The organism is Paraburkholderia bannensis NBRC 103871 (assembly GCF_000685015.1).
GTDB lineage: Bacteria > Pseudomonadota > Gammaproteobacteria > Burkholderiales > Burkholderiaceae > Paraburkholderia > Paraburkholderia bannensis.
Genome location: NZ_BAYA01000026.1, coordinates 55,679 through 113,349, shown reverse-complemented (window position 1 = coordinate 113,349; position 57,671 = coordinate 55,679). Strand labels below are relative to the sequence as shown.

At 65.0% G+C, this 57,671-nt stretch carries 48 protein-coding genes (2 of these 48 running past the window's edge); 27 read left to right on the top strand and 21 right to left on the bottom strand.

The window, feature by feature from the left end:
- Window positions 1-2,594, bottom strand: partial view of a class I SAM-dependent methyltransferase gene (locus BBA01S_RS45320; protein WP_084162630.1) — the 5' portion only. It extends 1,267 nt beyond the left edge of the window; only the first 2,594 of its 3,861 coding nucleotides appear in the window; it begins with the start codon at window positions 2,592-2,594; its stop codon lies off the left edge, out of view.
- Window positions 2,595-2,679: 85 nt separating this feature from the next.
- Window positions 2,680-3,897 (bottom strand): hypothetical protein, encoded by a 1,218-nt coding sequence (locus tag BBA01S_RS29765; protein ID WP_042298105.1) that lies wholly within the window; start codon window positions 3,895-3,897, stop codon window positions 2,680-2,682.
- A 462-nt stretch (window positions 3,898-4,359) separates the two neighbouring features.
- On the opposite strand from BBA01S_RS29765, the gene BBA01S_RS29760 reads away from it, so the two are divergent.
- The gene (locus BBA01S_RS29760) at window positions 4,360-5,796 is read left to right on the top strand and encodes an aldehyde dehydrogenase family protein (RefSeq protein WP_027819645.1); all 1,437 of its coding nucleotides are present in this window, start codon (window positions 4,360-4,362) and stop codon (window positions 5,794-5,796) included.
- Between the two features lie 508 nt (window positions 5,797-6,304).
- Window positions 6,305-7,828 (top strand): DEAD/DEAH box helicase, encoded by a 1,524-nt coding sequence (locus tag BBA01S_RS29750; RefSeq protein ID WP_027819643.1) that lies wholly within the window; start codon window positions 6,305-6,307, stop codon window positions 7,826-7,828.
- 71 nt (window positions 7,829-7,899) lie between these two features.
- Here BBA01S_RS29750 and gluQRS read toward each other — a convergent pair whose 3' ends face one another.
- Together gluQRS and BBA01S_RS29740 are read right to left on the bottom strand one after the other, a co-directional pair.
- A complete protein-coding gene (gluQRS, locus tag BBA01S_RS29745; protein WP_027819642.1) occupies window positions 7,900-8,829 on the bottom strand; it encodes a tRNA glutamyl-Q(34) synthetase GluQRS in 930 nt (309 codons plus the stop codon).
- Window positions 8,830-8,836: 7 nt separating this feature from the next.
- On the bottom strand, window positions 8,837-9,721 hold the full coding sequence (locus tag BBA01S_RS29740; RefSeq protein ID WP_027819641.1) for a sulfurtransferase: 885 nt from the start codon (window positions 9,719-9,721) through the stop codon (window positions 8,837-8,839).
- 272 nt (window positions 9,722-9,993) lie between these two features.
- On the opposite strand from BBA01S_RS29740, the gene dnaE reads away from it, so the two are divergent.
- Window positions 9,994-13,572, top strand: coding sequence for a DNA polymerase III subunit alpha (dnaE, locus tag BBA01S_RS29735; RefSeq protein ID WP_027819640.1), 3,579 nt, complete (start codon window positions 9,994-9,996; stop codon window positions 13,570-13,572).
- Between the two features lie 85 nt (window positions 13,573-13,657).
- On the opposite strand, the gene BBA01S_RS29730 is transcribed toward dnaE, so the two are convergent.
- Window positions 13,658-14,482 carry a glycosyltransferase family 2 protein gene (locus tag BBA01S_RS29730; RefSeq protein WP_042298104.1) on the bottom strand — a complete coding sequence of 275 codons (825 nt, stop codon included), beginning with the start codon at window positions 14,480-14,482 and terminating at the stop codon, window positions 13,658-13,660.
- 416 nt (window positions 14,483-14,898) lie between these two features.
- Between BBA01S_RS29730 and msbA the strand changes: the two genes are divergently transcribed.
- Window positions 14,899-16,653 (top strand): lipid A export permease/ATP-binding protein MsbA, encoded by a 1,755-nt coding sequence (msbA, locus tag BBA01S_RS29725; RefSeq protein ID WP_407668346.1) that lies wholly within the window; start codon window positions 14,899-14,901, stop codon window positions 16,651-16,653.
- A 126-nt stretch (window positions 16,654-16,779) separates the two neighbouring features.
- On the opposite strand, the gene BBA01S_RS29720 is transcribed toward msbA, so the two are convergent.
- A complete protein-coding gene (locus BBA01S_RS29720; protein ID WP_042298103.1) occupies window positions 16,780-18,045 on the bottom strand; it encodes an O-antigen ligase family protein in 1,266 nt (421 codons plus the stop codon).
- Between the two features lie 267 nt (window positions 18,046-18,312).
- Here BBA01S_RS29720 and BBA01S_RS29715 point away from each other — a divergent pair, with 267 nt between their 5' ends.
- Entirely contained in the window at window positions 18,313-19,398 is a 1,086-nt protein-coding gene (locus tag BBA01S_RS29715) for a glycosyltransferase (protein ID WP_027819636.1), read from the top strand.
- A gap of 216 nt (window positions 19,399-19,614) precedes the next feature.
- A complete protein-coding gene (locus BBA01S_RS29710; RefSeq protein WP_027819635.1) occupies window positions 19,615-19,920 on the top strand; it encodes a DUF4148 domain-containing protein in 306 nt (101 codons plus the stop codon).
- Between the two features lie 268 nt (window positions 19,921-20,188).
- On the opposite strand, the gene mnmH is transcribed toward BBA01S_RS29710, so the two are convergent.
- The 10 genes from mnmH to upp form a co-directional block, all read right to left on the bottom strand.
- The gene (gene mnmH, locus BBA01S_RS29705) at window positions 20,189-21,265 is read right to left on the bottom strand and encodes a tRNA 2-selenouridine(34) synthase MnmH (protein ID WP_027819634.1); all 1,077 of its coding nucleotides are present in this window, start codon (window positions 21,263-21,265) and stop codon (window positions 20,189-20,191) included.
- 38 nt (window positions 21,266-21,303) lie between these two features.
- Window positions 21,304-22,773, bottom strand: a complete 1,470-nt coding sequence (rng, locus tag BBA01S_RS29700) for a ribonuclease G (RefSeq protein ID WP_027819633.1) — start codon at window positions 22,771-22,773, stop codon at window positions 21,304-21,306.
- Window positions 22,774-22,781: 8 nt separating this feature from the next.
- Window positions 22,782-23,405: a Maf family protein gene (locus BBA01S_RS29695; protein ID WP_027819632.1), complete on the bottom strand. Its 624-nt coding sequence runs from the start codon at window positions 23,403-23,405 to the stop codon at window positions 22,782-22,784.
- Window positions 23,406-23,582: 177 nt separating this feature from the next.
- Window positions 23,583-24,053 (bottom strand): 23S rRNA (pseudouridine(1915)-N(3))-methyltransferase RlmH, encoded by a 471-nt coding sequence (gene rlmH / locus BBA01S_RS29690; protein ID WP_027819631.1) that lies wholly within the window; start codon window positions 24,051-24,053, stop codon window positions 23,583-23,585.
- A 30-nt stretch (window positions 24,054-24,083) separates the two neighbouring features.
- Window positions 24,084-24,551, bottom strand: a complete 468-nt coding sequence (gene rsfS, locus BBA01S_RS29685) for a ribosome silencing factor (RefSeq protein WP_027819630.1) — start codon at window positions 24,549-24,551, stop codon at window positions 24,084-24,086.
- Between the two features lie 2 nt (window positions 24,552-24,553).
- On the bottom strand, window positions 24,554-25,357 hold the full coding sequence (locus BBA01S_RS29680) for a nicotinate-nucleotide adenylyltransferase (protein WP_084162627.1): 804 nt from the start codon (window positions 25,355-25,357) through the stop codon (window positions 24,554-24,556).
- Between the two features lie 4 nt (window positions 25,358-25,361).
- On the bottom strand, window positions 25,362-26,315 hold the full coding sequence (gene hemF / locus BBA01S_RS29675) for an oxygen-dependent coproporphyrinogen oxidase (RefSeq protein ID WP_042298102.1): 954 nt from the start codon (window positions 26,313-26,315) through the stop codon (window positions 25,362-25,364).
- 391 nt (window positions 26,316-26,706) lie between these two features.
- Complete coding sequence (gene purD / locus BBA01S_RS29670; protein WP_027819627.1) at window positions 26,707-27,981, bottom strand: phosphoribosylamine--glycine ligase; 1,275 nt, start codon at window positions 27,979-27,981, stop codon at window positions 26,707-26,709.
- 118 nt (window positions 27,982-28,099) lie between these two features.
- On the bottom strand, window positions 28,100-28,828 hold the full coding sequence (locus BBA01S_RS29665) for a YebC/PmpR family DNA-binding transcriptional regulator (protein WP_027819626.1): 729 nt from the start codon (window positions 28,826-28,828) through the stop codon (window positions 28,100-28,102).
- 443 nt (window positions 28,829-29,271) lie between these two features.
- Window positions 29,272-29,922 (bottom strand): uracil phosphoribosyltransferase, encoded by a 651-nt coding sequence (gene upp / locus BBA01S_RS29660; RefSeq protein WP_027819625.1) that lies wholly within the window; start codon window positions 29,920-29,922, stop codon window positions 29,272-29,274.
- 382 nt (window positions 29,923-30,304) lie between these two features.
- On the opposite strand from upp, the gene BBA01S_RS29655 reads away from it, so the two are divergent.
- The 21 genes from BBA01S_RS29655 (at window position 30,305) to BBA01S_RS29555 (ending at window position 54,378) form a co-directional block, all read left to right on the top strand.
- Entirely contained in the window at window positions 30,305-31,084 is a 780-nt protein-coding gene (locus tag BBA01S_RS29655) for an SDR family oxidoreductase (protein WP_027819624.1), read from the top strand.
- A 63-nt stretch (window positions 31,085-31,147) separates the two neighbouring features.
- Window positions 31,148-31,537, top strand: coding sequence for a methylglyoxal synthase (locus tag BBA01S_RS29650; RefSeq protein WP_027819623.1), 390 nt, complete (start codon window positions 31,148-31,150; stop codon window positions 31,535-31,537).
- Window positions 31,538-31,579: 42 nt separating this feature from the next.
- Window positions 31,580-32,554 carry a quinone oxidoreductase family protein gene (locus BBA01S_RS29645; protein ID WP_027819622.1) on the top strand — a complete coding sequence of 325 codons (975 nt, stop codon included), beginning with the start codon at window positions 31,580-31,582 and terminating at the stop codon, window positions 32,552-32,554.
- 476 nt (window positions 32,555-33,030) lie between these two features.
- Window positions 33,031-33,900, top strand: a complete 870-nt coding sequence (locus BBA01S_RS29640) for a phosphotransferase family protein (protein WP_027819621.1) — start codon at window positions 33,031-33,033, stop codon at window positions 33,898-33,900.
- Window positions 33,901-34,041: 141 nt separating this feature from the next.
- Window positions 34,042-34,167, top strand: a complete 126-nt coding sequence (locus BBA01S_RS48210) for a hypothetical protein (RefSeq protein WP_027819620.1) — start codon at window positions 34,042-34,044, stop codon at window positions 34,165-34,167.
- Window positions 34,164-34,256: a K(+)-transporting ATPase subunit F gene (gene kdpF / locus BBA01S_RS29630; protein WP_027819619.1), complete on the top strand. Its 93-nt coding sequence runs from the start codon at window positions 34,164-34,166 to the stop codon at window positions 34,254-34,256. The genes BBA01S_RS48210 and kdpF overlap by 4 nt, the downstream gene beginning before the upstream one ends.
- Window positions 34,253-36,058 carry a potassium-transporting ATPase subunit KdpA gene (gene kdpA, locus BBA01S_RS29625; RefSeq protein WP_027819618.1) on the top strand — a complete coding sequence of 602 codons (1,806 nt, stop codon included), beginning with the start codon at window positions 34,253-34,255 and terminating at the stop codon, window positions 36,056-36,058. The genes kdpF and kdpA overlap by 4 nt, the downstream gene beginning before the upstream one ends.
- 16 nt (window positions 36,059-36,074) lie before the next feature.
- Window positions 36,075-38,171, top strand: coding sequence for a potassium-transporting ATPase subunit KdpB (gene kdpB, locus BBA01S_RS29620; RefSeq protein WP_027819617.1), 2,097 nt, complete (start codon window positions 36,075-36,077; stop codon window positions 38,169-38,171).
- A gap of 36 nt (window positions 38,172-38,207) precedes the next feature.
- On the top strand, window positions 38,208-38,786 hold the full coding sequence (gene kdpC / locus BBA01S_RS29615) for a potassium-transporting ATPase subunit KdpC (RefSeq protein ID WP_027819616.1): 579 nt from the start codon (window positions 38,208-38,210) through the stop codon (window positions 38,784-38,786).
- 164 nt (window positions 38,787-38,950) lie between these two features.
- A complete protein-coding gene (locus tag BBA01S_RS29610; RefSeq protein WP_027819615.1) occupies window positions 38,951-41,881 on the top strand; it encodes a sensor histidine kinase in 2,931 nt (976 codons plus the stop codon).
- Entirely contained in the window at window positions 41,874-42,572 is a 699-nt protein-coding gene (kdpE, locus tag BBA01S_RS29605; protein ID WP_027819614.1) for a two-component system response regulator KdpE, read from the top strand. The genes BBA01S_RS29610 and kdpE overlap by 8 nt, the downstream gene beginning before the upstream one ends.
- A gap of 142 nt (window positions 42,573-42,714) precedes the next feature.
- Window positions 42,715-43,035, top strand: coding sequence for a quaternary ammonium compound efflux SMR transporter SugE (gene sugE / locus BBA01S_RS29600; protein WP_027819613.1), 321 nt, complete (start codon window positions 42,715-42,717; stop codon window positions 43,033-43,035).
- Window positions 43,036-43,367: 332 nt separating this feature from the next.
- Complete coding sequence (locus BBA01S_RS29595; protein ID WP_027819612.1) at window positions 43,368-43,982, top strand: DUF4126 domain-containing protein; 615 nt, start codon at window positions 43,368-43,370, stop codon at window positions 43,980-43,982.
- Between the two features lie 98 nt (window positions 43,983-44,080).
- Window positions 44,081-46,594, top strand: a complete 2,514-nt coding sequence (locus BBA01S_RS29590) for an ABC transporter permease (RefSeq protein ID WP_027819611.1) — start codon at window positions 44,081-44,083, stop codon at window positions 46,592-46,594.
- A 467-nt stretch (window positions 46,595-47,061) separates the two neighbouring features.
- The gene (locus BBA01S_RS29585) at window positions 47,062-48,363 is read left to right on the top strand and encodes a cytochrome c (RefSeq protein WP_052391939.1); all 1,302 of its coding nucleotides are present in this window, start codon (window positions 47,062-47,064) and stop codon (window positions 48,361-48,363) included.
- Between the two features lie 12 nt (window positions 48,364-48,375).
- On the top strand, window positions 48,376-48,828 hold the full coding sequence (locus BBA01S_RS29580) for a (2Fe-2S)-binding protein (protein WP_027819609.1): 453 nt from the start codon (window positions 48,376-48,378) through the stop codon (window positions 48,826-48,828).
- Window positions 48,759-51,080 carry a xanthine dehydrogenase family protein molybdopterin-binding subunit gene (locus BBA01S_RS29575; RefSeq protein WP_407668345.1) on the top strand — a complete coding sequence of 774 codons (2,322 nt, stop codon included), beginning with the start codon at window positions 48,759-48,761 and terminating at the stop codon, window positions 51,078-51,080. The genes BBA01S_RS29580 and BBA01S_RS29575 overlap by 70 nt, the downstream gene beginning before the upstream one ends.
- 138 nt (window positions 51,081-51,218) lie before the next feature.
- Window positions 51,219-52,292, top strand: a complete 1,074-nt coding sequence (locus BBA01S_RS29570) for a porin (RefSeq protein ID WP_156966124.1) — start codon at window positions 51,219-51,221, stop codon at window positions 52,290-52,292.
- 169 nt (window positions 52,293-52,461) lie between these two features.
- Entirely contained in the window at window positions 52,462-52,872 is a 411-nt protein-coding gene (locus BBA01S_RS29565) for a group II truncated hemoglobin (protein ID WP_027819606.1), read from the top strand.
- A 169-nt stretch (window positions 52,873-53,041) separates the two neighbouring features.
- Window positions 53,042-53,782 carry an alanyl-tRNA editing protein gene (locus BBA01S_RS29560; RefSeq protein WP_027819605.1) on the top strand — a complete coding sequence of 247 codons (741 nt, stop codon included), beginning with the start codon at window positions 53,042-53,044 and terminating at the stop codon, window positions 53,780-53,782.
- Window positions 53,779-54,378: a DUF924 family protein gene (locus BBA01S_RS29555; RefSeq protein WP_027819604.1), complete on the top strand. Its 600-nt coding sequence runs from the start codon at window positions 53,779-53,781 to the stop codon at window positions 54,376-54,378. The genes BBA01S_RS29560 and BBA01S_RS29555 overlap by 4 nt, the downstream gene beginning before the upstream one ends.
- A gap of 28 nt (window positions 54,379-54,406) precedes the next feature.
- Here the strand turns inward: BBA01S_RS29555 and BBA01S_RS29550 are convergent, their stop codons facing one another.
- The 5 genes from BBA01S_RS29550 to BBA01S_RS29530 form a co-directional block, all read right to left on the bottom strand.
- Complete coding sequence (locus tag BBA01S_RS29550; RefSeq protein WP_027819603.1) at window positions 54,407-55,153, bottom strand: SDR family oxidoreductase; 747 nt, start codon at window positions 55,151-55,153, stop codon at window positions 54,407-54,409.
- 74 nt (window positions 55,154-55,227) lie between these two features.
- Complete coding sequence (locus tag BBA01S_RS29545; RefSeq protein ID WP_027819602.1) at window positions 55,228-55,812, bottom strand: LOG family protein; 585 nt, start codon at window positions 55,810-55,812, stop codon at window positions 55,228-55,230.
- Window positions 55,809-56,543 carry a TetR/AcrR family transcriptional regulator gene (locus BBA01S_RS29540; RefSeq protein WP_027819601.1) on the bottom strand — a complete coding sequence of 245 codons (735 nt, stop codon included), beginning with the start codon at window positions 56,541-56,543 and terminating at the stop codon, window positions 55,809-55,811. Before BBA01S_RS29540 ends, BBA01S_RS29545 begins: the two co-directional genes overlap by 4 nt.
- Window positions 56,544-56,778: 235 nt before the next feature.
- The gene (locus BBA01S_RS48205; RefSeq protein WP_084162625.1) at window positions 56,779-57,417 is read right to left on the bottom strand and encodes a diacylglycerol kinase; all 639 of its coding nucleotides are present in this window, start codon (window positions 57,415-57,417) and stop codon (window positions 56,779-56,781) included.
- Between the two features lie 225 nt (window positions 57,418-57,642).
- A protein-coding gene (locus BBA01S_RS29530) for a glycosyltransferase family 4 protein (protein ID WP_027819600.1) crosses the window boundary here: on the bottom strand, window positions 57,643-57,671 show its final stretch. It continues 1,003 nt past the right edge of the window; the window shows 29 of its 1,032 coding nt (coding positions 1,004-1,032); its start codon lies off the right edge, out of view; it ends in the stop codon at window positions 57,643-57,645.

The window sequence follows — 57,671 nt, the reverse complement described above, 5'->3', positions numbered from 1 at the left end:
AGTCGGCTGCGAGAGTCGAGTTGTGACGCTTCGACGCGCGCGCGGTGCAGGTGTGCGAGCCCGACCGCGACGGACGTTGCGACGTTATCGATGTGCAGTTTCGACGTGTCGATAAGCTGCAACGCGTAGGGCAGTGCCGCGACTGGATCGCGATAGTGCATCGCGCGCCAGCCCGCGCGTTCGGCGTGAACCTTGTCCGAATTGAAGTTGTCGCCGATGTGCAGAATCTTGCTGCCGTCAACGCCACAGCGCGTTGCGACAATCTCGAAGAGCTTCTCTTCCCACTTACCGGCCGAATGCTCACAGGACACGAACACATCTGTATGAGGGAAGCCTTCGCGCACGAGAATCTCGCGCAGGAAGTCAGACGGCAAATACATATCGCTCACGAAGATTACGCGCTTGCCCTTTGCGAGAGCAGCGTTCGCCATTGCCAGGATCGTCGGATTGGCGGCCAGCGCTTTGCGTTCCTCATCCATTTCTGCAAGCATGAACGATTGCGCCTCATTCCTGCCCATCCCGAGGAACTCGACTACGACTTCATAGATCGCCTCAAGATCTATTTCCAGCGAGCCCTTTTGTGCAAGGCCGCGTTTTCGTGCCTCCCGCTCAGCCCAAAAGCGGATATCTGCGTACTGATATGGCAACTCCGCAAGCGTCTTGTCGAATCGCTCGCCGAGCAAATCGAAAATCGTGGTTGGATGCATCGTGCGCCGGTAGAGCGCAGTGTCGAAGATGTCAAAGGACACGATCTCGATGGTGTCAAGCTGCGCGTGGAATGGCTCGGCGCTGAACGTGTGATCCGGGGCACGAAGCGGTGGTACGTATGGGATCGGCAGGCTGGACGGCACGTCTCCGTAAGTCTGCTGGGATAGGCTCCAATTGCGCTTCGGCTGGCGAAGCTGGTGCGCTGGGCGTTCGTTGAGATTTTCGATGAAGTGGGTGAGCGGTGCCGTCTGTTGCTCTTCCAGCTCAGGGTGGTGCGACAGATACCAGCTCACATCGAAGAGCGGATGAGGATTACGGTGCTCACGCCAGCCGTGCTGCGTGAAGTGGGTGTACGGATCCATGCCGGCTGCGGCGACATCGGGATATTCCAGCTGATACCACTCAGGATCGAACCAGCGCATAAGCTCGACCGTCATCTCGTGGGTGGGATAGACCGGATTGGTCAATGGCGTAATGCTTGCGCTCGGGATTGTCGTCTGTACTGTGGCGTTTTTTCTACGCTGCTCAAGAAAGCGCAAACGTGCCGCCGTGCGATGCGGTGTCGCGAGCCAGAACACGCTTTTTGCGATGCGCCTGAGCATCAGCCGTCCGCCCGGCGAAAATCTGGCGAAAGCCTTGCGCAGCGGCCGGGTTGCTCGCCAGATGGTGCTCGATTCGTAGCTGGCGTTCCGGATTTCGAGGTTGGCACAGTGGACTTCCAGTCTTGTCGCGTGGTCTTGCGTGCTGACTTTCAGATTGTGCGCTTCGGCGAGTTGCTGGCGCGTGTGCGTCAGCTCTTCCCGAAGTCGCTCACGTTCTGTTTCGGATCTGACTGCGGTCGAATGCAGATGTTTTAGCTCTGCCTCGAACTCGGTCTCGGTTTTCTGGGACTCGTGAACTGCAGCGAGTTCATGCTCGAGCTGCGTGGCGCGAGCCACCTGTTCGGCGAGCGCCACATGTGTTTGCTGTGCCCGCTCGGTCGATCGAGCCAACTGCAATTCGAGATCGGCGGCTCTTTTCGATTGTGAGATGTTTTGCCGAGCCACATCGGTGGCCCGGGCATCCAGCATTTCCTGACGTTTTGCTGTTTCACGCGCCTGTGCCTCTAGCACCGAGACCTGGTTGCGCAATTGACTCGCATCGTTCGCGTTTATAACCATCTGCGCATACGTTTCCTTGAGAACCGCGCGCTGGGTCACATGCTGGCCGAGCTGTGAATAGGTGCGACGTACTTTGGACGCCGTGGTGCTGTCGCATGCAAGTAACGCCTTGATGTTAGGCGAGAGGTCTGTGCCGACCCCGAGCACGCCCAGTCCGTGGCCATGGAAAAATTCGAAGTTCGGAAACTTCGGAGTGAGTTCCTGCCAGAGTTTCCAGACGCCGAATTCGTGTTTGCGAACGTTGATGTCGTGAAGCAGTACGATTCCGCGATCAGACATTTTCGGTAGCCACGTCGAAAAATCTTCCAGTACATCTTCGTAGCCGTGACGGCCGTCAATGTGCAGCAGGTCGATTTCGCCGTCGGAAAAGCAGGGTAATGCCTCATCGAAGCGCATTCTCATCAAGCGCGAGAAACTCGAATACGATTTCTCGTTGTTTATGTTGAGTTGATCGAACACTTCGTTGCCATAGAACCCGGCATGATCGTCGCCGACCCACGTATCGACCGCGAAGCAGCGTGTGGGCAGATTCAACGCCAGCACGGCCTGGCAAAACGCAAGATACGAAAAGCCGAAGTGAGAACCAAGTTCGACAAATACGCGCGGTTTAACCGCCTGGGTAATCCAGAATGCAAAAGGGGCGTGTTCGAGCCACGCTGAACTGAATATTTGATCAGGAACCCATAGTGATTCGGGGGTGGTGAATTCGAGAGGGTGGTGATTCATTATCTTCTCTGGCTGCGCGCCGTTGGCGCGCGTTGTGCGGAGCCGTACATGCTCCGGTACCGGTGAATACTTGTCTGAGGTACGGTCAGATATATTCGATGTTGCGCGGCTTGCGAATTCCGCTAATCACGTTGCACATTTGATCGAGATTGTTGGCGGAGATAGGTTGAGTAAAGATTGATCTCTTGATAAACGGAAAATCGCTTTTATAGAGCACATCCCAAAGTTCGACAGTGGGATTTGTGATGCCGCGATTGCGCACGAGATCATTGCGCCATTCGGACGCGGAGTAGCAGTCCGCGGCTTGCAGGACTTCGGCATATCGCCATCCGGCAGCCATGGGTACGCCGTGGCGGCTCATCCATCGCGAAAAGCCCATCTCCTGGCTGTTTATGACACACCATTTGTCGTTGTGATGACGGTACGCGTCCCAGAATCCGGTCCAGGCATCGGTCTGAACGACCTGCGCGCCGCAATAAATGAAAAACGACTGAAGGTGCCAGTCATGCAGCAGACTGTCGATTGCGCCGGTAACGTGTGATGCGTCTGCTCGCGCGCGAGCGAGTAAGTCGTCGAGTCCGTGGCCGGTGTAAACGACGCTGTCGTTTGCCATGAGAATCGGGCTGTCGGGATACGCGTCCCTGATAGATTTCACGCCGATGAAATAGAGCCCCCAATCGTAGGCGCGATTGGTGGTGGTGACGACACGCCATACGCGCGAGTGCAGGGCTTGCATCGCGTGCGACTGCAGTCTTGCGCTGTTTGTGAGAAACACGATGCTAAAACCGCGTTTCTTCAGCGCGTCGAGATAGTCAAGTACGTAGGGCTGAACCTGGGCAGCTTTATCGAAGTGCACGAATAGACATATTTCCTGCCCGGCAGCAGGGGCGTTGCCAACGATCTCGTCTTGCACGACGATCTGACCTTCTTCATACCGACGGCGCTCTCGGCGCGAGAAACGCGCTTCCTGACCAAGCGTGCGAAAGAGTTCGGTGCGCCACGCATCGGGATTCGCAATACGCCAGCCGTGCGTCTCGTGCCACTGCTTCGTCGAAAAAAGCGGGTTGGGATCGCGTGGCGATTCCTTACGCTGCCTGCAGAAGTGTTCCAGGCAGGACATTCCCTCGGGAATCTCAGCTGCGTAACGGTTACGGTAGAAGGCCGTGTCGAACAGGATATTGGGTCCGACTTTTTCCTGGTGTTCAAGGCATTCGGCAACGGAAAGGGATGCGTCGCCGCAGGCTTGCCGAATCCACGAAAGATCCAGTAACGGGTGTGGGCTGTCGATATCAACGATCTGCATAGCTCTCAACCTGGTCGCGTCGTTAGCCGGCGTTCCAGTCGATAGGGGTGAATTTGAATTTCGCGCTGCGCTAGAAGGGCGAATCGACGCTACGTTATGCGAATTCGGCGGGTATTTTGGTCAAATGATGTCAATACTTTGGCTTTATTGACCGAAAGCGATGGAGTGCGAAGAAGGCCGGTGTCGCTGAAACTTTTCGGCCCGAATACAAACGGGTTGCTGTGTCGACACAGCTTTAGACGATTTCATGCGCGCGATGATTGAAAATAGGGCTGGATTATTGGGCGCGGCGCCATCGGAGTCTTGTCCGTGTGGTTGTGACAAACTAGCGCAATTGACGCGATAAGCAGGCACCCAACCTCGCGTACGGGCGCGCACCTTGCGCGTTCGTGCACTGCACGAATATCGGCGCGGCGTGACCGGTTCGGCATGGCGCGCCGCGTCTTTTGCGGAGAACGCGTCATGCTCAAACCGACTTATCCCTACTACCTGGCGAACGAAGCCGTCGCCGCCAACACCGATCTCGACGTCACCGACAAATACAGCGGCGAGGTCGCCACGCGCGTCGCGCTGGCCGACGCAAAGGCGATCGACAAAGCCATCGCCGCCGCCGAGGCCGCCATGCCCGCGCTGCGGGCGTTCCCGCCGTTCAAGCGCCAGGCCGTGATCGACCATTGCGTCGCGCGCTTTCGCGAGCGCTTCGACGAGCTGGCGATGGCGTTGTGCATCGAGGCCGGCAAGCCGATCAACGACGCGCGCGGCGAAGTCACGCGGCTGATCGACACCTTCCGCGTGGCTTCCGGGGAAAGCGTGCGCATCGATGGCGAGATCGTGAACCTGGAAATCTCGCCGCGCGCGAAGGGCTATCACGGTTACGTCAAACGCGTGCCGATCGGGCCGTGTTCGTTTATTTCGCCATTCAATTTCCCGCTGAACCTGGCCGCGCACAAGGTCGCGCCCGCGCTGGCCGCGGGCGTGCCTTTCGTGCTCAAGCCCGCGAGCCGCACGCCGGTCGGCGCGCTCATCATCGGCGAGATCCTCGCCGAAACCGACCTGCCGAAGGGCGCGTTCTCGATCCTGCCCGCGCACCGCGACGGCGCGGATCTTTTCACCACCGACGAGCGCTTCAAGCTGCTGTCGTTCACGGGTTCGCCAGCGGTCGGCTGGGATCTCAAGGCGAAGGCCGGCAAGAAGAAGGTCGTGCTGGAACTGGGCGGCAACGCGGCCGCCATCGTCGACGCCGATCAGGGCGCCAAGCTCGACTACGTGGTGGAGCGCCTCGCGTTCGGCGCGTATTACCAGTCGGGGCAGAGCTGCATCGGCGTGCAGCGCATTCTCGTGCACGCCTCGCTCTACGACGCGCTGCGCGACAAGCTGATTGCCAAGGTCAAGACGCTGAAAATGGGCGATCCGAAGGACGAGAAGACTTTCGTCGGGCCGATGATTTCCGGATCCGAATCGAAGCGCCTCGCGGGCTGGATGGAGAGCGCGGTGCTGGCGGGCGCGAAAATCATCGCGGGCGGCAAGGTCGACGGCGCGATGTTCGAGGCCACGCTGCTGGAGGACGTGGGGCGCGGCACCGATCTTTATCGGCGCGAGGCATTCGGGCCGGTGGCGATCCTGGAGCGTTTCGACGATTTCGGGCAGGCGCTGGATATCGTGAACAACAGCGACTTCGGCCTGCAGGCGGGCGTGTTCACCGATTCGCTCGCCAATGCGCATCGCGCGTGGGACGGGCTCGACGTGGGCGGCGTGGTCATCAACGATATTCCGTCATTTCGCGTCGATAACATGCCGTATGGCGGCGTGAAGGATTCGGGGCTGGGCCGCGAGGGCGTGCGCTACGCCATCGAGGACATGACCGAGCTGCGGCTCATGGTGATGCGCGAAACGTGGTGAATGCTGAACGCGGCGCTTCGAACCTCTACGCCCGAACAAGGCAAAGGGAGAAAGGGCCCGACCAGAAGCGCCGCGCCGTTGCAGAAGGCCGCCCTTGGGGCCATAGGGATTTATGCCGAGGTGCTACAATACCGGCCTTTCGCCGGATTGCGCCTGCGCAACGCCGGTGACACCGAAGCGGCCATGCAACAGGGTGCGAGCGCCTGTCCGGGCCCAAGCATCGGCGAGTAAATAAGGGAACGAGCCACGGTGAACCCACCGGGTGAGTCGAGCGAAGCGGGTCGAGCGCGGCAGCATGCCGGCGCACCCCGTGCCAGAGCGCTCCTGTCCGCGCAAGCGGCCCGTTCCACAAGCTGTCCGCCACGACCGGCGCTGCCGGTCGCCGTGGGCAATCCCGGCAGAACCAGGCTGCGCCATGCAGCGTCTGCCAGCACCACCGCAGTCCCGCAGTGATTATTTGAGGCGCATGGCGCCTCGTGCGCCTAGCGCCTTTATAGCGAAACCCACCATGTCCGACACCGACGTCAAGCCCAGCACTGCGACCTTCGATCAGTTCGGCCTCGCGCCCGACATCCTCAAGGCGATCCAGGAGCAGGGCTACACGACGCCCACGCCGATTCAGGCGCAGGCCATTCCCGTGGTCCTCACGGGCCGTGACGTGATGGGCGCCGCCCAGACCGGCACCGGCAAGACGGCGAGCTTCTCGCTGCCGATCCTGCAACGCCTGCTGCCGATGGCGAGCACGAGCGCATCGCCCGCCCGCCATCCGGTGCGCGCGCTGATCCTCACGCCTACGCGCGAACTCGCCGACCAGGTCGCCAACAACGTGCGCACCTACGCTCAGCACACGGCGCTGCGCAGCGCCGTGGTGTTCGGCGGCGTCGACATGAATCCGCAGTCGGAAGAGCTGCGCCGCGGCGTCGAAATCCTGATCGCGACGCCGGGCCGCCTGCTCGACCACGTCCAGCAGAAGACCACGAACCTCGGCCAGGTGCAGATGCTCGTGCTCGACGAAGCCGACCGCATGCTGGACATGGGCTTCCTGCCGGATCTCCAGCGCATCCTGAACCTGCTGCCGAAGGAGCGTCAGACGCTGCTGTTCTCGGCGACGTTCTCGGCGGAAATCAAGAAGCTGGCCGCCACGTACCTGCGCACGCCGCAGACCATCGAAGTCGCGCGCAGCAACTCGACGAACGCGAACGTCACGCAGATCGTTTATGAAGTCGCCGAAGGCGACAAGACCGGCGCGGTCGTGCAACTGATCCGTTCGCGCGGCCTGAAGCAGGTGATCGTGTTCTGCAACAGCAAGATCGGCGCAAGCCGTCTCGCGCGCCAGATCGAGAAGGCCGGCATCGTCGCCGCCGCGATTCACGGCGACCGTTCGCAGAACGAGCGTATGCAGGCGCTGGAAGCCTTCAAGCGCGGCGAGATCGAGGCGCTGGTCGCCACCGACGTCGCCGCGCGCGGTCTCGACATCGCCGAACTGCCGGCCGTCATCAACTTCGACCTGCCGTTCAACGCCGAAGACTACGTGCACCGCATCGGCCGTACGGGCCGCGCGGGCGCGACCGGTGACGCGCTGTCGCTGTGCAGCCCGAACGAGAAGAAGCAGCTGGCCGATATCGAGAAGCTCATCAAGCGTCCGCTGACGGTCGAGCATCTGGTCGTCGATGCGCCGGTGGCGCATCACGAAGGTGGCAGCCGCCGCCGCGAGCGCGATGGTCACGAGGGCCGTGAAAGCCGCGAAGCTCGGGGTGAACGCAGCGAGCGCGGTGAACGTGGTGAGCGTGCCGAGCGCGGCCATCGCCGCACGGGCAGCTTCGAGCGCCCGCACCACCATCGTTCGCAGCCGGTCGACGACTTCTTCCTGAAGCCGTACGAGCCGTCGGCGGCCGCGCGCAACAAGGCCGAAGACAACAAGCCCGAGCAGGCCGCCGCGCCGCAGAAGTCGTCGAAGCAGCCGCTGGCCGCGCTGCTCGGCGGTCTGGGTTCGTCGTGGCGTAACAAGCCGACTCCGTCTTCGTCGTCGTAATCAGACGGCCTGGATGTGAAAACGGCGTGCGGGTTTTAACCCGGCACGCCGTTTTTTTTCGTCTGCGTTTTTTATGCGGGCAGGTGCGTGAGACGCCGTTTCCAGGCTTCGATCGCATCGGCCTGAAACGCGACGAGCGAGGCGGGCGTGGGGTCGCGCAGATCGAGCCCCAGATGCTTCGCTGCGGCCAGCAGGGCGTCCAGCGGACGCGAGGCGTCGAGCGGCTGCGCGCCAGTCTGCTTCGAGAGCTTTTCACCCTCGGCGTTGGTGACGACCGGGACGTGCAGGTACGTCGGCGTCGGCACGTTCAGGCACTGTTGCAGCCAGATCTGCCGCGCCGTGGAATCGAGCAGGTCGGCGCCACGCACGATGTGGGTGATGTCTTGCGCGGCGTCGTCCACGACCACGGCCAGTTGATAGGCCCATTGGCCGTCGGCGCGCAGCAGCACGAAATCGCCGACCTCGTTGGCCAGATCCTGTTGCTGCGGGCCTTGCCAGCGATCGTCGAAGCGGATCAGCGCCGGGTTGTCCGCGCCCTGCGCCGCGTGCGCGAGATCGTCCGGCACGCGCAGCCGCCACGCGCGCGCGGTCTTGCCGTGCAGGCCGTCGCGGCAGGTGCCGGGATAGATCAGCGTGGTGTTGCGCCGGTGCGCGTGCAATTGCGAATCGGCGATTTCCTTGCGGGTGCAGCCGCACGGGTAGACGTGGCCTGATGCGATCAGCGCATCGAGCGCCTCGCGGTACAGGCCGATGCGCGCGCTTTGCCACACGGGCGGCTCGTCGGCGTGAAAGCCGAAGTGTTCGAGCGTCGCGAGGATGTCCTGGGCGGCGCCAGGCACGGTGCGTGGGCCGTCGATATCCTCGACGCGCACGAGCCACGCGCCGTCATGCGCGCGTGCATCGAGCCAGCTCGCGAGCGCCGAAACGAGCGAGCCGAAATGCAAAGGGCCGGTGGGCGAGGGCGCGAAGCGCCCGCGATAGCGGCTGGCGGGTGCGCTCACGCCGGAGTTACGCGGCGTGCGCTGCCGTCGTTGCGTCCGTGCCCTGCTCGCGCGCCGGGTGGCACGCCGGGCAGCTCTTGCCCACTTCATAGAGCGGCGATGCCTGCTCGGCGGCCGTCACGACGGCGCGGCACGCGAAGCACTGCACCGTGTCCGTCGGCTCCAGCTGCGGATTGAGCGCGGTGCGCTGGTCGAACACGAAACAGTCGCCGTTGTAATGCGCGCCGCCCACTTCCTCGAAATACTTCAGGATGCCGCCTTCGAGCTGGTAGACGTTTTCGATCCCCACTTCCTTCATGTGGATCGCGGCCTTTTCGCAGCGGATGCCGCCGGTGCAGAACGACACCACCGTCTTGCCTTCGAGATCGGCGCGGTTCGCCTCGATCACGCCGGGGAATTCGCTGAATTTGGTCAGGCGGTAGTCGAGCGCCTTGTCGAAGGTGCCGACATCGATTTCGAAGTCGTTGCGCGTGTCGAGCATCACGACCGGGCGGCCTGCGTCGTCGAAGCCGCGATCGAGCCATTCCTTGAGCACGACCGGCGCGACCGAGGGCGCGCGGCCTTCTTCGGGACGGATCGCGGGCTTCTTCATCGTGATGATTTCGCGCTTCAGGCGCACGAGCATGCGATTGAACGGGCGATCCTCGGAAAAGCTTTCCTTGAACTGAAGCGTGGCGAACTTGCCTTCGAAAAGCGGGTCGGTACGCACGAATTCCATGAAGGCGCGCACGTTCGGCTCGTCGCCGGCGACGAACAGGTTGATGCCTTCGGGCGCGAGCAGGATCGTGCCCCGCAAATCGAGTTCATTGCAGCGCGCGAGCACGAGCGGACGCCATTCGGCGGTCTTCTCAAGTGTCGCGAACTGGTAGGAGGAAAGGTTGAGGATACGCATGGCCAACAAACACTCAAAGCTGATTCGGACGGGCCCGCAGTCAGTGAGGCGGGCGCAATCCGCTATTATCCCTCAAGCGGGCGGCGAGTCGCCTGCAACGCGTTGACTCGCCTGCCGCAGTGTCGCGCGGCGCTGACGGCGCGCAAGCTTGCGCGCCGCTTCTGCTCGGGTTCTGCACCAGTTCTGCACCGATCGCGCGCACCCGTTTGCCCACGCCAAAACCGCCTTGCCCGCGCCGCCGGCGGCAAAATTCGCCGGGTCGTAGAGGTACAATGACGCCCATGTCAGATCCCCGCTTCGTCCATCTCCGCGTCCACTCCGAATTCTCGATTGCCGACGGCATCGTGCGCCTCGACGACCTCGTCAAGGCGGCGGCCAAAGACGGCCAGGGCGCGCTCGCGCTCACCGACCTCGGCAACGCATTCGGCCTCGTTCGTTTTTATTCGGAAGCCCGTGGCAAAGGGGTCAAACCCATTGCCGGCTGCGACGTCTGGATCATGAATCCGGACGACCGCGACAAACCTTCGCGCCTCCTGCTGCTCGTGAAGGACAAGGTCGGTTACCTGAATCTCTGCGAACTGCTGTCCAAAGCGTGGCTCACGAATCAATATCGTGGCCGTGCGGAAGTCGACGTCGCGTGGCTCGAAGCCGGTCTCGGCGAAGGGCTGCTGGCGATCTCGGGCGCGCAGCTGGGCGACGTGGGCCTCGCGCTCGCGGCGGGCAACGCCGAAAGCGCAAAGCGCCATGCGCAGCGCTGGGCCACGCTGTTCCCGAACGGTTACTACATCGAACTGCAACGCTGCGGCCAGCCCGGCAGCGAGCAATACATCGAGCAGGCTGTCGCGCTCGCGGCGGAACTGCAACTGCCGGTGGTCGCCACGCACCCGATGCAGTTCATGACGCACGAGGAATACACGGCGCACGAAGCGCGCGTGTGTATCTCGGAAGGCGACATCCTCGCGAATCCGCGCCGCCAGAAGCGCTTCACGACCGACCAGCGTTTTCGCACCCAGGACGAAATGGCCGCGCTGTTCGCGGACATTCCCTCGGCGCTTGCGAACACCATCGAAATCGCCCGGCGCTGCAACCTGACGCTCGAACTCGGCAAGCCCAAGCTGCCGCTGTTCCCGACGCCCGATGGCATGTCGCTCGACGACTACCTCGTGCAGCTGTCGAAGGAAGGGCTGGAAAGCCGCCTCGTTCAGCTCTATCCGAATGAAGCCGAGCGCGAGAACGAACGCGCGCGCTACAACGAGCGGCTGGAATTCGAGTGCGGAACCATCATCAAGATGGGCTTCCCGGGCTACTTCCTGATCGTTGCGGACTTCATTAACTGGGCCAAGAACAACGGCGTGCCGGTGGGCCCTGGCCGGGGTTCGGGCGCGGGCTCGCTGGTCGCGTACGCGCTCGGGATTACCGATCTCGACCCGCTGCGCTACAACCTGCTGTTCGAGCGTTTCCTGAATCCGGAACGCGTCTCGATGCCCGACTTCGACATCGACTTCTGCCAGCACGGGCGCGACCGCGTCATTCAGTACGTGAAGGACAAGTACGGCGCCGATGCGGTGTCGCAGATCGCCACCTTCGGCACGATGGCGGCGAAGGCGGCGGTGCGCGACATCGGCCGCGTGCTCGATCTCGGCTACAACTTCACGGACGGCGTGGCCAAGCTGATTCCGTTCAAGCCGGGCAAGCACGTCACCATCGCCGACGCGATGAAGGAAGAGCCGCTGCTGCAGGAGCGCTACGACAACGAAGACGAAGTGCACCAGCTGCTCGACCTCGCGCAGCTCGTGGAAGGTCTCACGCGTAACGTCGGCATGCACGCGGGCGGCGTGCTGATCGCGCCGGGCAAGCTCACGGACTTCTGCCCGCTCTACACCCAGGGCGACGAAAGCGGCGTCGTGAGCCAGTACGACAAGGACGACGTGGAAGCCGTCGGCCTCGTGAAGTTCGACTTTCTGGGTCTGACGACGCTGACGATTCTCGACTGGGCCGAGCGCTATATCCGCATGCTCGATCCGTCGAAGAAGGACTGGTCGCTCGCGCAGGTGCCGCTCGACGACGCGCCGTCGTTCCAGATTCTCAAGAAAGCGAATACGGTCGCCGTGTTCCAGCTGGAAAGCCGCGGCATGCAGGGCATGCTGAAGGACGCGCAGCCCGACCGCTTCGAAGACATCATCGCGCTGGTGGCGTTGTATCGTCCGGGCCCGATGGATCTGATCCCGAGCTTCTGCGCGCGTAAGCACGGCCGCGAAGTGGTGGAGTATCCCGATCCGCGCGTCGAACCTGTCCTGAAAGAGACCTACGGCATCATGGTCTACCAGGAGCAGGTGATGCAGATGGCGCAGATCATCGGCGGCTACTCGCTGGGCGGCGCCGACTTGCTGCGCCGCGCGATGGGCAAGAAAAAGCCCGAGGAAATGGCCAAGCACCGCGAGATCTTCGCGGAAGGCGCGGCGAAGAACGGCCTCACGCGCGAGAAAGCCGACGAAACCTTCGACTTGATGGAAAAGTTCGCGGGCTACGGCTTCAACAAGTCGCACGCGGCTGCGTACGCCTTGCTCGCGTATCACACGGCGTGGCTCAAGGCGCACCATCCGGCCGAATTCATGGCGGCGAATATGTCGCTCGCCATGGATGACACCGACAAGGTCAAGATCCTCTTTGAAGATTGCGCGACCAATAACCTCAAGGTGCTGCCGCCGGACGTCAACGCGTCGGCGTATCGCTTCGAGCCGGTCGCCGATCAACACGTCGCGGAAGGCAAGCGCTCGCGCACGATCCGCTACGGTCTGGGCGCGATCAAGGGCAGCGGCCAGAACGCCATCGAAGAAATCCTGCGCGCGCGCAAGGAAGGTGGCCTGTTCAAGGATCTGTTCGACTTCTGCGAGCGCATCGACCGTCGGATGGTGAACCGCCGCACGATCGAAGCGATGATCCGCGCGGGCGCGTTCGACACGATTCATGCGAATCGCGCGCAATTGATCGCGTCCGTGCCGATGGCGATGGAAGCTGCCGATCAAGCCAGCGCCAACGCGATGCAGGCTGGTCTGTTCGATATGGGCGATGCGCCGCTGGCCGCGCACGAACTCGTCGACGAACCGGCGTGGGAGGAAAAGCGCAAGCTCCAGGAAGAGAAGGGCGCGCTGGGCTTCTATCTGTCGGGGCACCTGTTCGATGCCTACAAGGACGAAGTGCGCCGCTTCGTGCGCCAGAAGATCGGCGAACTGAAGGAAGGCCGCGACAAGCTGGTGGCGGGCGTGATCGCTTCGCTGCGCACGCAGATGACCCAGCGCGGCAAGATGCTGATTGCGCTGCTCGACGACGGCACCGGCCAGTGCGAAGTGACGGTGTTCAACGAGCAGTACGAGGCGCACAAGGCGCTGTTCAAGGAAGACGAGCTGCTGGTCGTGCAGGGCGGCGCGCGCAACGACGCGTTCACGGGCGGCATCCGTTTTACCGTGGACACGGTGATGGATCTTGAGCGCGCGCGCAGCCGCTACGCGCAGGCCGTGAAGGTGCAGATGAACGGCAACGCCGACGCGGCGTCGCTGCGCTCGGTGCTCGAAGCGCATCGTGCGAAGCCCGATGATTCGCTGCCCGCGCCGGTGGTCGAGACGCGTGGGCGCGGCGGGCGCGATGGCGGTGGTGGCTTTGGCGGCGGTCGTGGCCGCGAGCGCGAGCAGGTCGTGATTCCGAACGGTCTCGCGGTGCAGATCGTGTATCGCAACGAACGCGCGCAAGGCGAAGTGCGTCTGGGCGACGCGTGGCGCGTGAAGCCCACCGACGATCTGCTGGCCGCGTTGCGCGGCGAGTTCGCGGGCAGTGCCATCGAGATCGTGTACTAAGCGATCTATTGCGAGCGACAAGGCAAAACGGGCGACCTCAGTGAGGTCGCCCGTTTTTCATTTGAAGCTAGCCCAGCGCAGCGGCTTAACGCTTCTTCGCCACCTTGCCGTCGCGCGTGAGCAGGGCGAGCTTGGCGTAGCGGTAGTACGTCGTTTCGGCGTTGTTGATCGCGAGCATCAGCCCTTCGGCGCCGTCGAGGAAACCCGCGCGTATCACCCAGGTGCGGAAAAACGCCCAGAAACCCTTGCCGAGCGCCTTGGCGAGCGACGAGCGCTTGCCCGCTTCGGCCATCGTCAGCGCGCCCGCGCTCGAATAGGCGTTGGTCTTCTCCAGCGCCTCGTGCAGGTCGGGCATCGAGATATGGATGATCGGGCCGTCGAGCTTGCCGATCGTGCCCTCGATTTCCAGGTGCGTGTGCGTGCGCACGTCGGTGAAGCGTGCGCTGCCGCGCCGGAACAGGCGCTCGATGCGGTCGGGCCACCAGCCCGAGTGGTTCATGAAGCGTCCGCAGAAACTGGAGCGGCGCGGCGTGCTGAAGGCGTTGTGCGGCGTGCCTTGCGCGAGGATCGCGGCGATTTCGGTGCGCAGTTCGGGGCTCAGGCGCTCGTCGGCGTCGAGGCAGATGACCCAGTCGCCGCGCGCCTCAACGAGTGCGCGGTTCTTTTGCGGGCCATCGCCCGGCCAGTCGGTTTCGAACACGCGTGCGCCGAGCTGGCGGCAGAGTTCGGGTGTGCCGTCGGTGCTGCCGGAATCGAACACGATGGTTTCCATCGCGAGCCCGCGCACCGATTCGAGACACTCGCCGATGTCGTGCGCCTCGTTCATCGCCACCACGATCACGGAAAGCGTGGCGGGCGGCGTGCCGCGGGCTGCGGAGCCTGGGCGTGTCGGGGAAAGTCCGTCGGACATGAGTGGACGCCTGTTCTGATTCTTGATGTGAACACGCAGGCGGCGAACCGGTGCGGTTGCGCGCGCATGGCGTGTCTGTCGAAGTGCGATTGAGCGCCTATCGATCGATTATGGACGGTGTATTGCTCAACCTGGCGGACCAGGCGCGCAGAGGTGCGTATTCTAGACCATGCGCATCAGGTAACCGACCGGAAGGCGCGGGAAGATGGCGGAAGAAGCGGGAAGGCCCCGCAAGCAGCAGAAAGCACACTGCCGGCAGCCCGTCTGACGGATCGAGTGGGCCGCCGCGCCGACCGTATACAATGCGTACCGCGCTGCCGCAGCGTCATCCCGACGCCGCCGCGCCCGTTTTCAGAACACGCTTTCCAGAGGATTCCTTGAGCGAGCAGCCCCGACAATCCACCCTCAGCAAGCCGATCGGCGCTGGCGAGGCCTCGAACCCCGGCTCGGTCGGCCGCAGGCTGTGGCCCTATCTCAAGCCGCTCATCTGGGTGGCGATCGGCGCGGTCGCCACGCTGGCGATCGTGGCCGCGACCGAGGCCGGCATTCCCGCGCTGCTCAAGCCGCTGCTCGACCACGGTTTCGGCACCAAGGGCAGCCCGAACGCCACGTGGATCGTGCCGGTTGCCGTGATCGGCCTGTCGCTCGTGCGCGGCCTCGCGCAGTACGCGTCCGGCTACCTGTTGCAGTACGTCTCGAACAAGATCCTGCTCGACCTGCGCCTGAAGATGTTCGAGCGCATGATCCACGCGAGCGTCGGCTTCTTCCAGCGCGAGACGGCCAGCACGGTCATCAACGCCATCGTGTTCGAGGTCAACCAGATCCTGAACGTGCTGATGTCGGTGCTGGTGACCGCCGTGCGCGACTCGCTCACGGTGGTCTTCCTGCTCGGCTACCTGTTCATCCTCAACTGGCGTCTCACGCTGATCGTGGCGGTGCTGCTGCCGGCGATCGGCTGGCTCGTCAGCAAGATCAACCGCCGCCTGCGCCGCCTGAACCGCGACTACCAGATGCTCACCAACGACCTGTCGTACATCGTCGAAGAGACGGTGGGCGGCTACAAGGTCGTCAAGGTGCACAACGGCGAGCAGTACGAAATCAACCGCTTCACCGAACTGAGCAAGCGCCTGCGCGGCTACCAGATGCGCATGACGGTTTCCGGCGGTCTTGCCCAGCCGATCACGCAGTTCCTCGCTTCGATCGCGCTCGCGGTCGTCGTGACGATTGCCGTGGTGCAGGCTTCGCACGACCAGACCACGGTGGGCGGCTTTGTCTCCTTCGTCACGGCGATGCTGCTCGTGATCTCGCCGCTCAAGCACCTGATCGACGTGAACCAGCCGCTGCAACGCGGCATGACGGCCGCCGAGCTGATCTTCGGCCTGATCGACGAGCCCGTCGAGCCGGCTGGCGGCGGCAAGCCGCTTGAGCGCGCACGGGGCGAAATCGAGTTCCGCAACGTCTCGTTCGCCTATGGGCCGGAAGGGCGTCCGATTCTCGAAAGCGTGCATTTCACGGCCGCACCGGGCGAGATGATCGCGCTGGCGGGCCCGTCGGGCAGCGGCAAGACCACGCTCGTGAACCTGCTGCCGCGCTTTTTCGATCCGAGCGGCGGCCAGATTCTCGTCGATGGCGTGCCGGTGTCCGAGTACGACATCCACGCGCTGCGCAGCCAGATCGCGCTGGTCAGCCAGGACGTGACGCTCTTCAACGACACGGTGGCGAACAATGTCGCCTACGGCGAGACCGCCGACCTCGAACGCGTCGAACGCGCGCTGCGCGCCGCCAATCTGTGGGACACCATCGCGGCGCTGCCCGAAGGCGTCAACACGCTGGTGGGCGACAACGGTATGAAACTGTCGGGCGGCCAGCGCCAGCGTCTGGCAATCGCGCGCGCGATCTACAAGGACGCGCCGATCCTGATTCTCGACGAAGCGACCTCGGCGCTGGATTCGGAGTCGGAGCGCCACGTGCAGGCGGCGCTGGAAACGCTGATGAAGGGCCGCACCACGCTCGTGATCGCGCACCGCCTGTCGACCATCGAGCGTGCCGACCGCATCCTCGTGATGGAAGCAGGGCGTATCGTCGAGCGCGGTTCGCACCAGCAACTGCTGGAGCAGCGCGGGCTGTACGCGCATCTGCATCAGATCCAGTTCCAGCAGAGCGCGGCTTAAGTTCCACTGCTGGCGGCCTTCAAGGCCGCTGCGCAAAGGTGCAAACAAAGACAAACGGCCCATCGCGCGAGACGCGATGGGCCGTTTTTTTATCGGTTACCGAAATAGCGGCAGATCGGCGATGGATCAGATTCCGCTGGCGATCTCGCGGCGGCGCGACACGATGGTCGCAAGGAACGTCGCCGTAAGCAGCGAGATCAGCACCATGACCTGGATCGGCACCAGCACGTCGATCGTGAGGCCGAACAGGATCGTGCTGAGCGACACGGCCAGCCCGCTGCACGCGGCCGTGCGGATCACCGAATCGGCGTCGCGGCGCGCGCGCCAGAAGTACACCGAAGTGCCGAAGTAGATCGTGAGCAGGCTCAGCGCGCCGATGGCGCCCATTTCGGCGATGGCCGAGAAGAAGTCGCTGTGCGCGCGTTCGTTGACGATGGCCTGGGCGGCTTCGCCATGCTGCGCGAGATCGCCCAGCGCGGCTTCCAGGCGGCCCTTGCCGACGCCGTAGACCGGATGGCGCTCGAACAGGCGAATCGATGCGCTCCAGAGTTGCAGGCGCAGGCCGGTCGAGGTGTCCTTGTCGCCGCGCTGCATGAGCGAGACGTCGGAGGTGGCGTCCGCGATACGGTGCTGGATGCGCTCGGTCGAGAGCAGCGCGCCGCCCGCCACCGCCACCAGCGCGATCGCCACGACCACGCGCTTCCAGTGCGTGAACCAGCCGTATTGGACGCCCAGCAGGAACATGAAGACGGGAATCGCGATCCAGCCGCCGCGCGTGCCCGAGAGATAGGAGACGAAGCCGCCCGCAAGCAGCGCCGCGAGCTTGACGACGAGCGCGAGCGGCCGCGCCTTGCGATCCCAGCCGAACGTGAAAACCGCGAGGAAGGCGAACAGCAGGGCGGTATCGCCGAACGGAATCGCGTTCGTGTAGTAGTTGTTCAGGCGCTCTGCGTCGCTCCAGCCGCCCACGGGGCGATCGACGAACACCCAGGCGCTGGCGGCGAGCGCACCAAGTGCACAGCCCCAGCCGACGGCGGTGAGATTGCGCGAGGGCACGCGGCTAAGCAGCAGGAAAACCGGCAGGGCGAGCGCGAAGCGCGAGAGCGCGTCGAACTGATGCGGCGCCCAATAGCCCATCAAGGCCTGCTGGCTCACGATCACGACGAGCGGCACGAGCATCGCCGCCGTGTACCAGCCGTATTCGCGCCACGGCGTGAAATAGCCAGGCAGGCGACGGTTGGCGTAAAGGCCCCAGAGGGCGAACGCCAGCAGCAGGAAAAAGCAGTAGCCCGTGCCGCCGCGCCAGACCAGGTTGGTCGCCGGGCCAAGCACCAGCAGCAGGGAGACGATTGGGGCCAGACGGCGAGGGAGGGTCGTTGTTTCGTGATTCATGTCGGCCGGCGCAAATCGGACGGGCAGTCAATTTGTTATGTCGATGTAGCCGGTGAGCGCGATATCGACGCTGCACGGCCAGGGATGGACGCTTTAATGCCCAAAGCTCGCCGATTATACCGGAGGCCCCTTGCCCCAAACGGGTTCGGCGGGGCTGCGCGCGGGCAGGGCTGTTACTGCGGCTTTCCTTCGGCGTCGTGCAGAAGTGGGGCTATATAATCGGCGCACGCAGCTTTCTGCACAGAAAATTTACAAGTCGGACAGGTCATGAAGGTTGGTATTTCCGCGAACGCGCTCAAGCACAGCGGCGGGCTGGAACGTTATGCGATGGATCTCGTCCAGGGGCTGGCTGCGCGTCGCCTGCGCCCGGCATTCTTCGCGCGCAAGTTCGACCCGTCGCTCGCCGAATACGCGCTCGTCGAGCCGCACCGCATCAACGTCTCGCTGTTGCCGGGCAAGCTGCGCGACAGCTGGTTCTCGTGGCGCCTGGCCGCGCTGCGCAGGCGCTCGGGCGTCGACGTGCTGATCGGCTGCAATCGGGTCGACTCGTCGGAAATCGCGATTTGCGGCGGCACCCACCGTGGCTTCCTGCGCGCGACGGGCCGCCCGACGCGCGGTTCCGACCGGCGCCAGATCGAGCTGGAAAGCCGTCAATATGCGCAATCGCGCGTGATCGTCGCGCATTCTGCACTCATGCGCGAGGAACTCCTCGAACTCTACGGCGTGGACGACGCGAAGATCCGCGTGCTGTGCCCGCCTGTCGACGGCGCGCGCTTTTCGCCCGTCGGGGACGCCGAGCGCGCGAAACTGCGCCAGCAATATGGCTTCGGCGAGCACGAAACGGTCTTGCTGTTTCCGTCGAGCAGCCACGAGCGCAAGGGCCTTCCGCTGATCCAGACCGTCGTAGAGGCATTCGACTTGCCGATCGTGGTGGCCGTGGCGGGGCGTCCGCCCGAGCGCGTGAGCGAGCGGGTGCGCTACATCGGTTACGTCAAGGATCTGGAGAACGCCTATCGCGCGGCGGACTACACGATCCTCGCGTCGAAGTACGAGCCGTTCGGCCTGGTCGGCATCGAATCGGTGATGTGCGGCACGCCGGTGATTTTCTCGTCGAATATCGGCTGCTGCGACGCCATCGCGGACGACGCTAAATACGTGTTCCGTCCCGATGACGCCGCCGATCTGCGCCGCACGCTCGAAGCGGCGCTCGCCGCGCGCGGCCGGCGCATTGTCGGCAATGCGGACGCTGGCCTGCATCCGGCGATCCGCTACGACGCCAGCGTGACGGCCCATGTCGACGCGCTGCTTGGCCTCGCGAGCGAGATCGTTGCGTCGCGCGCTGCTTCACTTTAATTCCCCGCCGCGCCCGCCCGCGCGCGGGCGCTGCTTCTTCCGACCCTCCGCAAACGCCCGTCCCACGGGGCTTCACGCGATCCTTCTGCGAGATGGAAAGGTCTTGTTTGAGTTTAGGGGTTAACCCTGAAACTCGATAAGCCTACGATGCGTACATCGGTCGCATGCACATACCGTCGCACGTCGACCGTCTAGTCCAAACTGGAGGTCGTTACCATGAAGTCCCTTATTCAAGCCGTTGCCGTTGCCGCTGCCCTTATCGTTCCGGTTGCTTCGTTCGCCCAGCAGGCGCCCGTGACCCGCGCCTCGGTGCGCGCCGAACTGGTTCAACTGCAGCAAGTCGGTTACCACGTTGGCGACGGCGACCAGGCGCATTACCCGGAAGCGATCCAGGCTGCCGAAGCCAAGGTCGCCGCGCAAAACGGCAATAGCGCCTACGGCGGTGTCGCGAATGCATCGCAATCGGGTGTGCGCGGCGCTACGGTGTCGCAGCAAGACTGGAACGCGATGTACACGCGCTAAGCGCAGCGCAGCAGGACAGCGCGTCGGATCGCGGAGGGCGGTGCGGCGCGAGTGGTAGAGCGGGTGGCTGCGCGGTGTGAAGACACTGGCTCAGCGCGCTGCCCGCATGGAAAAAGCGTCGAATCGATACCTCCACCATCGGCCATTCCGATGGTTTCGCCCGGACACGGAATGGGTGTCCGGGCGCTTTTTCCTGAAGGCCGCCATGCGTATTGCTGGCGGCCTTTGTGCATTTCTGCGGTGCTTTTGCGGCTTTCTTGCTGCGCTTTTATTGCGCGGCGGATTTGCTAGAAAGATCGACGTCTTCGAGCTGCGCGAGCAGCGAACGCGCTTCCTCGACGGCATCGGCCGACATCGGATGGAACGTGAAGTGCGGCGCGCGGGCCAGCGATTCGAAGTGCTTGCGCGTGCTGCGCGTGTAGGCCGGATCGTAGTGCTGCGTCACGAGGGCCTCGGACAGATCCGCGCGGCGATCCTCGTCGAGCAGCTGGCACCAGGACGCGATGCGCTCGCGACCATGCAGCGGCGTGAGCTTGAGCAACTGCTCGCGAAAGTAATCGCGCTCGGCGAGCAGGTGGCCGTATTCCTCCAGCAGCAGCGCGACGCGCTCTTCGCGCGCCACATCGACGACGACGCAGGGCGCGCCGTGCAGCCCTTCGACCAGCGCGACCGGCAACGTGATCGCGCCGATGCGCCGGCTCTCCGCCTCGACGAAGACCGGTCGCGCCCTATCGAAACCGCGCAGTGTCTGCACGAGCGACGTGTCGAACGCTTTTTGTGGCGGCTGCTGGCGCGCAGGCAACGCGCCCAGCAACGAGCCCCGATGCGCGGCGAGCGCTTCGAGATCGAGTATCTGCGCGCCCGCGCGACCTAGCGCATTGAGCAGACGCGTCTTGCCGCTGCCGGTAGGCCCGGTCAGGACAACGAAGCGGAATTGCTGCGGCAACGTGCCGAGCGCTTCCAGCACGCTATGGCGATACGCCTTGTAGCCGTCTTCAAGCTGCCGCGCGCGCCAGCCAATCATGTTGAACATCGCCGTCATCGAGCCCGAGCGCTTGCCGCCGCGCCAGCAGTAGATGAGCGGGCGCCAGTTGCGCGGCCGGTCGGCGAAGGTCGTATCGAGATGCATCGCGATATTGCGCGCGGCGAGGGCCGCGCCCACACGCGTCGCGTCGAACGGCGACTGCTTGTAAAGCGTGCCGACGATCACGCGCTCTTCGTTGCTGAGGACGGGGGCGTTGATCGCGCCGGGGAGGTGATCCTCGGCGTACTCGAGCGGCGTGCGCACGTCGACGACTTCGTCGAATTCGCCGAGTTGGGACAGGGTGACGCGCTGGTGATTCAACTGCGGTGCTCCGGTGAGGCAGGCGACGGTGGTGCGGGTTACATCAACACAATGTCATACTGCTCCTGGCTCAAATTCGACTCCACGCGCAGCGACACCGGCTTGCCGATGAAATCGATCAACATGGCCAGATGTTGCGATTCGTCTTCAAGAAACAGATCGATCACCTGCTGCGACGCCACCACGCGGAACTCGCGCGGATTGAACTGGCGCGACTCGCGCAGGATCTCGCGCAGCACGTCATAGCACACCGTACGCGCCGTCTTCACCTGCCCCTTGCCCAGACATGTCGGGCACGGTTCGCACAGCACATGCGCGAGCGATTCGCGCGTGCGCTTGCGCGTCATCTCCACGAGACCGAGCTGCGAGAAGCCATTCACCGTTACCCGCGTACGGTCGCGCGACAGCGCCTTCTTCAGCTCGCCGAGCACCTGGTCGCGATGCTCGACGTTCTCCATGTCGATGAAGTCGATGATGATCACGCCGCCCAGATTGCGCAGCCGCAACTGACGCGCGATCGTATGCGCCGCTTCAAGATTGGTCTTGAAGATCGTGTCGTCGAAGTTGCGCGCGCCCACGTAACCGCCCGTGTTCACGTCGATGGTCGTCATCGCCTCGGTCTGGTCGATGACCAGATAGCCGCCCGACTTCAGGTCTACGCGGCGCGACAGCGCACGCTGGATCTCGGCCTCGATGTTGTAGAGGTCGAACAGCGGACGCTCGCCAGTGTAGTGATGCAGCTTGGGCTGCACGGCGGGCGTGAATTCGGTGGCGAATTCGCTGAGCTTCTGGAAGGTCTCGCGCGAATCGACCTGGATGCGCGTGGTCTCGTCGTTGACGAAGTCGCGCAGCACGCGCTGGCCCAGGTTCAGGTCCTGGTAGAGCAGGCTGGTCGCGGGCAGGCGCTGCGCCTGCGAGAGGATCGTCGCCCACGTCTTGCGCAGATAGGCGACGTCGGCGGCGAGTTCTTCGCTTGTCGCGTCTTCGGCGATCGTGCGCACGATGTAGCCGCCTTTTTCATCGGCGGGCAGCACGGCGGTCAGGCGCGCGCGCACGGCTTCGCGCTCGGCCTCGCTCTCGATCTTTTGCGAGATGCCGATGTGCGGTTCCTGCGGCAGATACACGAGCGTGCGGCCCGCGATGCTCACCTGCGTCGACAGGCGCGCGCCCTTGGTGCCGATCGGGTCTTTCACGACCTGCACCATCAACGTCTGGCCTTCGAAAACGGTCTTTTCGATAGGCTGGTGATGAGCGTTCGTATGCGGCTCGCCCGCGAGACGCGGGTGCCAGATATCGGCGACGTGCAGGAAGGCGGCGCGCTCCAGGCCGATGTCGATGAAGGCGGACTGCATGCCCGGCAACACGCGCACGACCTTGCCGAGATAGACGTTGCCGACGCGCCCGCGCGAGAGCGTGCGCTCGACGTGAAGCTCCTGGACTGCGCCTTGCTGGACCAACGCAACACGCGTCTCCTGAGGCGTGACGTTGATCAGGATTTCTTCGTTCATGATTGGTTTTAGAAGTCGATGCCCGCGGCGCGCAGGAGGGCGGCTGTTTCGAAAAGCGGCAAACCCATGATACCCGAATAGGAACCGTCGATTCGCTCGATGAATTCGGCGGCGCGGCCCTGGATGCCATAGGCGCCGGCCTTGCCGAACGGCTCCTTGCTCGCCACGTAATGGGCGATGGCGGCGGGCAGCACGGCTGCAAAACGCACGTGCGAGCGCGATACGGCGACCGGCAGCACGACGCCTTCGGCGTTGACCACGGCCACGGCGGTGAGCACTTCATGCTCGCGGCCGGCGAGGCGTTCGAGCATCGCGTAGGCGTCGGCGGCATCGTGTGGCTTGCCGAGAATATGGCCGTCGATGCTCACCGTGGTGTCGGCGGTGAGGATCGGTGCGTGCGCGTGCGCGCCTGCCACCAGCCGTGCGCGCGCGGCGTCGGCCTTGGCGGCGCAGACGCGCTCGACATAGACGGCGGCGGTTTCGCCGGGCAGCACCGCTTCGAGCGCTTCGGCGTCTTCGTCGGGACGCGGCAGCAGCAGCTCGAAACGCACGCCGAGCTGCTGGAGCAGTTCCTGGCGGCGCGGGCTCTGCGAGGCCAGGTAGACGAACGGATAAGTCGCGGAGTGGGTCATCGGGCGTAGTTACGTCTTGAAGAGACGGAGTTCGGATGAGCGCCTGAGCGCGCGGGCGGGCGTCGTGCCAATCGCGCACGCACGCCCTGCACGCATGCCGGCACGCAGGGTCGTCATGCAGGCTCACACAGGCCGCTGATGCGGCTTGCATGGCCCGTTACGTGCTTTCAGGCGCGCTTAAACGCGATGATAGGGGTGATTCTGCGTGATGGTCCAGGCGCGGTAAAGCTGCTCGGCGAGCAGCACGCGCACCATCGCATGCGGCAGGGTGAGGGAGGACAGGCGCAGCAGTGTGTCGGCGCGCGCCTTGAGCTGCGGATCGAGCCCGTCCGCGCCGCCGATCAGGAACGCCACGTCGCGCCCGTCCTGCTGCCAGCCCGGCAGGGCCTGGGCGAGCTGCATCGTAGTCCAGTCGCGGCCACGCTCATCCAGCGCAACGATGCGCGCGTTCTTCGGCAAGGCGGCTTCGATGCGCGTGCGCTCGGCGGCCATCACGCTTTCGGCGGAACGGCCCGACGAGCGCTGCTCGGGCTTCACCTCGCGAAGCTCGATACGCAGCTCGGGCGGCATGCGCTTCGTGTACTCCTCGAAGCCTTCGGCGATCCAGTCCGGCATCTTGTGGCCGACGGCGACGATATGCAGTTTCATGTGCCAGGGAGTGCGAACGTGCGACCGGGCTTACTTCGCGGTCTTGCGCGCAGCCGTCTTGCGGGCGGGCTTCTTCGCCGCGACCGGCGCTTCTTCGCCTTCGTCTTCGTCGTCCATCGGCTCGCTCGGACGCGCGCCCACGAAACCCGTGTTGGCGGCCAGCTTCAGGCGCACCGGCTTGTCGCCCCAGATTTCTTCGAGGTTGTAGTACTGGCGCAGCGCCGGTTGCAGGATGTGGACGACCGCGTCGCCGCAATCCACCAGCACCCATTCGCCGATGTCTTCGCCTTCCGTGCTGACGATGTCGCCGCCGGCTTGCTTGACCGCCTCGCGCACGCTGTTGGCGAGCGCCTTGGTCTGGCGGTTCGAGGTGCCGCTCGCGACGACCACGCGGTCGAACAGCTCGGTCAGGTGGCTCGTGTTGAAGACACGGATGTCCTGTGCCTTGACGTCTTCGAGACCGTCGACGATAGCGCGTTGAAGTTTTCGGATGTCCATATTTACCCGTGGTGCCTGTACAGATGATGTTGATGAATATAGTCCCACACGGCTGCGGGGACTTTTCCGGCGGCCAGGCCGCCGGGTGTCGTTGTTTGCGCGCCGTTTTTATCGGACGTCGCGCTTGTCGTGCTTGTACCGCTTTGGCCGCTATTGCCGCTATTGCCGCTTTTGCCGCCTGTACCGATCGCCTGGCGGATCTGCGTCGCCGACACGTCGAGCGCAAGCGTGTCGTCGATCAGCAGATGACCGCAGCGCGTGGCCGCCAGCGTGGCGGCGTTGGCGCGGCGTGCGGCCACGGCGGCGCCCACTTCGCGCGGCAGCGTCGCGAAATCGAAGCCGGGGCGGCTCGCCACGCCCAGATGCGCGAGGCCGAACAGCTCGCGCCATTCGTGCCACGAATCCAGGTGCAGCAACTGATCCGCGCCCATCAGCAGCGTGAGCGCGGCGTTCGCGTTGCTCGTGCTCTTCGCGCGCCAGCGGCGCAGCGTGTCCACCGTATAGGTGGGGCCGTCGTGCTCGATCTCGTCGGCGTCGACCGTGACCGTCACGTCCGGCAGGTCGAGCGTGGCCGCGGCCAGGCGCGTCATGGCAAGCCGATGCATGGCCGCGCTCACCTCCGGCTTCTGCCAGGGCTGGCCGGCAGGCAGCAGGATCACTTCGGTCAGGTCGAGCACGCGCGCGAAATGGCGCGCGAGCGCGAGATGGCCGTCGTGAATCGGATCGAAGGTGCCGCCGAGCAGGCCGACGCGCCGCTCCAGAGGAGCGGGCGCCTGGGTTGCCGGGGTGACGGAAGCAGTCGTCACGTCGTCAGATCCAGTCGCGCACCGGCAGGAAGTCGCTGTAAAGACGCGCTTCCGGCGTGCCCGCCTGCGGCTGCCAGTCGTAGCGCCAGCTCGCGCCCGGCGGCATCGACATGAGGATCGACTCCGTGCGCCCGCCGCTTTGCAGGCCGAAGTGCGTGCCGCGATCCCAGACGAGGTTGAACTCGACGTAGCGGCCGCGCCGGTACGCCTGGAATTCGCGCTCGGCTTCGCTGTAGGGCATCGCGCGGCGCTGTTCGATGATCGGCAGGTACGCCTTCAGGAAGCCGTCGCCGACGCTGCGCATCATCGCGAAAGCCTGGTCGAAGCCGCCTTCGGCGTAATCGTCGAAGAAAATCCCGCCAACGCCGCGCGCCTCGTTGCGGTGCTTGAGGAAGAAGTACTCGTCGCACCAGCGCTTGAAGCGCGGATAGAGCGTGTCCCCGTAAGGCGCGAGCGCGTCGCGACAGACGCGGTGGAAATGCTGCGCGTCTTCCTCGAAGCCGTAATAGGGCGTGAGATCCATGCCGCCGCCGAACCAGAACACCGGCGCTTCGCCGGCTTTCGTCGCCATCAGCAGGCGCACGTTCATGTGCACGGTCGGGCAGTACGGATTGCGCGGATGCAGCACGAGCGAGACGCCCATTGCCTCGAAGCCGCGGCCGTTGAGCTCGGGGCGTGCGGCGGTCGCCGAGGGCGGCAGGGCGTCGCCTTGCACGTCCGAAAAGCCGATGCCGCCGCGCTCGAAGAACTGGCCGTTTTCGAGGATGCGCGTGCAGCCGCCGCCGCGCAGCTTTTCGCCGGGCGCGCGCTGCCATGCGTCGGTCGCGAAAGGCGTGCCGTCGAACTCGCCGAGCGCGTCGGCGATGCGCATCTGCAGGCCGGAAAGCCACTCGCGCACTGCGGTGCTGTCATGCGTCGCGCCGTCGGGCGCCACGCCGGATTGAATCGTTTCGGTCATCGATGAAGGGGCGCAGGAGGCTCATAGCCGGCGCGGCGCCAGGATTACTTCGGATTCGGAATGCAGACCGCGCGTGGCGCGGTTTTGTCGGCGAACGGATGCTGCAAAAGTATCCGTTCTGCGCAAGTTTACGCCGATCTGCGCGGGTTTGGCCCTTTGCGCGGCTCCTCGAACGGCCCTTGAGCTGCGCTCCGGCAGCCTGTTGGGGCCGGATGGCGTTCGAGCGTTCGCGGGGTTGCCGATCACGGAGATCAGCCCAACCGCGCGGCGTGCCCATGCGTCCTGCGGTTTTCAGGCGGCAAAGTGAAGCCGGAACCTCAAGCCGCATGGGCACACCGCGAGCCGGGCGCTGGCCAGCGGCACAAGCCGCGAGCGAGCGCCCGTCAACACCTTACTGCTTGCGCCCCGCCGCGCGGTAACCGATGTCGTGGCGATACTGCATGCCATCGAACGAGATGCGGTTCACCGTTTCATACGCGACGTTCTGTGCGCTGCGCACGGAATCGGCGAGACCCACCACGCACAGTACGCGGCCACCCGAGGTCACGAGCTTGCCGTCGACGAACTGCGTGCCCGCGTGGAACGTGACCGAGTCAGCCGTTTCCGCCGGGATGTCGCTGATGCGATCGCCCTTGCGCGGCGTTTCCGGGTAGTTGTGCGCGGCCAGCACCACGCCGAGCGCCGTGCGGCGATCCCATTCCAGCTCGACCTGGTCGAGCGTGCCGGCGATGGCGTGCTCGAACACCTTCGAGAAGTCGCCCTTCAGGCGCGCCATGATCGGCTGCGTTTCCGGGTCGCCCATGCGGCAGTTGAATTCGAGCGTCTTGGGGTTGCCTTGCGCGTCGATCATCAGGCCGGCGTACAGGAAGCCCGTGAAGCGAATGCCTTCCTTCTCCATGCCCGCCACGGTCGGCAGGATGATTTCGCGCATCACGCGGGCGTGCAGTTGCGGCGTGACGATCGGCGCGGGCGAGTAGGCGCCCATGCCGCCCGTGTTCGGGCCCTGGTCGCCGTCCTGCAGACGCTTGTGATCCTGGCTCGACGCCAGCGCCAGCACGTGCTTGCCGTCGACCATGACGATGAAGCTCGCTTCTTCGCCCGCGAGGAATTCCTCGATCACGACACGCGCGCCGGCATCGCCGAGCTTGTTGTCGGCCAGCATCGAATCGATCGCCTGATGCGCCTCTTCCAGCGACATCGCGACCACCACGCCCTTGCCCGCGGCAAGGCCGTCTGCCTTGATCACGATCGGCGCGCCGTGCGTGTCGACGTAAGCGTGCGCGGCCGTCGCGTCCGAGAAGGTCTCGTACGCGGCGGTCGGGATGTTGTGGCGCTTCATGAACGCCTTGGCGAAATCCTTCGAGCTTTCGAGCTGCGCGGCTTCCTTCGTCGGGCCGAACACCTTCAGGCCGCGCGAACGGAACACGTTGACGATGCCCGCGGCGAGCGGCGCTTCCGGGCCGACCACGGTGAAGGCCACCTGTTCGCGCTCGGCGAAATCGGCGAGCTCGTTGATGTCCGTGATGTCGACGTTGGCGAGCCGCTCGTCCTGCGCGGTGCCGCCGTTGCCCGGTGCGACGTAGACGAGCTGGACGCGCGGCGCCTGGGCGAGCTTCCACGCCAGTGCATGTTCGCGGCCGCCAGAACCGACGACGAGTAACTTCATGAGAATCCCCGAAAGACCAGAACCAGAAACAGTTGCGGCTGGCGCACGTGCGCCAGCCGTGAAAAGCGAGGGGGCGCGCCGCGGCGTGAACCGTGCTGCGCGCGCCGCGCCGATGCCGTTATTCGTCGGCGATCGACGCGTTGGAGTAGACCTCCTGGACGTCGTCCAGGTTTTCGAGCGCGTCCAGCAGCTTCTGCATCTTCACGGCGTCGTCGCCCGTGAATTCGACTTCCGTCTGCGGCTTCATCGTGACTTCGGCCATTTCCGCCTTGAAGCCGGCGGCTTCGAGCGCGTCCTTGACCTTCTGGAACTCGAACGGCGGGCAGACCACTTCGATCGAGCCGTCTTCGTTGGTCACGACGTCGTCGGCGCCGGCTTCGAGCGCGGCGTTCATGAGGTCGTCTTCCGACGTGCCCGGCGCGAACACGAACTGGCCGACGTGATCGAACAGGAACGCGACCGAGCCGTCCGTGCCCATGTTGCCGCCGAACTTCGAGAACGCGTGGCGCACTTCCGCGACCGTGCGGGTGCGGTTGTCCGTCATGGTGTCGACGATCACCGCCGCGCCGCCGATGCCGTAGCCTTCGTAGCGGATTTCTTCGTAGTTCGCGCCATCGACGCCGCCCACGCCGCGCTGGATCGCGCGGTTGATGTTGTCCTTGGGCATGTTGGCGTCATAGGCCTTGTCGACGGCCAGGCGCAGACGCGGGTTGGAGTCGATGTCGCCCCCGCCCATGCGCGCGGCCACCTGGATTTCCTTGATCAGGCGCGTCCAGATCTTGCCGCGCTTCGCGTCAGCAGCCGCCTTCTTGTGCTTGATGTTGGCCCATTTGCTATGACCCGCCATACCTTTCTCCGTCGCACGCGCGAGGCGTGCATGGTGCAATTGTCGTTGCTGCGGTGTAGTCGCCGCAGTGTCCAGGTGACGATGACCGGGCGCGGCACGGCGCGCGTTCGCGCGTCATGCGGCCTCTGGAAACGTCGAGTGTCTGTCCGCCTGGGGTCGGTGCGCCGCGCATGCGCTGGCGCCACACGTGCCGCCCGGGGCGCTGCGCAGCGCGAGGGCGGGGTTGCCGCCCGCCCGTGATGGAGCGCCCGGTGTGCGAGGGCGGCCAGGGCCCGGCCAGGCGCCGCGCGAGGCGGGCAGCCATCCGGAGCCGTCGCGACCGTCAGGTGGATCTGAATTTTATCACGCCGCACCTGCGCGGCTGCGGCCCCTTTTGTGGCGCTTGCGTGGCGCTTGCGTGGCGCTTGTGTGGCGCTTGCGGCGCTTCGACAGCGCCTTCACGCTCAGTTCTTGGTGCCGAACAGGCGGTCGCCCGCGTCGCCCAGACCCGGAATGATGTAGGCGTGGCCGTCCAGGTGCGAATCGAGCGACGCCACGTACAGCTTGACGTCCGGATGCGCCTTCTGGAACACGTCGACGCCTTCGGGCGCGGCCACCAGCGCGAGGAACAGGATGCGATCGCCCGGCACGCCACGGCGCTTGAGCACGTCGATGGCGTGCGCGGCCGAGTAGCCGGTCGCGACCATCGGATCGCACAGGATGAAGGTGCGGTCTTCCAGGTCGGGCAGGCGCACGAGGTATTCGACCGGGCGATGGTCGTCGGCGCGATACACGCCGATGTGACCCACGCGCGCCGACGGCACCAGCTCCAGCAGGCCGTCGGACATGCCGACGCCCGCGCGCAGCACCGGCACGATGGCCAGCTTCTTGCCGGCGATCACGGGCGCGTCGACTTCGACGAGCGGCGTCTGCACGCGGCGCGACGCGACCGGCAGGTCGCGCGTGATTTCATAGCCCATCAGCAGCGTGATCTCGCGCAGCAGCTCGCGGAACGTGCGCGTGGACGTGTCCTTGTCGCGCATGTGGGTGAGCTTGTGCTGGATCAGCGGGTGGTCGAGGATGAAGAGATTCGGAAAACGGCTGTCCTGTTTCATGGCGGGGCGCACAAGGCTGCAAGAGAATTCGGGGAGATTCGGGCGGGGCCCGTGGCGCGCGGCAGGCGCCCGGACAGGGCGTCCGGGGCGATTCGCGGCAGCGCTGGCCCGCGCTACAGCCGCAAGTATACGGGAAGCGCGCGCGAACCGATCCACGAACTGTTGGGGGCGCGGCGCCTGGGGCGGCGACTGCAGGCAATTAACGCCGAATACCGTCGACGACCCTCGAATACCGGCGACCACGCGCCCGAGCCGATTCTTCTAGAATCGCAAAAACCGATGAAGCGGGGGCGACGAGGTCGCCGCCCGCGTTTTAAGCCGTTACCCAACGCCGTTATTCAACGCTGTTACCTAACTTCAGCAAGCGACGAGGAAGAACACCATGGACATGGGCATTGCAGGACGCAACGCGCTGGTATGCGCGGCCAGCAAGGGACTGGGGCGCGGCTGCGCCGAGGCGCTCGCCGCCGAAGGCGTCAACGTGACGATCGTCGCGCGAACGCAAAGCACGCTGGAGGAGACCGCCGCGCAGATCCGCGCGAGCACGGGCGTCGAGGTCAACGCCGTGGCCTGCGATATCACCACGGAAGCGGGCCGCGCCGCGGCGCTGGCTGCCTGCCCGTCGCCGGACATTCTCGTCAACAACGCGGGCGGCCCGCCGCCGGGCGACTTCCGCAGCTTCACGCGCGAGCAGTGGCTCGCCGCGCTCGACGCCAACATGCTCACGCCGATCGCGCTGATCCAGGCGACCATCGACGACATGATCGCGCGCGGATTCGGGCGCATCGTCAACATCACGAGTTCGTCCGTGAAGGCGCCCATCGACGTGCTGGGGCTGTCCAACGGTGCGCGCTCGGGGCTTACGGGCTTCGTCGCGGGTGTGGCGCGACAGGTCGCGAGCACGGGCGTAACGATCAACAGCCTCCTGCCGGGCGTGTTCGACACCGACCGCATCAAGACCACCATTGCGGCGCAGGCCGGCAAGAGCGATCTGTCGCTCGACGAAGTGCGCGCGCGCCGCATGAAGGCGATTCCGGCGGGCCGCTTCGGCACCCCGGACGAGTTCGGGCGTGCCTGCGCGTTCCTGTGCAGCGTCCACGCGGGCTATATCACCGGACAGAACTGGCTCATCGACGGCGGCGCCTATCCGGGCACCTTCTGACGTGCGAGGATGCCTGCGCATTCATTTCACCCGCCAACCCAACCGAAGCCAGGAGCCGAACCCATGCCCACCCGCGTCGCACTGATCGCGCACGACCACAAGAAAGACGACATCGTCCGGCTTGCCGGCGAATACGTCGATACGCTGCGCCGCTGCGAGCTGCTCGCGACCGGCACGACCGGCGGGCGCATTGCCGCCGCGCACGGCCTGAACGTCGAGCGCCTGCTGTCGGGGCCGCATGGCGGCGACTTGCAGATCGGCGCGCGTCTGGCCGAAGGCAATGTCGAGGTGGTGATTTTCCTGCGCGACCCCATGACGCCGCAGCCGCACGAACCCGACATCAACGCGCTCGTGCGCGCCTGCGACGTGCACGACGTGCCGTGCGCGACCAATATCTCGACGGCGCGCATGATTCTCGATGCGCTCGCGCTGCGCATGAAGGATGTGATCTAGGCGCTGCGCTTTCCTGCGCGGCCTCAACATGGAAGAGACATGATGACCAAGGCAATCCGATACGAGCGAACCGGCGGCCCCGAAGTAATGCAGTGGGTCGATGTCGAAGTGGGCGCGCCGGGCGAGGGCGAGATCCGCGTGAAGCAGAGCGCGTGCGGCCTGAACTATATCGACGTGTATTTCCGTACCGGCCTGTATCCGCAGCAGCTGCCCGCGGGACTGGGCATGGAAGCGGCGGGCGAGGTGGTGGCCGTCGGCGCGGGCGTGACCAGCGTGAAAGTGGGCGAGCGCGTCGCCTACGTGGGCCGCCCGCCGGGCGCTTACGCTCAGGAGCGCGTGCTGCGTGCCGACCAGGTGATCCGCTTGCCCGATGCGATCAGCGACGAACAGGCCGCCTCGGTGATGCTGCAAGGCCTCACCGCGCAATATCTGCTGCGCCGCACTTACCGCGTGCAGCCTGGCGACACGATTCTGATCCAGGCGGCCGCGGGCGGCGTGGGCCTGCTCGTGTGCCAGTGGGCCAAGGCGCTGGGCGCGACGGTGATCGGCACGGTCGGCTCGGACGAAAAGGCCGAAGTCGCGAAAGCGCATGGCTGCGACTATCCAATCGTCTACACGCGCGAGGACTTCACGGCGCGCGTGCGCGAAATCACGGGCGGCGCGGGCGTGCCGGTGGTGTACGACTCGATCGGCAAGGATACGTATGTGAAGTCGCTCGACTGCCTCGCGCCGCTGGGCATGTTCGTGAGCTTCGGCAATGCGTCGGGGCCGTTGCCGCCGATTGATTCGTCGGAGTTCTCGTCGCGCGGTTCGCTGTTCTTTACGCGCCCGACGCTGTTCTCGTATATCGCCAAACGCAGCGACTATGAGGCGATGTCGGCGGAACTGTTCGAGGTCATTGCATCGGGCAAGGTCAAGACGTCGATCAACCAGCGTTACGCGTTGAAAGACGTAGGCCAGGCACACGCCGATCTCGAAGCGCGGCGCACGACGGGTTCGACGATCCTGATTCCGTAAAGCAATATCGCAGCACCAGAAAACCCAAAAGCGCGCATGCCAGTCATGCGCGCTTTTTTATTGTCTGGCGTGATGGACACGATGGGGCTCAATCGCCTGAATAGCTTACGAAAACTTCCGTAAGGAAAGAATACAGCTGTAAAGAAGGCATATTCCTTACCGAGTTACGTCAGGTCTCTCATAAACGGTAACGCTGCGAAATGCCTCGTAATGAATTATCGAGCGCTGGCGGTGCATCGTCACGAAGGGTAATACACGTAATCTCAACCGAAAGCCGATCCAAAAGATGGCTCCCTACACTGCCTCGCAATTCGGCGGCAGTGCCGATTACAAAATGAAATCGGGGGCTTTCTTTCATGTCGATTATCCCAGCGCCTGCTTCGCCTGAAGCGCCTGCGCCAACCCATGCACCGGCACCTCAAACGCTTGAAGAATCGACTACGCTCGCACAGGCTCAATCGATCATTCGGACTGCGATGCAAACCGAGCCGCTTGCGCTCGAACGACAGACGTTGTCGCAAAGCGGCAACGCCGTCTTTCGCGTCGACCTGGCAGGCGGGCGAACGGTGGTGCTGCGCATGAGTCCCTTGCGGGGCGCGTTTGCGTGGACGGCGCACAATCTCAACGTGCTGCGCACGATCGGCGTGCCGGTACAGGCGGTGCTGGCTTCGGGTGGCGCATCGTCGGGCGGCTCCTATGTCGTGATGAGCTGGCTGCCGGGACGCGATCTGATGTTCGAATTGCCGCTGATGCAGACTGCGCACGCCGCCGCGCTCGCCGACAGGGTCGCTGCCTGCCAGCAGCGCGTTGCGGCGCTCGCGCAAGGGCAGGGTTTCGGCTGGGCGCCGATTGGACAACCCGCACTGGCCGCGAGCTGGGGCGAAATGTTCGGGCGTCCGGTCGAAGAACCGCTAAACGAACCGCAGACGCCGCTCAACCTGTTGCGCGCACGTCTGCGCGCGTTGCGTCGCGAGCTGGAGCCGTACTTCGGCTCGGTTCAGCCGGTGTGCTTTCTCGACGACCTGACGACCAAAAACGTCATCGTCGAAGACGGGCAACTGAGCGGACTCATCGATCTGGACTTCGCCTGTTACGGAGACCCGCTGCTCGCGGTGGGCAACACACTCGCGCAGCTGGCGGTGGAGGACAGCGCGGCGGCGCGCGTCTATGGCGCCGCGCTCGTGGAGCGTTGGCAGCCGCGAGGCGATGCGCGCCGCGCGATGCATTTTTATAGCGCGTTGTGGCTGACGACGGCCATCGCCGCTGCCGATTCGATGGGCGACGCCGCCCGCGTCGACGCCCTGCGTCCCGTCGTCCACGCGATCCTCGACGCCGCCGCCGCGTAATTTCCCGCCTCGAAGAAACGGCGCATGGACGCCGTAATCGCGCCGCGTTTACGCGATTTTTATACGCCCACCACAAGCTTTGATCCGGATTTAACGCGATAAACCTTACCTTACCGCCATCCATCAATGGAGAACACGACAATGGATGTGCTGTATATCGGGGGGCTGGCGGTCTTCGCTGCGCTCACATACGCGTTGGTCGCCGGCTGCGGAAAGCTCATGCAGTTCCGTCGCGTCGACCAGAGCGCCACGGGAGCGCGCTCATGACCTGGATCTTCTGGCTGTCGGGGGCGGCGACGCTGTTGCTGTTCGTCTATCTCGTCCATGCGCTGCTGCGCGCGGAGGATATCGAATGAACGCCAACAACCTGCTGCAAACGGGTATTTTCGTCGTCGTCCTGCTCGCGCTGGCGGTGCCGGTCGCGGGCTACATCACGCGTGTGCTCGACGGGCGCTCGCGCGTCGTGCGCCTGTTCGCGCCCGTGGAGAACCTGCTGTACCGCATCGCCGGCGTCGATCCGGCCGCGGAGATGAACTGGAAGCGCTATGCGCTCGCCACCATCTCGTTCAACGTCCTTGGCGTGGGCTTTCTCTACGTGCTGCTGCGCGTGCAGGGCTGGCTGCCCGGCAACCCGCAGGCCTTCGGCGCGATGACGCCGGACGGCGCGTTCAACACGGCGGTCAGCTTCGTCACCAACACGAACTGGCAGGACTATTCGCCTGAGCAGACCGTGAGCTATCTCACGCAGATGCTCGGCCTCACCGTGCAGAACTTCCTGTCGGCGGCAACGGGCATCGTGGTGGTGATCGCGCTGATCCGCGGTTTCGCGCGCCATTCGGTGCAAACCATCGGCAACTTCTGGGTCGACCTCACGCGCACGACGCTCTACATCCTCGTGCCGATGTCGGCGCTCGTCGCAGCGTTGCTGATGAGCCAGGGCATGATCCAGAACTTCAAGTCCTATCAGGATGTGCCGACGCTGCAAACCACGACCTACGCCGCGCCGAAGCTCGATGCCCAGGGCAACGCCATCAAGGACGCGAAGGGCAACCCCGTCACGGTCGATACGAAGGTGACGACGCAGACGCTCGCCATGGGCCCGGTTGCTTCGCAGGAAGCGATCAAGATGCTCGGCACCAATGGCGGCGGCTTCTTCAACGCGAACTCCGCACATCCGTATGAGAACCCGACGCCGTTCTCGAACGTCGTCGAAATGTTGGCGATCCTGATCATTCCGGCGGCCCTGTGCCTCGTATTCGGCTCGATGGTCGGCGACCGCAGGCAGGGCGTGGCGGTGCTCGCGGTGATGACGATTGCGTTCGCGGTGGCGGTGGGCGTGGAACTGTCGGCCGAACAGGCGGGCAACCCGATGCTCACGACGCTGAACGTCGACCAGCACGCCAGTGTGTTGCAGGCGGGCGGCAACATGGAAGGCAAGGAAACGCGCTTTGGCATCGCGCAGACGGGCATCTTCGTCGTGGCGACCACGGCGGCTTCGTGCGGCGCGGTCAACGGCATGCATGACTCGCTCACGCCAATCGGCGGCCTCGTGCCGATGCTCTTCATCCAGCTGGGCGAAGTGATCTTCGGCGGGGTGGGGTCGGGTCTGTACGGGATGCTGGTGTTCGCGCTGCTCGCGGTGTTCGTGGCCGGCCTGATGATTGGGCGCACGCCGGAGTATGTGGGCAAGAAGATCGAATCGTTCGAGATGAAGATGGTGTCGATCGTGATCCTGCTCACGCCGCTGCTGGTGCTGCTCGGCACCTCGATTGCCGTGCTCACCGACGCGGGCAAGGCCGGCATCGCCAATCCGGGCGCGCACGGCTTCTCGGAAATCCTCTACGCGTTCAGCTCCGCCGCCAACAACAACGGCAGCGCGTTCGCGGGCCTGACCGTCAGCACGCCGTTCTACAACTGGCTGCTGGGCGTTGCGATGTGGTTCGGCCGCTTCGGCACCATCGTGCCGGTGCTCGCCATCGCGGGTTCGCTCGCGAGCAAGAAGCGTATCGCCGTCACGGGCGGCACGCTGCCCACGCACGGCCCGCTGTTCGTCGTGCTGCTGCTCGGTTGCGTGCTGCTGGTGGGTGCGCTCACCTATGTGCCGGCGCTTGCGCTCGGGCCGGGTGTCGAGCATCTGATCATGCTCGGCGTGCATTGAACGGGGACTTCTTCAAATGACACAACATAGTGCAACACGTTCCATGTTCGATCCGGCGCTCCTGCGTCCGGCCATCGTGGATTCGTTCAGGAAACTCAAGCCGCGCACCCAGTTGCGCAATCCGGTGATGTTCTGCGTCTACGTGGGCAGCGTGCTCACGACGATCCTCTGGATCGCGGCGCTGATGGGCCAGGCCGAAGCGCCCGCGGGCTTCATTCTCGCGGTCGCGCTCTGGCTGTGGTTCACGGTGCTGTTCGCGAACTTCGCGGAAGCGCTCGCCGAAGGCCGCTCCAAGGCGCAGGCCGCATCGCTGCGCCAGGCCAAGCGCGACGTGATGGCCAAGAAGCTCAACGAGCCGCATCCGAAGGCGCCGATCCGCATTACGACCGCCACCGAACTGCGCAAGGGCGACGTGGTGCTGGTCGAAACCGGCGACGTGATTCCCGCCGATGGCGAGGTGATCGACGGCGTGGCCTCGGTCGACGAATCGGCGATCACGGGCGAATCCGCGCCGGTGATCCGCGAGTCGGGCGGCGACTTTTCGTCGGTGACGGGCGGCACGCGGGTGCTGTCCGACTGGATCGTCGTGCGCGTCACGGCCAATCCGGGCGAGGCGTTCCTCGACCGCATGATCGCGATGGTCGAAGGCGCCAAGCGCCAGAAGACGCCGAACGAAATCGCGCTGACGATCCTGCTGGTGGCGCTCTCCATCGTGCTGCTGATGGCGACCGCAACGTTGCTGCCGTTCTCGATGTTCTCGGTCGAAGCCGCGAAGATGGGGCACGTGGTCACCATCACGGCGCTCACGGCGCTGCTGGTGTGCCTGATCCCGACCACCATCGGCGGGCTGCTGTCGGCGATTGGCGTGGCGGGCATGAGCCGCATGATGCAGGCCAACGTGATCGCCACGTCGGGCCGCGCCGTGGAAGCCGCAGGCGACGTGGACGTGCTGCTGCTCGACAAGACCGGCACGATCACGCTGGGCAACCGCCAGGCATCGGCGTTCGTGGCCGCGCCCGGCGTCAACGAGGAAGCGCTGGCGGACGCCGCGCAACTCGCCTCGCTCGCCGACGAAACGCCGGAAGGCCGCAGCATTGTCGTGCTCGCCAAGCAGCGCTTCAACATTCGCCAGCGCGACATGGCGGCGCTGCACGCCGTGTTCCTCGCCTTCAGCGCGCAGACGCGCATGAGCGGCGTGGACATGCCGGGCCGCGAGATCCGCAAGGGCGCCGCCGACGCGGTGAAGAACTACGTCGAGCAGCACGGCGGCCGCTTCCCGGCGGAAGTCAGCGCGGCGGTGGACGAAGTCGCGCGGCGCGGCAGCACGCCGCTGGTGGTGGCCGAGCGCCACGGCGAGGGCGACGACGCGCAGGCGCGCGTGCTGGGCGTGATCGAGCTGAAGGACGTGGTGAAGGGCGGTATCAAGGAGCGTTTCGCCGAGCTGCGCAAGATGGGCATCAAGACCGTGATGGTGACGGGCGACAATCGCCTGACCGCCGCCGCGATCGCCGCCGAAGCAGGCGTGGACGACTTCCTCGCGCAAGCGACGCCGGAAACCAAGCTCGCGACCATTCGCGAACATCAGGCGCAGGGCAAGCTGGTGGCGATGACGGGCGACGGCACCAATGACGCCCCGGCGCTCGCGCAGGCCGACGTAGCCGTGGCGATGAATACGGGCACCCAGGCCGCGAAGGAAGCGGGCAACATGGTCGACCTCGATTCGAACCCGACCAAGCTCATCGAGATCGTCGAGATCGGCAAGCAGATGCTCATGACGCGCGGCTCGCTCACGACGTTCTCGATCGCCAACGACGTCGCCAAGTACTTCGCGATCATTCCGGCGGCGTTCGCCTCGACGTATCCGCAGCTGCGCGTGCTCGACGTGATGCACCTGACGTCGCCTGCTTCGGCGATTCTCTCGGCGGTGATCTTCAACGCGCTAATCATCGTGATGCTGATTCCGCTCGCGCTCAAGGGCGTGAAGTACCGGCCGCTCGGCGCTGCGACGCTGCTGCGCCGCAATCTGCTGGTCTACGGCCTCGGCGGCATTCTCTTGCCGTTCCCGTGCATCAAGCTGATCGACATGGTGCTGACCGCGTTCGGCTGGGTTTAAACCATCGCTCTCTTTCTTGTTAGCCAGGAATCCAAAATGAAAGCGCAGTTTCGTCCTCTGATCGTGTTGTTCGCCGTACTCGCGGCGATCACCGGTCTCGTCTATCCCGCCGTGATGACGGTGTTCGGCCAGGCGGTGTTCCATCGTCAGGTCAACGGCAGTCTGGTCGAAGTCGGCGGGAAGGTGGTCGGCAGCGAGCTGATCGGCCAGCAGTTCGATGCGCCCAAGTACTTCTGGGGCCGCCTGTCGGCGACCACGCCGATGCCGTACAACGCGCAAGGCTCGGGCGGCTCGAACCTCGGCCCGACCAACCCGGCGCTCGCCGATGAAGTCAAAGGCCGTATCGACGCGCTCAAGGCCGCGGGCACCGACGTCTCGCAGCCGATTCCCGCCGATCTCGTGACGTCGTCGGCCAGCGGTCTCGATCCCGAGATCTCGCCCGCCGCCGCCGCGTACCAGGTCGCGCGTGTCGCGAAGGCGCGCAATATCAGCGCGAACGATGTGCAGGCGCTCGTGGATCGCTACACGAAGGGTCGCCAGTTCGGCCTCTTCGGCGAGCCGCGCGTGAACGTGCTGGCGCTGAACCTGGCGCTCGACGGCAAGGACGCAAGCTGATCGTCCTGGCCGGATGCGAATGCACCGCACGCCGTGCAAGCGGCGTGCGGTTTGCCGTTTGCCGTTGTTTTTGCGCGTAGTTTGCTTATTGAGGGCCACGGTGCGACCATCATCGTCTGCGCCGCGATGCCCGCCCCGAACACGACACTATTGGCCCAAGCTGCATGAACCGCCCCGATCCCGACGAACTCCTCGATCGCCTGCAGCGCGAGGAAGAAAAGCGCCGCCGCGGCAAGCTGAAGATTTTCTTCGGCGCGTCGGCGGGCGTCGGCAAGACCTATGCGATGTTGCAGGCCGCGCGCCGCCGCGCCGAAGAAGGCGCGGACGTGGTGGTCGGCATCGTCGAAACGCACGGGCGCAGCGAGACCGCCGCGCTCACCAGCGGCCTCGACGTGCTGCCGCGCCTGCGTCTGGCGTATCGCGGGCGCATGCTCGACGAATTCGATCTCGACGCCACGCTCGCGCGCAAGCCGCAACTCGTGCTGGTCGACGAGCTCGCGCACTCGAACGTGCCGGGCGCGCGCCACCTCAAGCGCTGGCAGGACGTCTACGAACTGCTCGACGCGGGCATCGACGTGTACACGACCGTCAATGTCCAGCACCTGGAAAGCCTCAACGACGTGGTCGGGCAGATCACCGGCATCCGGGTGTGGGAGACGGTTCCGGATCGCGTGTTCGATGGCGCGGACGAAGTCACGCTGGTCGACCTGCCCGCCGAGGAACTGCTCGACCGCATGCGCGACGGCAAGGTCTATCTGCCTGCCCAGGCCGAGCGCGCGGTGCGCAACTTCTTCCGCAAGGGCAATCTGATCGCGCTGCGCGAGCTGGCGCTGCGCCGCACCGCCGACCGGGTCGACGCGCAGATGCACGAGTACCGCGCCGACCGTTCGATTCAGCATGTCTGGCAGGCGCGCGAGCGGCTGCTGGCCTGCATCGGCCCGGGCCCCGAGGCGCCCGCGCTGGTGCGCGCGGCGGCGCGCCTCGCCGCGAGCCTCAAGGCCGACTGGATCGCCGTTTATGTCGAGACACCGAAGCTCCAGCGCCTGCCCGATGCGATCCGTGAACGCACGCTCAGCGCGCTCAAGCTCGCCTCCGAACTGGGCGCGGAAACCGCGACGCTCGCCGGTGAGGATGCCGCGGTCACGCTCGCCGGTTATGCGCGGCTTCGCAACGTCTCGAAGCTGATCGCGGGCGCGTCGCTGCGCACGGGTTTTTCGCGCTGGTTCAAGCGCCCGTTCGGCGAGCGTCTGGCGGAAAAGGCCGGCGACGCCGACCTGACGCTCGTGCGCGCAAGCGGCAACGAAATCGACCGGCTGAATAGCCGCGGGTCGTCCGAAGGCGGATTTGACAGCGGCTCGGCCGCCGCGCGCGCGGCCAACGCCTGGCGCGCCGCGATCGGGCAGGGCGGCGCGAACCGCTCGCCGCCGCGCGCCTACGCGGCGGCCATGGTGATCTGCGCCTGCATCACCTTGCTCGCGAACCAGCTGAACGACCGCATCGCGCTCGCCAACCTGGTGATGCTGTATCTGCTCGGCGTGATCTTCACGGCGACGAAGCTCGGGCGCGGCCCGGGCGTGCTGCTCTCGTTCGCAAGCGTGGCCGCCTACGACTTCTTTTTCGTGCCGCCGCGCCTGTCGTTTTCGGTGAGCGACACGCAGTACCTGCTGACCTTCGTCGGCATGCTGCTGACCTCGCTCGTCATCAGCCATCTCACGTCGAGCCTGCGCCGCGAGGCGAGCGTCGCGCAGCGCCGCGAACAGCGCACGGGCGCGATGTACGCGATGGCGCGCGAACTGGCGGCGGCGCTGGCGACCGAGCAGATCGTCGCAATCGGCAGCCGCCATGTGAGCGAGGTGTTCGGCGCGCGCGTGGCGATCCTGCTGCCCGACAGCGCCGACAAGGTTCAGCAGAAGATCGAAGATCCCGATCCGCAGATCATCCTCGATGCGTCGAGTCTCGATATCGACGTGGGGCAGTGGGTGTACGACCAGCAAAAGCCCGCGGGCCACGGCACCGATACCTTGCCCGCGGCGACGGCGCGCTATCTGCCGCTGAAGGCGCCGATGCGTACGCGCGGCGTGCTGGCCGTGGTCACGCGCGACGCGCGCGAATTGCAGGTGCCCGAGCAGCAGCGCATGCTCGACGCCTTCGCCGCGCAGATCGCGCTCGCGCTCGAACGCGTGCACTACGTGGAGATCGCGCGCGATGCGCTCGTCAACATGGAGTCCGAACGGTTGCGCAACTCGCTGCTTTCGGCGATCTCGCACGATCTGCGCACGCCGCTGACGACCATCGTCGGTTTCTCGTCGATGCTCGCGCAGACGCATGAGCCGACCACCGGCTTGCACGATCCGCAGAATGCGCGCGAGGGCGAGCTGATCGAGGCGATCCACGACGAGGCGCTGCGCATGACGGGCATCGTCACGAACCTGCTCGACATGGCGCGACTCCAGGCGGGCAGTCTCAAGCTCAACCGGCAGTGGACGCTGCTGGAGGAAACCGTGGGCGCGGCGCTCGCCGCGTGCCGCCGCGTGCTGGCGCGCCATCCGGTACAGGTGAAGCTCGAAGAGGACTTGCCGCTGTTGCAGCTCGACGCCGTGCTGATGGAGCGGCTGTTCTCGAACCTGCTGGAAAACGCCGCCAAGTACACGCCGGCCGATACGCCGCTGACCATCGCCGCGCGCCGTATCGAGCAGGGCGGGCAGCCCTTCGTGCGCGTGAGCATCGACGATCGCGGCCCGGGGCTGCCGCCCGGCATGGGCGAGCGCGTGTTCGAGAAGTTCACGCGCGGCGAGAAAGAGTCGGCCAAGCCCGGCATTGGACTGGGGCTCGCGATCTGCCGCGCGATCGTGGAGGCGCACGGCGGTACAATCGGCGCGACCAACCGCGTGGATGCCGATGGCCATGTGCTGGGCGCATCGTTCTGGTTCGCACTGCCGGTCGAGGAGCCGCCGCCGCTGCCCGCCGACATTCCCGAAATCCCTGAAGTCCCGGAAGTCCCGGAATCCGCCGAAGACGAACCTGCGCACGGGCCGACCGACGACGCGCACGCAGCGCCTACCAAACCTCTCGATTCGAATGCCGCCCATGAGTGACCCGAGTCTCGCCGTTGTCCTGATCGAAGACGAAAAGCAGATCCGCCGCTTCGTGCGCGCGTCGCTGGAGGGCGAGGGCATTGCCGTCTACGACGCCGAAACCGGCAAGCAGGGCCTCGTGGAAGCGGCCACGCGCAAGCCCGATCTCGTCATCGTCGATCTGGGGTTGCCCGATACGGACGGCCTCGACGTGATCCGCGAACTGCGCGGCTGGAGCGACCTGCCTGTGATCGTGCTCTCGGCGCGCACGCAGGAGAGCGAAAAAGTCGCCGCACTCGATGCGGGCGCGGACGATTATCTGACCAAGCCGTTTGGCGTATCGGAGCTGCTTGCGCGCATCCGCGCGCATCTGCGCCGGCGCAACCGCGGCGGCGCGAACGAGGAGCCGCAGGTGAGCTTCGGCGCGGTGACCGTCGATCTGGGGCTGCGCCAGGTGACGCGCGAGGGCACGCTGGTGCACCTCACGCCCATCGAATACCGGCTGCTCGCGACGCTCGTGCGCGACGCGGGCCGCGTGCTGACACACCGGCAACTGCTGCGCGAGGTCTGGGGGCCGTCGCATGTGGAGAGCAGCCACTACCTGCGCATCTACATGGCGCATCTGCGCCAGAAACTGGAGCGCGATCCCGCCCAGCCCGAGCACATCATCACCGAGACGGGCGTGGGGTATCGGCTCGTTGGCGTGCAGTAGAGCGCGCAGGTTAAACGTTAAGGCAGCGAGGCACGCCTGAAGCCCGCTCCGGCCACGTTTGCTATACTTACAGAAGCGTAAGGACGACCTTGCGCGGTTCTTTTTTCGGGGACGGCCCCATTTTTCTTATGGAGCGTTCCTGATGCCTTGGCTCTATCTCCTCATTGCCGGCCTGCTCGAAGTGGCGTGGGCCACCGGTCTCAAATCTTCCGAAGGTTTTACGCGGCTGTGGCCGTCGGTCTTCACCGTCGTGACGGCGCTGGGCAGTTTCTGGCTGCTCGCGCTGGCCATGCGCCAGTTGCCGCTGGGCACTGCATATGCGGTCTGGACGGGTATCGGCGCGGTCGGTGCGTTCGTGCTCGGCATCGTCGTCATGGGCGAAGCGGTGAGCGCGGCGCGCGTGCTGAGCGCCTTGTTGATCGTGGCGGGCTTGGTCGGCCTGAAGCTGTCGTCGGCTGCGTAAATCGGCTGTCGTAGCGGAAGTGCTCCCGTTCATGTGCGCCGCTATGTGATGCGGCGCGCATTTTCGGGCAATTTATCGCCTGAAAGACGTGGTTTTGACGCACCAGAACGGCAAAACCGCGCTGCTGCGGCGCAGTCTGCGTGGCTATAATGAGGCGGTCACCACCCGATTCACCCGATAACACCCAAGCGCCGCGAACGTTGCGAGCGCCGCTGTCTTTTTGTCGCGCGGTTTTATCGATGTTCTGAGAGCCGCCGGACAAATCTGGACGCCGCGCTACGCCACGTTTTGTGGGGAGCGGCGCCGCGCGGGCCTCGCGCGAGGAGGCAGTCATGCTGGAACCCTTATCTCTCGCCGCTGGCCTGTCCTGGGGCAGCGGCCTGCGCCTCTACCTGACGGTGCTGATGGCCGGCGTGATGCAGCGCCTGGGCGTCATTCATCTACCCGACACGCTCGCGATCCTGTCTTCGCCCTGGGTGATCGGTGTCGCCGGTGCGCTCACCGTGCTCGAATTCCTCGCCGATAAAATCCCCGCGTTCGATTCGCTGTGGGATGCGGTGCATACCTTCATCCGCATTCCGGCGGGCGCCGTGCTGGCGGCCGGTGCGCTCGGCCACGCCGATCCAGCCGTGCTGACGATCGCCGCGCTGGCGGGCGGCACGCTTGCCGGCACCGCGCACCTGGCCAAGGCCGGCACGCGCGCGCTCATCAATCTGTCGCCCGAACCGGTCTCGAACGTCGTCACCTCCAGCGCAGAGGACGGCATGACCTTCGTCGGCGTGCTGCTCGCGTTTTTCGTACCCCTTTTGTTCCTGGTGATGCTGGTTGCGTTCCTGCTGGTCGCGACCTGGGCGCTGCCGCGACTGTGGCGCGGCGTTCAGGGCGGCTTTCGCGGCATGGCCACGCATATGGTCACGCGGTTCTCGTTGCGGAGCCATCACGATTGAACGGTGTTAATCCCTCTGCGTCTGCTGCTTCTGCTACTTCTGCCGCGTCTACGCGATCTTCCCTGAGCTGGCCCGATCTCGTGCGCCTCGCCGCGCGCATGAGTGCGCGCGACTGGCGCGCGGGCGAACTGACCATGCTCCTGCTGGCGCTGGTGCTGGCCGTAGCGGCGCTGTCGAGCGTGGGTTTTCTCGCCGATCGTCTGCAACGCGGCCTTGAGCGCGACGCCAAACGCATGATCGCCGCCGATTTCATCGTGCGCGCCGATCGTCCGCTCGATCCGATGTTCGCGCGCGAGGCGCAGTCGCTCGCCTTGAAGATGGCGACAACGGCGATTTTCCCGAGCATGGTGACCGTGCCCGCCGCGAGCCCGGGGGCGCAGACGCCCGCGCGCCTGGCCGCCGTCAAATCGGTGTCGCCGGGTTATCCGCTGCGCGGCGCGCTGCGCATCGCGTCCGCGCCGGGCGCGCCCGATCGCGAGGCGCAGGGCATTCCGCCGCCCGGCACCGTCTGGGTGGACGATGAACTGCTCGATGCGCTCAAGCTTCATGTCGGCGGCACGGTGAAGGTCGGCACACGCAGCCTGACGGTGGGCGCGATCATCACGCGCGAACTCGACCGTGGTTTTTCCTTCGTCAACTTCTCGCCGCGCCTGATGCTCAATGCAGCCGATCTGCCCTCGACGGGCCTGACCGGCTACGGCAGCCGCGTGACTTACCGCCTGCTGGTGGCGGGCGCGGATCCGGCCGTCGCGCAATACGCCGCGTGGGCGCGTGAGCGCGTCGATGGCGGCAAGATGCGCGGCGTCGCGCTCGAATCGCTCAAGGACGGCCAGCCGCAGGTGCGTCAGACGCTCGACCGCGCGCGCCACTTCCTCACGCTCGTGTCGCTGTTGACCGCGCTGCTTGCGGCGGTGGCGATCGCGATGGCCGCGCACCGCTACACGCGCCGCCATCTGGACACGTGCGCGGCGATGCGTTGCCTCGGCGCGAGCCAGCGCACGCTGCGCTCGATCTTCGTGCTCGAATTCGCAGGCCTGGGTCTGGTGGGCGGGGCGGTGGGCGTGGCGCTCGGTTATGTGGGGCATCTTGCCCTGCTTGCCTGGCTCGGCACGCTGATCGACGTCGCGCTGCCTTATCCCGGCCCGGTGCCGGCGCTCGAAGGCATCGCGGCGGGGCTCGTGCTGTTGCTCGGCTTTGCGCTGCCGCCGCTGTTGCCGCTCACGCGCGTGCCGCCTGTGCGCGTCCTGCGCCGCGAGTGGGGCGACGAAAACCGCACCGCCTGGGCGGCGTACGCCATCGGCATCGTGCTGTTCGCGGGGCTGCTGGTGCTGGCGGCGGGCGAGCTGAAACTCGGCGGCATCGTCGCGGGCGGCTTCGCGATGGGTCTGCTGGTGTTCGCCGCGATTGCGCGCATTGCACTGTGGGGCGCGGCGCGCGTGGCGCGCAGCCAGCGCAACGGTCTTGATTCGCGTGCGGGCGTGGGCTGGCGTTATGCGCTGGCGTCGCTGGAGCGGCGACCTGGCGCAAGCGCGTTGCAGATCACGTCGCTCGCCATCGGCCTGATGTGCCTGTTGCTGATCGCGATGACGCGCAACGACCTGATCGACGGCTGGCGCAAGTCCACGCCGCCCGACGCGCCCAACGAGTTCCTTATCGATATCCAGCCCTTGCAGCGCGACGCCGTGGCTGCGTGGCTCAAGACGCATGGCATTGCCGACCCCGATCTGGAGCCGATGGTGCGCGGCCGTCTTACGTCGATCAACGGCACGCCGGTGAATCCCGATCAATACAAGAGCGAGGATGCGCGCCGCCTGGTCGATCGCGAATTCAACCTCTCGTACACGACACAACTGCCGGACGATAACCGCATCGAGGCCGGCGCCTGGTATGGCGACGCAAGCACGCCGCAATTGTCGATCGAACAGGGCCTCGCGAAGATCCTCAAGGTCAAACCCGGCGATGTGCTGACCTTCGACGTGGCGGGCCTCGAAGTCACCGCGCCGGTGACGAGCGTGCGCAAGCTCGATTGGGGTTCGTTCAAGGTCAACTTTTTCGTGCTCATGCCGCCCGCGCTACTGCACGATTTTCCGGCCACTTTCATCACGAGCTTCCATTTGCCTGAGTCGCAGCGCGCGGTGGTCGACGGCCTGGTCGCGCAGTATCCGAACGTGACCGCCATCGATGTCGGCCCGATCCTCGCGCAGATCCAGCGCATGCTGGAGCAGGTGATCGGCGCGGTGCAGTTCCTGTTCATCTTCACGCTCGCGGCGGGCGTGCTGGTGCTCTATGCGGCGCTCGCGGGCACGCGCGACGAACGCATGCGCGAGTCGGCGCTGCTGCGCGCGCTGGGCGCGTCGCACGCGCAGGTGCGCTCGGTGCAGATCGCCGAATTTGTGGCGGTGGGCGCACTTTCCGGCCTGATGGCGGCGGTGGGCGCGCAGCTTGTCGGCTCGGTGCTGGCGACGCGTGTGTTCGAGTTTTACCTGCCGTTCGATCCGTGGCTCCTGCCAGCAGGTATCGCGGCAGGCGTGGCATGCGCGGGCGTGGGCGGCTGGATCAGCCTGCGCCACGTGCTTGCGCGTCCGGCGCTGCAGTCGCTGCGGGACGCGTGATGCGCGATGCGGCACGCGTAGCGCGTGCCGCAGGCGGCGGCCGATCCATTCCCTTCACGCTGCCCGGTTGTCCGCACAATGCCGGTGACTTCCGATCTATGTACGATGATTCTGATGCATCTGTAGTTCGATGTATAAATCGCGGCGTTATTTGATCGAGTCATCGGAACGGTCTGAATGTCGCCCATCTCGATATGTCTGAGTCAGTAGAATCAATCCTCCTGCGAAACGGTATTGGGCTACGGGATGCATTTCCCGGTAGCTGGCATTGCGCAGGTTGAAAATTCAATTGATCGAATTGTTTGCATGTTTCGCCGATTATGTCGGCGGATCCTGGGCAAACAAATAGTGACATCTATCGAGTCATGAAATTTAGACGCTGGCATTTAATATGGTTCGGCATCCTTATTAGTTGTTTGCCGATATCTTCGTGGTCTAAATCGTCTTCGAACGATGCCGGCAATGTCATGCTGATCCAGCGCGGCGCCTATCTGGCAGTGGCTGCCGATTGCGCGGCTTGTCACCGGAGCGCGACCGGTGCGACCCAGTATGGGGGCGGGCTTGCGATCAATTCGCCGGTCGGAAAAATCATTGCGAGCAATATCACGCCTTCTGTGTCTGGCGGTATTGGCTCCTTTACAGAAGAGGATTTCAGGCGCGCGTTAAAAGAAGGCATTGGCCGGGGCGGCACGCCGCTTTACCCCGCGATGCCCTATACCGCTTACCGTAATCTGACCGATGACGATGTGCGCGCGCTCTACGCGTACTTCATGAATGCCGTGCCGCCCGACGACCGGCGGCCGCCGGCAACGCGGCTCGACTTTCCGTTTTCGATTCGCACGTCGATGAGGGTATGGAACGCGCTTTTTCTCGATGACGGACGGGAGGTCAAACCCCTTTCCCCGCAACTCGAGCGTGGCCGGTATCTGGTCGACGCACTCGGACATTGTTCGGCCTGCCATAGCCCGCGCAACTGGCTGATGGCGGAAGACAATCGCAAGCGCTATCTGTCCGGGGGCGCGGTGGATGGATGGTATGCGCCGAATATCACCTCGGATCCTGATGTCGGAATCGGCAGCTGGACCCAGGCGGAGCTCGCGCAATACCTGCGCAGCGGCCATGTCAGAAACAAGGCGCAAGCAGCCGGGCCGATGGCCGAGGCCGTTGAATACAGCCTGCGTTTTCTCGACGAGGCCGACTTGAATGCGATAGCGGCCTATCTCAAACAGACGCCGGAAATTGGCACGCCGGATGCAGGAGGCAGCTCATTGCCCGCGCAACGCTCGAATGCGGCGCCGTTGCCGGTGGATGCATCGATCTCAGTACCCGGCGCCGCGCTCTACGCGAGCGCCTGTGCGTCCTGCCACCGCATGGCCGGACAAGGGGCGTACGACGGCTATTTCCCGTCGCTCATACGCAACGCCGACGTTCGCGCGGTCAAGCCCAACAATCTTGTCATGACGATTCTCTATGGCGTCGAGCGGCGCGGCGACAACGGCCAGGTGTGGATGCCGGCGTTCGGCCAGACGCTCAATGACGCTCAGGTCGCCGACCTCGCCAACTACGTCAGCATGCGCTTCGGCCGCCGCATGGAGCACGTGTCGGCAGATGACGTTGCAACCTTGCGCAACGGGGGGCCTACGCCGGTGATCGCATGGTTGCCGTACGTGCTAGCAACGTTCGGAGCGTTGTTTGTCGTGGCGCTCGGGTATTGGGTGCTGGTCGTGCGCGGGCGGCGCGCGCGCAGGGATGCGGGGCAGCCTGATTGAGGAGGAACTGAAATGGAATTCGTATTGAACGACAAACCCGTGCGTTTCGACGGCGAGCCGGATACGCCGTTGCTCTGGGTGATTCGTGAACACTTCAAGCTGACCGGCACCAAGTTCGGGTGTGGCATTGGCGCCTGCGGCGCCTGTACGGTGCACGTCGAGGGCGAGGCGGTGCGCTCATGCTGCTATCCGCTGGAGCTGGTGAAGGGCAAGCGCGTCACGACGATCGAAGGCCTCTCGAAGGACAGCAGCCATCCTGTCCAGCAAGCATGGATCGCCGAAGACGTGCCGCAATGCGGCTACTGCCAGTCCGGCATGATCATGGCGACCGTTGCGATGCTCAAGCGACACCCCAAGCCATCGGACGCCGACATCGACGCGAATCTCACGAATCTGTGCCGCTGCGCGACCTATCACCGGATTCGGGCCGCGATACACCGTGCCAGCAGCGAAGGCGGAGCGTGACGATGGCCCTCGACCGCAGGCAGTTCCTCAAGGGCGGTGCGCTTGTAATTGGCTCAATGCTCATCCCTGTTGCCCCTCGCGTGCGCGCGGCCATCTTTTCCCAATCGGGCGAGCCGCCCATTGCGGACGCGGCGATTAGCGACTGGGTCTGGATCAACCGTGAAGGACAGGTTGTCATCGGTGTGTCGCAGTGTGAGGTCGGGCAGGGCATTTATACGGGGCTGCCGCAAGTCCTGGCCGATGAAATGGACGCGGACTGGGAGCGCGTGGTCGTCCGGTTCGTGACGGGAAAGGATGCCTACCGGCAGCTCGCGGGGGGCGAATCGTTCTCGCAGTTCGTCGCTGCCTCCACTTCGATGACGAAGTTCTACGAGCGCATGCGTGTTGCCGGTGCGCAGGCGCGCGACTTCTTTTTGCGCGCCGGCGCGCTGCATCTGAACGTGCCCATCTCGCAGTGCAGAACCGAAAAAGGGCGTGTGCTCGACAGGACGTCCGGGCGCAGCATCGCGTACGGCGAACTCGTGGCCTACGCCCCGCGCATCGCGCTGAACCCGAAACCCGTGCTCAAGAGCGCCGAACTGGCCAGAGACGGCATGGTGGGCAAATACGTCCACCGCATCGACACGCCTGAGAAGGTCAATGGGAGCGCGATTTTCGGCATCGATGTCGAGGTGCCGGGCATGTTGATTGGCGTGCCGTGGATCACGCCTTCGTTGACCGGGACGGTTCTGGGCATCCGGAACGAGGCGGCGATTCGTAGCATGCCAGGCATCGTGGATCTCGTAACGACACGCCATCTGTCCATGTTGAACATGATGGGCATTGACAGCAACCGGCGGCATAACACCGTTATCGTGGTGGCGCAAAGCTATTGGCAGGCGAAGAAGGCGGCGGATCTGCTCGACGTCGAGTTCGAGCGCGGTGACGCCGCGACGCTCGCCAGCTCCGCGATCGACGCGGCCAACCAGGCCGCGCTGAATCAGAGCCAGTTGGCGCAGGTCGTGAACAGGGGCGGTGCAGGCAGTTTGATTACTGCGGCCCAGGCCGATGCATCGCGCTACCATGAGGCGCGCTACGGGGCGCCCTATGTTGCGCACGCATCGATGGAGCCGTGCAACGCCACGAGCCACTTCCGCGACGGCACCATCGAAACCTGGGGGCCGTTCCAGGGGCAGGACATGGTGCGCACGGCGTTGAGCGGAATCTTCGGGCTGAAGGCCGAGAACGTCGTGGTCAACACGACATTCCTTGGCGGCAGTTTCGGGCGCAAGTACCTGCCCGACGCGGTGATTCACGCAACGTTCGCTTCGAAAGCGGTTGGCAAACCGGTCAAGGTGATTTATCCGCGCGAAATTGATATCCGGCAAGATTATCTTCGGCCGCCGTGCATCAGCCATTATCGCGCTGCGCTAGATCGCGAAGGCTATCCCACCGCAATCTGGGCGCGCTACGCCGGCCAGTCGCTGTTCTGGCAAATGCGCCGCAAGACGGTCGAGAAGGCAGGCGGTTGGGATGAGAGCATGGTCGAATGCGTGTACGCGCCGGTCTATAAATTTCCCGCATTGCACGTGGAAGCGAACATCGTCGATCAGCCGATTTCGCTGAGCTATCTGCGGGGCGTCGGTAGCGTCGCGAGTCTGTTCTTTCTCGAAAGTTTCATCAACGAGCTCAGTGAAAAGGCCGGTATCGATGAACTCGAATACCGGCGCAAGCTACTCGCGCAATCGCCGCTTAGCCTGCGCGTGCTCGACGCAACGGCTCGTGCGGCCGGCTGGCATTCGCCCGCACGGAAGGCGCATTTCCGGGGGCTCGCCGTGAATGAGTGGGTCGGCCGCAACAATGCGTTCACAAGCTACCTCGCGATCGTCGTCGAAGTCCAGGTGGAGCATGGGCGCGTGCGTGTGGTGCGGGCCGTGTGCGGCATCGATTGCGGCAAGGTGATCAACCCGAATCTCGTGACCGCAAACGTCGAGGGCGGCATCGGCTTCGCGTTGACGACGGCGCTGCACAGCGCGATCCATTTCGCCGATGGGGCGATCGTCGAAGGAAACTTCAACACCTATCCGCTGTTAAAGATTGCGCAAATGCCGAAGGTCGAAGTCGTCATCGTTGAGAGCGAGCGGCCTCCTCAAGGGTGCGGCGAGGTCTCCACAGCGGTCGTTGCGCCGGCGCTGGCAAGCGCGCTACGCAAAGCGACCGGCACATACTTCAGGTCGATGCCGTTCGGGCCGCAACTGCCAGCGCCGCTCTGAGCGCGCGTACCCGGCGCCGGTTCTGGACGCCGGCAGTCGCGTGTGCGACCGCCAGGCTGTATCGACAATCGATCGTAGCGATCGTCGAGCAACAATCGACCGCCAATCGAGCCCGAAAAATAAGGAATGCGTAGCGTAATGAGGAAGTGCGCGGTGATGGCGGGTATTGCGCTGATCGCCATCCCGACTCATGGTCAAGGTAGCGTCTCGATGTATGGCCTTGTCGACACCGGCGTCTCCTACTATGACCGTGCGACGGCGGCTGGCGGTACCTTCCTCGGCGTGCCGTCCCTGCCGGGTATGCCCTCGCGATTCGGTTTCCGGGGCAGCGAGGAACTCGGCGGCGACCTGAAGGCTTTTTTCGTGCTGGAGAACGGTTTCGCGGCCAATGACGGCAGCCTTAGCGACGGGGGCCGTCTGTTCGGCCGCCTGGCGAACCTCGGAGTGGTCGGCCCTTATGGAACGCTGACGCTGGGTCGTCAGGCGACGATGACGATGCTCGCGCTCGGCAAGGCGGACGTGCTCGGTCCGTCGATTCATTCGATGGGCAACTTCGACACGTATTTGCCGAATGCCCATAGCGACAACGCGATCGGTTATCTGGGGACGTTTCAGGGCGTCACGGTTGGCGCCACCTATAGCTTTGGGCGCGACGCAGCCGGCCCCGATGGGCCGTCGGCAACGAATTGCCCCGGCGAAGTGGCAGGTGACTTCATCGCATGCCGGCAATACACGGCGATGCTGGCCTACGACGCCGAATCATTCCGCGTAGCGGGGGCGTATGACGTCATGCGCGGTGGCCCTGGCGCGAGTGCGCCCCTTACGAGTTCTGCTTACGTAGACACGCGTATGTTGCTCGGCAGCTATGCACAATTCGGGCCCACGAAGATCGGTGTGGGGTGGGTCAGGCGCAACACCGCGGCCGCGACGCACGTTCAGTCCGATCTCGTTTTTGTTGGAAGCGCCTGGTCCGCGACGCCCGCGCTGACAATCGACACGCAGGTGAGCCGCTACGTGCAGCGACGTGAGGCCGCGGCCACGCTGCTGGTCGCGCGCGCGGACTATCACCTGTCGATACGCACGAAAGTCTATTTGTCGGTCGGCTATATGTTCAACGGGCAACTGGCCGCGTTTCCGGTTGCGTCGGGGGGAACCGTCATAACCGGCGCGAACCAGTTCGGCACGATGCTCGCGCTGCAACAGCGCTTCTAGCTGCCGTTCGTGCCGGAGGCGGCAAAGATCTGGGTCGATCTCTTGCAGCAACGCAGCGCAGCGTCCGGAGTGGGGCGGGCGCCGCCTGCGCTGCCGTGCGAAAATGGAAGCTAACCCGGCAGGACGCGACGCGCGTTGCCGCCCCCGTTTTTCGTATCGATTCCCCTGTATGACTGATCCAGCCGACGAAGCGCCGCAGCAACCCACGGCCTTCGAACTCGTCGGCGGCGAGGCGCGCCTGCGCGAACTCGTCGACCGTTTCTATGACCTGATGGATCTCGAACCCGAATTCGCGGGCATTCGCGCACTCCATCCGCAATCGCTCGACGGTTCGCGCGACAAGACCTTCTGGTTCCTGTGCGGCTGGATGGGCGGCCCGGATCACTACATTTCGCGTTTCGGCCATCCGCGTCTGCGTGCGCGCCATCTGCCGTTCGCGATTGCGTCGTCGGAGCGCGATCAGTGGCTGCGCTGCATGGCGTGGGCGATGCAGGACATTGGCCTGGCTGAGCCACTGCGCGAACGTCTGCTGCATTCGTTCTTCGAAACCGCCGACTGGATGCGCAACCGTCCGGGTTGAGCGCGGTCGTCGCGACGCCGAAACGTCGAACGTCGCCGCCGACTGGCCCGGTGCAGGCACCGGTACAGTCCGGCCACGGGCGCTTCGGGCTGTATTTTGCGAGCGCGCTCACATCGCGATAATGGAACCTTGTGCCTCAAGACGAAGGCCCACAACAAGGAGACAGCCCATGCCCAACGCCACTCGCGCGCTATTTCGCGAAGACGCCTATCTGACGCATTGCGACGCCACCGTGCTCGCCGTGAGCGAAGAGGGCGTGCAACTCGATCAGACCGTGTTCTATCCGCTGGGCGGCGGCCAGGCGGGCGACACCGGCGCGCTGGTGCTGGCGGACGGCACACGCATCCAGATCGCCGACACCCGCAAGGCGAAATTCGAAGGCGCGACGCCCGACGACGCGCTGCATCTTCCCGCACCCGGCCAGGAGGCGTTGCTCGCACGTCTGGCGGCGGGCGAGCGCGTGCGCGCCGAAATCGACTGGACGCGCCGCCATCGGCATATGCGGCTGCATACGGCCAGCCATCTGATGTGCGCGGTGCTGCCTTATGCGGTGGACGGTTGCAGCATCACGGCGGACTATGCGCGCCTTGACTTCGCGACCGTCGAGCCGATCGAGCGCGAGCACGTCGAGGCGCGACTCGCCGAACTGGTTGCGGGTGAGCACGCGGTCGCAACCGAATGGATCACCGACGAAGACATGGCGCGGCGCCCCGAGCTCGTGCGCACGATGAGCGTGAAGCCGCCGATGGGCCTCGGTCGCGTGCGCTTGCTGCGCATCGATGGCGTCGATCTTCAGCCGTGCGGCGGCACGCACGTGCAGAACACGCGCGAGATTGGCGTGCTGCGCGTGGCGAAGCTGGAAAAGAAAAGCGCACGCACGCGCCGGCTCGTGCTGGAGCTGGTGGCGTGAGCGCGGACGCGCTCGATCCGCGCGCCCGCGAGGTGCTCGACTTCTGGTTCGGCGCGCCTGAATCGGCGCAATTTGGGCGGGCGCAGAAGATGTGGTTCAAGAAGAGCGCGACCTTCGACGCGTCATTGCGCGAGCGCTTTGGTGCGTTGCTCGACGCGGCTTGCGCTGGCGAACTCGACGTGTGGTGCGCGTCGCCCGAAGGCGCGCTGGCGCTCGTGATCGTGCTCGACCAGTTTTCGCGCAACTGCCATCGCGACACGCCGCGCGCGTTCGCCGCCGACGATAAGGCGCTCGCCATTGCCCGTGCGATGGTGGCGAACGGCGACGATCTGCGCCTGCCCACGACGGAGCATCGCGCGTTCGCTTATCTGCCGTTCGAGCATGCGGAATCGGCGGAAGCGCAGCGCGAGTCGCTGCGGCTATTCGGGGAGCTTGCGAAGAACGACTCGCAGGCGCAGGGCTACTACGATTACGCGGTGCGGCACGCCGAGGTCATTGAGCGCTTCGGCCGTTTCCCGCATCGCAACGCGCCGCTAGGCCGCGCGAGCAGCGAAGCCGAAGCAGCTTTCCTGCTCCAGCGCGGCTCGCGCTTCTAGCCCGAGATTGCAGCACAAGTTTCCAGCTTCAGCGTCCGCCGCTCACGTCGAGCAACGCGCCCGTCACATAGGACGCGGCATCGCTCAACAGCCACACGATGGTTTGTGCGACTTCTTCGGCGCTGCCCGGACGGCCGAGCGGCGTCTGCGCGCCCAGCACGGCGGCGCGCTCGGGCCGCCCGCCGCTTGCGTGGATTTCGGTGTCGATCAGGCCGGGCCGCACGGCGTTCACGCGCACGCCTTGCGGGCCAAGCTCCTTGGCGAGGCCGATCGTCATGGTGTCGATCGCGCCTTTCGACGCGGCGTAATCGACGTATTCATTGGGCGAGCCCAGCCGCGACGCCGCCGACGATACGTTGACGATCGCGCCGCCGTCGCCGCCGCGATCCTTCGACATGCGACGCGCCGCTTCGCGCGCACACAGGAACGCGCCGTACACGTTCACGTCGAACATGCGCTTGAGGCGCGCCGCATCCATATCGGCGACCGGGCTGCCAGGCGCGACAATGCCCGCGTTGTTCACGAGTGCGTCGATGCGCCCATAAGCCGATTCGAGCGCATCGAACATCGCGACGACATCGGCTTCGTTCGCCACGTCGCCGTGCAGCACGCGCGCGTGGCCGCCGGCGCGGCCGACTTCGGCGGCGGTTTCTTCGGCGGCGGGAGCGTTGTGCAGATAGTTGACGCCCACAGTCCAGCCGCGCGCGCCGAGAAGCTGGGCGCACGCGCGGCCGATGCCGCGGCTCGCGCCGGTAATCAGGACGACCTTGCCCATCGCTTATCGACCTCCGAAGCTGAACGTGGAGCGCGCGTCAGACAGCACTAGCCGCGCCGAACGCGCCAGATGCGTCAAACGTTGTTGCGCTGTTGCGCCCACTTGTCCTGCGCGGGCGCGTGGTAGTGCTGAAGCTTGCCGATCAGCGCGGCGGGATCGCTGTCGATCTGCAGCAGATCGAGGTAGGTCTGGCGCATGAAACCTTCGCTGACCGTGTGTTCGAGCATCGTCACGAGCGGATCGTAGAAGCCGTCGATATTGAGGATGCCGACCGGCTTGTGGTGATAGCCGAGTTGCGCCCACGTAAAGACCTCGAACAGCTCTTCGAGCGTGCCCGCGCCGCCCGGCAGCGCGACGAAGCCATCCGAGAGATCGGCCATCATCTTCTTGCGCTGGTGCATGTCGGGCACGACGTGCAGCTCGGTCAGGCCGTTGTGGCCCACTTCCTTGTCGACCAGCAACTCGGGAATCACGCCGATTGCGCGGCCGCCTTCGGCCATCACGGTATCGGCGATCACGCCCATCAGGCCGACCTTGCCGCCGCCATAGACGAGGCCCAGATTAGCTTGCACGAGCGCGCGGCCAAAGGCCTGGGCGGCTTCGTTGTAGACCGGCTTGGCTCCAAACGAGGAGCCGCAATAGACACAGACTGCTTTCATTCGCGCACTTCCTTGCTTTCCTTTGCGTCCTTCGTCGCGCCGTCGCGCGGCGGCAGATAGTCGTAGAACTCGCGCTGCGGGTGCTTGCCCGACACCAGATCGTCGAACAGCTGCTTCGCGCGGCCACGCAGATACGGCGCCATCAGCGACACGATCTGCACGCTCACCTGATGCAACTCGACGCGGATCGCTTCCTGATCGTTGTATTTGCGCGGGTTCATCACGAACTGGTACGAGAGCCAGTACGTCGCGATCACGCCGATGTTGGTCGAGATCACCGCGATTTCGGCGGGCGTGGCCACCATCTCGCCGTCTTCCACGAGCTGCTCGCAGAACTGCTTCGCGAACGCCACCTTGTGGCTGATGATCTGCTTGAAGTGCATCTCCAGCGTGCGGTTGCGCGCGAGCAGGTCGTTCAGGTCGCGATAGAGAAAGCGGTAACGCCACGTGAAGTCGACCATGTACTGCAGATACGCCCACATCTCGTCGATGGTGGCGCGATGGTCGTCGGGGAAGCGCAGACGCTTGTCGATCTCCTGCTCGAACTGGCTGAAGATGCTGTTGATGATGTCGTCTTTGTTGCGGAAGTGGTAGTACAGGTTGCCTGGACTGATCTCCATTTCCTCGGCGATGGTCGTCGTAGTGACGTTAGGCTCGCCGATCTCGTTGAAGAGTTTCAACGACAGTTCGAGTATCCGTTCGCGTGTGCGGCGGGGAGGTTTGGCATCCATGTCGTCCGGCCCTGAAAGTACGGCGTCGGGCGGACAACGCAGCTGCCTGAGATGGCTCATTGGCGGCTGCGTGGGTGCCCGGACGCGGTTGGTCGTTTTTTAAGACTGTCGTTCGATTATAAACCGACGCCAGGGGCGCGAAACGTGCCAACGGGGAATGAAGAAAATCGGCGCGCACGTGGCGGCGGCCACATGCGCGCGGAATGTTTTGACGCTGGACTGCCGGCGACAGCCTTTAGCGTGCGCCGATCCAGTGCAGCAGCGACGGGCCGAAACGCGGCACGAGGATCAAGCCCCAGGTCATCACGCAGGCGAGGAGCGCGACCGTCACGGCCGCGCTGCCCAGATCCTTGGCGCGGCCCGACAACTCGTTGCGCTCAAGACCGATGCGGTCGACGGCGTTCTCGATACTCGAGTTGAGCAGCTCGACGATCAGCACCAGCATCACCGAGCCGAGCAGCAGCACGCGCTCGACCGGCTCGACGGGCATGAACAGGCCGATCGGCACCATGATGGCCGCGAGCGTGAGTTCCTGGCGGAACGCGCTCTCTTCGCGGATCGCGGTGCGAAAGCCCTTGATCGAGTACTGGAGCGCCTTCCACGCGCGCATCAGGCCGCGGTTGCCCTTGTACGGGTTGAACGGCAGCGGGGCGAGCGGATCGTCGGGGCCGAGCGGTTCATGCAGATGCGGCGGCTCGGGCGGCTCGGCCTGCGCGTGCGCATGAGGCGTGGGCAGGTTCTGCGGCGCGTTGGCGGCGCCCGTCACATGGACGGGCGAGGGGCCGCCGTGCGTGGGCGGCTGGGTGGCGTGCGGCGTCTCGGAATCGCGAGGCGCGGCAGAGGCGTGCGATGGTGACGAAGGACGTGGGGCCATAACGGTGCGGGTTGATGCCGCAGTATCGCACGCGTGGTTTCCGGTTGCGCCGGAAACGTCTGACCATGCCGCGCCCCGTTGGGCGGGGGCGGCAGCTTCAGCCAGGACGTCCTGTTCGTCGTCGATCCCGTCGATGGGCGACGGGGAGGTGGGGGCGCAGGGCCGGTTCATCGTCGTACTCCGGGCCGTCAGCAGGACGAGGTGGGGGCGAAGCGGGGGGCGAGTTCAGGCCGCCGCGCTGCTTTCCTGCATCG

What these genes read in the sequence shown, in the direction of transcription:
- BBA01S_RS29765 (WP_042298105.1), bottom strand. Translation starts at nt 3,897, where the DNA reads ATGCAGATCGTTGATATCGACAGCCCACACCCGTTACTGGATCTTTCG.
- BBA01S_RS29760 (WP_027819645.1), top strand. Translation starts at nt 4,360, where the DNA reads ATGCTCAAACCGACTTATCCCTACTACCTGGCGAACGAAGCCGTCGCC.
- BBA01S_RS29750 (WP_027819643.1), top strand. Translation starts at nt 6,305, where the DNA reads ATGTCCGACACCGACGTCAAGCCCAGCACTGCGACCTTCGATCAGTTC.
- BBA01S_RS29740 (WP_027819641.1), bottom strand. Translation starts at nt 9,721, where the DNA reads ATGCGTATCCTCAACCTTTCCTCCTACCAGTTCGCGACACTTGAGAAG.
- dnaE (WP_027819640.1), top strand. Translation starts at nt 9,994, where the DNA reads ATGACGCCCATGTCAGATCCCCGCTTCGTCCATCTCCGCGTCCACTCC.
- BBA01S_RS29730 (WP_042298104.1), bottom strand. Translation starts at nt 14,482, where the DNA reads ATGTCCGACGGACTTTCCCCGACACGCCCAGGCTCCGCAGCCCGCGGC.
- BBA01S_RS29720 (WP_042298103.1), bottom strand. Translation starts at nt 18,045, where the DNA reads ATGAATCACGAAACAACGACCCTCCCTCGCCGTCTGGCCCCAATCGTC.
- BBA01S_RS29715 (WP_027819636.1), top strand. Translation starts at nt 18,313, where the DNA reads ATGAAGGTTGGTATTTCCGCGAACGCGCTCAAGCACAGCGGCGGGCTG.
- BBA01S_RS29710 (WP_027819635.1), top strand. Translation starts at nt 19,615, where the DNA reads ATGAAGTCCCTTATTCAAGCCGTTGCCGTTGCCGCTGCCCTTATCGTT.
- rng (WP_027819633.1), bottom strand. Translation starts at nt 22,773, where the DNA reads ATGAACGAAGAAATCCTGATCAACGTCACGCCTCAGGAGACGCGTGTT.
- BBA01S_RS29695 (WP_027819632.1), bottom strand. Translation starts at nt 23,405, where the DNA reads ATGACCCACTCCGCGACTTATCCGTTCGTCTACCTGGCCTCGCAGAGC.
- rlmH (WP_027819631.1), bottom strand. Translation starts at nt 24,053, where the DNA reads ATGAAACTGCATATCGTCGCCGTCGGCCACAAGATGCCGGACTGGATC.
- rsfS (WP_027819630.1), bottom strand. Translation starts at nt 24,551, where the DNA reads ATGGACATCCGAAAACTTCAACGCGCTATCGTCGACGGTCTCGAAGAC.
- hemF (WP_042298102.1), bottom strand. Translation starts at nt 26,315, where the DNA reads ATGACCGAAACGATTCAATCCGGCGTGGCGCCCGACGGCGCGACGCAT.
- purD (WP_027819627.1), bottom strand. Translation starts at nt 27,981, where the DNA reads ATGAAGTTACTCGTCGTCGGTTCTGGCGGCCGCGAACATGCACTGGCG.
- BBA01S_RS29665 (WP_027819626.1), bottom strand. Translation starts at nt 28,828, where the DNA reads ATGGCGGGTCATAGCAAATGGGCCAACATCAAGCACAAGAAGGCGGCT.
- upp (WP_027819625.1), bottom strand. Translation starts at nt 29,922, where the DNA reads ATGAAACAGGACAGCCGTTTTCCGAATCTCTTCATCCTCGACCACCCG.
- BBA01S_RS29655 (WP_027819624.1), top strand. Translation starts at nt 30,305, where the DNA reads ATGGACATGGGCATTGCAGGACGCAACGCGCTGGTATGCGCGGCCAGC.
- BBA01S_RS29650 (WP_027819623.1), top strand. Translation starts at nt 31,148, where the DNA reads ATGCCCACCCGCGTCGCACTGATCGCGCACGACCACAAGAAAGACGAC.
- BBA01S_RS29645 (WP_027819622.1), top strand. Translation starts at nt 31,580, where the DNA reads ATGACCAAGGCAATCCGATACGAGCGAACCGGCGGCCCCGAAGTAATG.
- BBA01S_RS29640 (WP_027819621.1), top strand. Translation starts at nt 33,031, where the DNA reads ATGCAAACCGAGCCGCTTGCGCTCGAACGACAGACGTTGTCGCAAAGC.
- BBA01S_RS48210 (WP_027819620.1), top strand. Translation starts at nt 34,042, where the DNA reads ATGGATGTGCTGTATATCGGGGGGCTGGCGGTCTTCGCTGCGCTCACA.
- kdpF (WP_027819619.1), top strand. Translation starts at nt 34,164, where the DNA reads ATGACCTGGATCTTCTGGCTGTCGGGGGCGGCGACGCTGTTGCTGTTC.
- kdpA (WP_027819618.1), top strand. Translation starts at nt 34,253, where the DNA reads ATGAACGCCAACAACCTGCTGCAAACGGGTATTTTCGTCGTCGTCCTG.
- kdpB (WP_027819617.1), top strand. Translation starts at nt 36,075, where the DNA reads ATGACACAACATAGTGCAACACGTTCCATGTTCGATCCGGCGCTCCTG.
- kdpC (WP_027819616.1), top strand. Translation starts at nt 38,208, where the DNA reads ATGAAAGCGCAGTTTCGTCCTCTGATCGTGTTGTTCGCCGTACTCGCG.
- BBA01S_RS29610 (WP_027819615.1), top strand. Translation starts at nt 38,951, where the DNA reads ATGAACCGCCCCGATCCCGACGAACTCCTCGATCGCCTGCAGCGCGAG.
- kdpE (WP_027819614.1), top strand. Translation starts at nt 41,874, where the DNA reads ATGAGTGACCCGAGTCTCGCCGTTGTCCTGATCGAAGACGAAAAGCAG.
- sugE (WP_027819613.1), top strand. Translation starts at nt 42,715, where the DNA reads ATGCCTTGGCTCTATCTCCTCATTGCCGGCCTGCTCGAAGTGGCGTGG.
- BBA01S_RS29595 (WP_027819612.1), top strand. Translation starts at nt 43,368, where the DNA reads ATGCTGGAACCCTTATCTCTCGCCGCTGGCCTGTCCTGGGGCAGCGGC.
- BBA01S_RS29590 (WP_027819611.1), top strand. Translation starts at nt 44,081, where the DNA reads ATGAGTGCGCGCGACTGGCGCGCGGGCGAACTGACCATGCTCCTGCTG.
- BBA01S_RS29585 (WP_052391939.1), top strand. Translation starts at nt 47,062, where the DNA reads ATGCTGATCCAGCGCGGCGCCTATCTGGCAGTGGCTGCCGATTGCGCG.
- BBA01S_RS29580 (WP_027819609.1), top strand. Translation starts at nt 48,376, where the DNA reads ATGGAATTCGTATTGAACGACAAACCCGTGCGTTTCGACGGCGAGCCG.
- BBA01S_RS29570 (WP_156966124.1), top strand. Translation starts at nt 51,219, where the DNA reads ATGAGGAAGTGCGCGGTGATGGCGGGTATTGCGCTGATCGCCATCCCG.
- BBA01S_RS29565 (WP_027819606.1), top strand. Translation starts at nt 52,462, where the DNA reads ATGACTGATCCAGCCGACGAAGCGCCGCAGCAACCCACGGCCTTCGAA.
- BBA01S_RS29560 (WP_027819605.1), top strand. Translation starts at nt 53,042, where the DNA reads ATGCCCAACGCCACTCGCGCGCTATTTCGCGAAGACGCCTATCTGACG.
- BBA01S_RS29550 (WP_027819603.1), bottom strand. Translation starts at nt 55,153, where the DNA reads ATGGGCAAGGTCGTCCTGATTACCGGCGCGAGCCGCGGCATCGGCCGC.
- BBA01S_RS29545 (WP_027819602.1), bottom strand. Translation starts at nt 55,812, where the DNA reads ATGAAAGCAGTCTGTGTCTATTGCGGCTCCTCGTTTGGAGCCAAGCCG.
- BBA01S_RS29540 (WP_027819601.1), bottom strand. Translation starts at nt 56,543, where the DNA reads ATGGATGCCAAACCTCCCCGCCGCACACGCGAACGGATACTCGAACTG.
- BBA01S_RS48205 (WP_084162625.1), bottom strand. Translation starts at nt 57,417, where the DNA reads ATGGCCCCACGTCCTTCGTCACCATCGCACGCCTCTGCCGCGCCTCGC.